General features: G+C 43.2%; 60 protein-coding genes (1 of these 60 running past the window's edge). 33 read left to right on the top strand and 27 right to left on the bottom strand.

The annotated features are described in order from the left end of the window. Nucleotides 1-57 carry the 5' end (the start) of an ABC transporter permease gene (locus LN995_RS08970; protein WP_229960504.1) on the bottom strand. Its footprint begins 1,191 nt before the window's first position, so the window shows 57 of its 1,248 coding nt (coding positions 1-57); the start codon lies at nt 55-57; the stop codon falls past the left edge of the window. A gap of 195 nt (nt 58-252) precedes the next feature. Between LN995_RS08970 and queA the strand changes: the two genes are divergently transcribed. Together queA and LN995_RS08960 are read left to right on the top strand one after the other, a co-directional pair. Beyond that, nucleotides 253-1,299, top strand: a complete 1,047-nt coding sequence (queA, locus tag LN995_RS08965) for a tRNA preQ1(34) S-adenosylmethionine ribosyltransferase-isomerase QueA (RefSeq protein WP_229960502.1) — start codon at nt 253-255, stop codon at nt 1,297-1,299. Nucleotides 1,300-1,529: 230 nt separating this feature from the next. Beyond that, nucleotides 1,530-2,213 (top strand): 2-C-methyl-D-erythritol 4-phosphate cytidylyltransferase, encoded by a 684-nt coding sequence (locus LN995_RS08960; RefSeq protein WP_229960501.1) that lies wholly within the window; start codon nt 1,530-1,532, stop codon nt 2,211-2,213. On the opposite strand, the gene LN995_RS08955 is transcribed toward LN995_RS08960, so the two are convergent. The 3 genes from LN995_RS08955 to LN995_RS08945 form a co-directional block, all read right to left on the bottom strand. Further along, complete coding sequence (locus LN995_RS08955; protein ID WP_229960500.1) at nt 2,208-2,933, bottom strand: ABC transporter ATP-binding protein; 726 nt, start codon at nt 2,931-2,933, stop codon at nt 2,208-2,210. The two genes, LN995_RS08960 and LN995_RS08955, sit on opposite strands and share 6 nt — an antisense overlap. An 86-nt stretch (nt 2,934-3,019) precedes the next feature. After that, nucleotides 3,020-3,241: a DUF2795 domain-containing protein gene (locus LN995_RS08950; RefSeq protein ID WP_025608825.1), complete on the bottom strand. Its 222-nt coding sequence runs from the start codon at nt 3,239-3,241 to the stop codon at nt 3,020-3,022. Nucleotides 3,242-3,520: 279 nt separating this feature from the next. After that, nucleotides 3,521-4,834 carry a DUF349 domain-containing protein gene (locus LN995_RS08945; RefSeq protein ID WP_229960498.1) on the bottom strand — a complete coding sequence of 438 codons (1,314 nt, stop codon included), beginning with the start codon at nt 4,832-4,834 and terminating at the stop codon, nt 3,521-3,523. Nucleotides 4,835-5,182: 348 nt separating this feature from the next. Here LN995_RS08945 and ettA point away from each other — a divergent pair, with 348 nt between their 5' ends. Beyond that, nucleotides 5,183-6,853, top strand: coding sequence for an energy-dependent translational throttle protein EttA (gene ettA, locus LN995_RS08940; RefSeq protein WP_229960496.1), 1,671 nt, complete (start codon nt 5,183-5,185; stop codon nt 6,851-6,853). A gap of 128 nt (nt 6,854-6,981) precedes the next feature. On the opposite strand, the gene LN995_RS08935 is transcribed toward ettA, so the two are convergent. Then, nucleotides 6,982-8,550, bottom strand: a complete 1,569-nt coding sequence (locus LN995_RS08935; RefSeq protein WP_229960494.1) for a serine hydrolase — start codon at nt 8,548-8,550, stop codon at nt 6,982-6,984. A 211-nt stretch (nt 8,551-8,761) separates the two neighbouring features. Here LN995_RS08935 and LN995_RS08930 point away from each other — a divergent pair, with 211 nt between their 5' ends. Further along, a complete protein-coding gene (locus LN995_RS08930) occupies nt 8,762-9,769 on the top strand; it encodes a GNAT family N-acetyltransferase (protein ID WP_229960492.1) in 1,008 nt (335 codons plus the stop codon). 1 nt (nt 9,770) lies between these two features. Here LN995_RS08930 and LN995_RS08925 read toward each other — a convergent pair whose 3' ends face one another. From LN995_RS08925 to ruvX, 3 genes are all read right to left on the bottom strand, one after another. Continuing rightward, entirely contained in the window at nt 9,771-10,760 is a 990-nt protein-coding gene (locus tag LN995_RS08925; RefSeq protein WP_229960490.1) for a zinc dependent phospholipase C family protein, read from the bottom strand. Between the two features lie 185 nt (nt 10,761-10,945). Further along, complete coding sequence (def, locus tag LN995_RS08920; protein WP_229960488.1) at nt 10,946-11,515, bottom strand: peptide deformylase; 570 nt, start codon at nt 11,513-11,515, stop codon at nt 10,946-10,948. Next, nucleotides 11,512-11,928, bottom strand: a complete 417-nt coding sequence (gene ruvX / locus LN995_RS08915; protein WP_229960486.1) for a Holliday junction resolvase RuvX — start codon at nt 11,926-11,928, stop codon at nt 11,512-11,514. Before ruvX ends, def begins: the two co-directional genes overlap by 4 nt. A gap of 323 nt (nt 11,929-12,251) precedes the next feature. Between ruvX and LN995_RS08910 the strand changes: the two genes are divergently transcribed. Together LN995_RS08910 and LN995_RS08905 are read left to right on the top strand one after the other, a co-directional pair. Beyond that, the gene (locus LN995_RS08910) at nt 12,252-13,937 is read left to right on the top strand and encodes a S41 family peptidase (RefSeq protein WP_229960484.1); all 1,686 of its coding nucleotides are present in this window, start codon (nt 12,252-12,254) and stop codon (nt 13,935-13,937) included. 251 nt (nt 13,938-14,188) lie between these two features. Then, a complete protein-coding gene (locus LN995_RS08905) occupies nt 14,189-14,569 on the top strand; it encodes a co-chaperone GroES (RefSeq protein ID WP_229960744.1) in 381 nt (126 codons plus the stop codon). Between the two features lie 55 nt (nt 14,570-14,624). Here LN995_RS08905 and LN995_RS08900 read toward each other — a convergent pair whose 3' ends face one another. The 4 genes from LN995_RS08900 to rocD all read right to left on the bottom strand — a co-directional run bounded on the left by LN995_RS08900 (nt 14,625) and on the right by rocD (nt 22,239). After that, entirely contained in the window at nt 14,625-18,380 is a 3,756-nt protein-coding gene (locus LN995_RS08900; protein ID WP_229960482.1) for a S8 family serine peptidase, read from the bottom strand. Nucleotides 18,381-18,554: 174 nt separating this feature from the next. Further along, the gene (hemB, locus tag LN995_RS08895) at nt 18,555-19,526 is read right to left on the bottom strand and encodes a porphobilinogen synthase (protein ID WP_229960481.1); all 972 of its coding nucleotides are present in this window, start codon (nt 19,524-19,526) and stop codon (nt 18,555-18,557) included. Between the two features lie 162 nt (nt 19,527-19,688). Continuing rightward, entirely contained in the window at nt 19,689-20,903 is a 1,215-nt protein-coding gene (locus LN995_RS08890) for an acyltransferase family protein (RefSeq protein ID WP_229960478.1), read from the bottom strand. A gap of 94 nt (nt 20,904-20,997) precedes the next feature. Then, on the bottom strand, nt 20,998-22,239 hold the full coding sequence (rocD, locus tag LN995_RS08885; protein ID WP_229960476.1) for an ornithine--oxo-acid transaminase: 1,242 nt from the start codon (nt 22,237-22,239) through the stop codon (nt 20,998-21,000). 262 nt (nt 22,240-22,501) lie between these two features. On the opposite strand from rocD, the gene LN995_RS08880 reads away from it, so the two are divergent. The 8 genes from LN995_RS08880 to rimO all read left to right on the top strand — a co-directional run bounded on the left by LN995_RS08880 (nt 22,502) and on the right by rimO (nt 28,012). Continuing rightward, complete coding sequence (locus tag LN995_RS08880; protein WP_317206938.1) at nt 22,502-22,666, top strand: DUF5522 domain-containing protein; 165 nt, start codon at nt 22,502-22,504, stop codon at nt 22,664-22,666. Nucleotides 22,667-22,788: 122 nt separating this feature from the next. Further along, on the top strand, nt 22,789-23,028 hold the full coding sequence (gene rpmB / locus LN995_RS08875; protein WP_229960474.1) for a 50S ribosomal protein L28: 240 nt from the start codon (nt 22,789-22,791) through the stop codon (nt 23,026-23,028). A 525-nt stretch (nt 23,029-23,553) separates the two neighbouring features. Next, on the top strand, nt 23,554-23,742 hold the full coding sequence (rpmG, locus tag LN995_RS08870; RefSeq protein ID WP_229960472.1) for a 50S ribosomal protein L33: 189 nt from the start codon (nt 23,554-23,556) through the stop codon (nt 23,740-23,742). Nucleotides 23,743-23,744: 2 nt separating this feature from the next. Further along, complete coding sequence (locus LN995_RS08865; RefSeq protein ID WP_229960470.1) at nt 23,745-23,897, top strand: DUF4295 domain-containing protein; 153 nt, start codon at nt 23,745-23,747, stop codon at nt 23,895-23,897. Nucleotides 23,898-24,011: 114 nt separating this feature from the next. Then, nucleotides 24,012-24,968 carry a signal recognition particle-docking protein FtsY gene (gene ftsY / locus LN995_RS08860; protein ID WP_229960468.1) on the top strand — a complete coding sequence of 319 codons (957 nt, stop codon included), beginning with the start codon at nt 24,012-24,014 and terminating at the stop codon, nt 24,966-24,968. A 7-nt stretch (nt 24,969-24,975) separates the two neighbouring features. Further along, the gene (locus LN995_RS08855; RefSeq protein ID WP_229960466.1) at nt 24,976-25,518 is read left to right on the top strand and encodes a carboxypeptidase regulatory-like domain-containing protein; all 543 of its coding nucleotides are present in this window, start codon (nt 24,976-24,978) and stop codon (nt 25,516-25,518) included. Nucleotides 25,519-25,937: 419 nt separating this feature from the next. Next, nucleotides 25,938-26,375 (top strand): hypothetical protein, encoded by a 438-nt coding sequence (locus LN995_RS08850; RefSeq protein WP_229960465.1) that lies wholly within the window; start codon nt 25,938-25,940, stop codon nt 26,373-26,375. A 323-nt stretch (nt 26,376-26,698) separates the two neighbouring features. Then, nucleotides 26,699-28,012, top strand: a complete 1,314-nt coding sequence (gene rimO, locus LN995_RS08845; RefSeq protein WP_229960463.1) for a 30S ribosomal protein S12 methylthiotransferase RimO — start codon at nt 26,699-26,701, stop codon at nt 28,010-28,012. A gap of 105 nt (nt 28,013-28,117) precedes the next feature. Here the strand turns inward: rimO and LN995_RS08840 are convergent, their stop codons facing one another. Further along, nucleotides 28,118-28,498 (bottom strand): PH domain-containing protein, encoded by a 381-nt coding sequence (locus LN995_RS08840; RefSeq protein ID WP_229960461.1) that lies wholly within the window; start codon nt 28,496-28,498, stop codon nt 28,118-28,120. Nucleotides 28,499-28,805: 307 nt separating this feature from the next. On the opposite strand from LN995_RS08840, the gene bshC reads away from it, so the two are divergent. Together bshC and LN995_RS08830 are read left to right on the top strand one after the other, a co-directional pair. After that, nucleotides 28,806-30,368 (top strand): bacillithiol biosynthesis cysteine-adding enzyme BshC, encoded by a 1,563-nt coding sequence (bshC, locus tag LN995_RS08835; protein ID WP_229960458.1) that lies wholly within the window; start codon nt 28,806-28,808, stop codon nt 30,366-30,368. Next, entirely contained in the window at nt 30,368-30,946 is a 579-nt protein-coding gene (locus LN995_RS08830; RefSeq protein WP_262910449.1) for a 5-formyltetrahydrofolate cyclo-ligase, read from the top strand. The genes bshC and LN995_RS08830 overlap by 1 nt, the downstream gene beginning before the upstream one ends. On the opposite strand, the gene LN995_RS08825 is transcribed toward LN995_RS08830, so the two are convergent. Both LN995_RS08825 and LN995_RS08820 read right to left on the bottom strand, forming a co-directional pair. After that, the gene (locus LN995_RS08825; protein WP_229960453.1) at nt 30,943-31,908 is read right to left on the bottom strand and encodes a hypothetical protein; all 966 of its coding nucleotides are present in this window, start codon (nt 31,906-31,908) and stop codon (nt 30,943-30,945) included. The genes LN995_RS08830 and LN995_RS08825 overlap by 4 nt on opposite strands. Before the next feature lie 322 nt (nt 31,909-32,230). Further along, nucleotides 32,231-32,527, bottom strand: a complete 297-nt coding sequence (locus LN995_RS08820) for a hypothetical protein (RefSeq protein WP_229960451.1) — start codon at nt 32,525-32,527, stop codon at nt 32,231-32,233. 335 nt (nt 32,528-32,862) lie between these two features. On the opposite strand from LN995_RS08820, the gene LN995_RS08815 reads away from it, so the two are divergent. Next, nucleotides 32,863-33,087 carry a type 1 glutamine amidotransferase family protein gene (locus LN995_RS08815; RefSeq protein WP_229960449.1) on the top strand — a complete coding sequence of 75 codons (225 nt, stop codon included), beginning with the start codon at nt 32,863-32,865 and terminating at the stop codon, nt 33,085-33,087. A gap of 7 nt (nt 33,088-33,094) precedes the next feature. After that, complete coding sequence (locus tag LN995_RS08810) at nt 33,095-33,247, top strand: hypothetical protein (RefSeq protein ID WP_229960447.1); 153 nt, start codon at nt 33,095-33,097, stop codon at nt 33,245-33,247. Between the two features lie 161 nt (nt 33,248-33,408). On the opposite strand, the gene LN995_RS08805 is transcribed toward LN995_RS08810, so the two are convergent. The 4 genes from LN995_RS08805 to mnmD all read right to left on the bottom strand — a co-directional run bounded on the left by LN995_RS08805 (nt 33,409) and on the right by mnmD (nt 37,500). Beyond that, the gene (locus tag LN995_RS08805) at nt 33,409-34,473 is read right to left on the bottom strand and encodes a DUF748 domain-containing protein (RefSeq protein WP_229960444.1); all 1,065 of its coding nucleotides are present in this window, start codon (nt 34,471-34,473) and stop codon (nt 33,409-33,411) included. Between the two features lie 480 nt (nt 34,474-34,953). Next, nucleotides 34,954-36,018, bottom strand: a complete 1,065-nt coding sequence (locus tag LN995_RS08800; protein ID WP_229960442.1) for an alpha/beta fold hydrolase — start codon at nt 36,016-36,018, stop codon at nt 34,954-34,956. Nucleotides 36,019-36,232: 214 nt separating this feature from the next. Continuing rightward, on the bottom strand, nt 36,233-36,730 hold the full coding sequence (locus LN995_RS08795) for a glutathione peroxidase (RefSeq protein ID WP_229960440.1): 498 nt from the start codon (nt 36,728-36,730) through the stop codon (nt 36,233-36,235). 86 nt (nt 36,731-36,816) lie between these two features. Then, nucleotides 36,817-37,500, bottom strand: coding sequence for a tRNA (5-methylaminomethyl-2-thiouridine)(34)-methyltransferase MnmD (gene mnmD / locus LN995_RS08790; RefSeq protein ID WP_229960437.1), 684 nt, complete (start codon nt 37,498-37,500; stop codon nt 36,817-36,819). A gap of 109 nt (nt 37,501-37,609) precedes the next feature. On the opposite strand from mnmD, the gene LN995_RS08785 reads away from it, so the two are divergent. Then, the gene (locus LN995_RS08785; RefSeq protein WP_229960435.1) at nt 37,610-38,038 is read left to right on the top strand and encodes an acyl-CoA thioesterase; all 429 of its coding nucleotides are present in this window, start codon (nt 37,610-37,612) and stop codon (nt 38,036-38,038) included. A 21-nt stretch (nt 38,039-38,059) separates the two neighbouring features. Then, on the top strand, nt 38,060-39,133 hold the full coding sequence (gene rlmN / locus LN995_RS08780) for a 23S rRNA (adenine(2503)-C(2))-methyltransferase RlmN (protein ID WP_229960433.1): 1,074 nt from the start codon (nt 38,060-38,062) through the stop codon (nt 39,131-39,133). Between the two features lie 73 nt (nt 39,134-39,206). On the opposite strand, the gene LN995_RS08775 is transcribed toward rlmN, so the two are convergent. After that, on the bottom strand, nt 39,207-40,190 hold the full coding sequence (locus LN995_RS08775; RefSeq protein ID WP_229960430.1) for a YihY/virulence factor BrkB family protein: 984 nt from the start codon (nt 40,188-40,190) through the stop codon (nt 39,207-39,209). A gap of 135 nt (nt 40,191-40,325) precedes the next feature. On the opposite strand from LN995_RS08775, the gene LN995_RS08770 reads away from it, so the two are divergent. After that, nucleotides 40,326-41,063, top strand: a complete 738-nt coding sequence (locus LN995_RS08770; protein WP_229960428.1) for a hypothetical protein — start codon at nt 40,326-40,328, stop codon at nt 41,061-41,063. Between the two features lie 107 nt (nt 41,064-41,170). Here LN995_RS08770 and LN995_RS08765 read toward each other — a convergent pair whose 3' ends face one another. The 4 genes from LN995_RS08765 to LN995_RS08750 all read right to left on the bottom strand — a co-directional run bounded on the left by LN995_RS08765 (nt 41,171) and on the right by LN995_RS08750 (nt 44,991). Beyond that, nucleotides 41,171-42,625, bottom strand: coding sequence for a DUF4403 family protein (locus tag LN995_RS08765; RefSeq protein WP_229960426.1), 1,455 nt, complete (start codon nt 42,623-42,625; stop codon nt 41,171-41,173). Between the two features lie 102 nt (nt 42,626-42,727). Further along, nucleotides 42,728-43,045: a thioredoxin family protein gene (locus LN995_RS08760; protein ID WP_229960424.1), complete on the bottom strand. Its 318-nt coding sequence runs from the start codon at nt 43,043-43,045 to the stop codon at nt 42,728-42,730. 99 nt (nt 43,046-43,144) lie between these two features. Continuing rightward, on the bottom strand, nt 43,145-43,873 hold the full coding sequence (locus tag LN995_RS08755; RefSeq protein ID WP_229960422.1) for a DUF3891 family protein: 729 nt from the start codon (nt 43,871-43,873) through the stop codon (nt 43,145-43,147). 137 nt (nt 43,874-44,010) lie between these two features. Further along, nucleotides 44,011-44,991, bottom strand: a complete 981-nt coding sequence (locus tag LN995_RS08750) for an NAD-dependent epimerase/dehydratase family protein (protein WP_229960420.1) — start codon at nt 44,989-44,991, stop codon at nt 44,011-44,013. Between the two features lie 389 nt (nt 44,992-45,380). On the opposite strand from LN995_RS08750, the gene LN995_RS08745 reads away from it, so the two are divergent. The 8 genes from LN995_RS08745 (at nt 45,381) to LN995_RS08710 (ending at nt 50,338) form a co-directional block, all read left to right on the top strand. Further along, nucleotides 45,381-46,604: a hypothetical protein gene (locus LN995_RS08745; RefSeq protein ID WP_229960418.1), complete on the top strand. Its 1,224-nt coding sequence runs from the start codon at nt 45,381-45,383 to the stop codon at nt 46,602-46,604. Between the two features lie 50 nt (nt 46,605-46,654). Continuing rightward, entirely contained in the window at nt 46,655-47,845 is a 1,191-nt protein-coding gene (gene kbl, locus LN995_RS08740) for a glycine C-acetyltransferase (protein ID WP_229960416.1), read from the top strand. Nucleotides 47,846-48,141: 296 nt separating this feature from the next. Then, nucleotides 48,142-48,432, top strand: coding sequence for a hypothetical protein (locus LN995_RS08735; RefSeq protein WP_229960414.1), 291 nt, complete (start codon nt 48,142-48,144; stop codon nt 48,430-48,432). A gap of 73 nt (nt 48,433-48,505) precedes the next feature. Continuing rightward, a complete protein-coding gene (locus LN995_RS08730) occupies nt 48,506-48,649 on the top strand; it encodes a DUF2975 domain-containing protein (RefSeq protein ID WP_229960412.1) in 144 nt (47 codons plus the stop codon). A gap of 3 nt (nt 48,650-48,652) precedes the next feature. After that, on the top strand, nt 48,653-48,859 hold the full coding sequence (locus LN995_RS08725; protein WP_229960410.1) for a helix-turn-helix domain-containing protein: 207 nt from the start codon (nt 48,653-48,655) through the stop codon (nt 48,857-48,859). A gap of 101 nt (nt 48,860-48,960) precedes the next feature. Next, a complete protein-coding gene (locus LN995_RS08720; RefSeq protein ID WP_229960408.1) occupies nt 48,961-49,248 on the top strand; it encodes a hypothetical protein in 288 nt (95 codons plus the stop codon). 14 nt (nt 49,249-49,262) lie between these two features. Next, nucleotides 49,263-49,463, top strand: coding sequence for a PLDc N-terminal domain-containing protein (locus tag LN995_RS08715; protein ID WP_229960406.1), 201 nt, complete (start codon nt 49,263-49,265; stop codon nt 49,461-49,463). A gap of 74 nt (nt 49,464-49,537) precedes the next feature. Continuing rightward, nucleotides 49,538-50,338: an NIPSNAP family protein gene (locus LN995_RS08710; RefSeq protein ID WP_229960404.1), complete on the top strand. Its 801-nt coding sequence runs from the start codon at nt 49,538-49,540 to the stop codon at nt 50,336-50,338. A 17-nt stretch (nt 50,339-50,355) separates the two neighbouring features. Here LN995_RS08710 and cdaA read toward each other — a convergent pair whose 3' ends face one another. Continuing rightward, the gene (gene cdaA / locus LN995_RS08705) at nt 50,356-51,204 is read right to left on the bottom strand and encodes a diadenylate cyclase CdaA (RefSeq protein WP_229960402.1); all 849 of its coding nucleotides are present in this window, start codon (nt 51,202-51,204) and stop codon (nt 50,356-50,358) included. After that, entirely contained in the window at nt 51,201-52,067 is an 867-nt protein-coding gene (gene folP, locus LN995_RS08700) for a dihydropteroate synthase (protein WP_229960399.1), read from the bottom strand. The genes cdaA and folP overlap by 4 nt, the downstream gene beginning before the upstream one ends. A 35-nt stretch (nt 52,068-52,102) precedes the next feature. On the opposite strand from folP, the gene LN995_RS08695 reads away from it, so the two are divergent. The 4 genes from LN995_RS08695 to LN995_RS08680 all read left to right on the top strand — a co-directional run bounded on the left by LN995_RS08695 (nt 52,103) and on the right by LN995_RS08680 (nt 55,158). Next, a complete protein-coding gene (locus tag LN995_RS08695; protein WP_229960397.1) occupies nt 52,103-52,654 on the top strand; it encodes a DUF1599 domain-containing protein in 552 nt (183 codons plus the stop codon). Nucleotides 52,655-52,738: 84 nt separating this feature from the next. After that, entirely contained in the window at nt 52,739-53,830 is a 1,092-nt protein-coding gene (locus LN995_RS08690; RefSeq protein ID WP_229960395.1) for a BT_3928 family protein, read from the top strand. A 114-nt stretch (nt 53,831-53,944) separates the two neighbouring features. Next, complete coding sequence (locus LN995_RS08685; RefSeq protein ID WP_229960393.1) at nt 53,945-54,451, top strand: shikimate kinase; 507 nt, start codon at nt 53,945-53,947, stop codon at nt 54,449-54,451. A gap of 98 nt (nt 54,452-54,549) precedes the next feature. Further along, nucleotides 54,550-55,158, top strand: a complete 609-nt coding sequence (locus LN995_RS08680) for a sterol desaturase family protein (protein WP_229960391.1) — start codon at nt 54,550-54,552, stop codon at nt 55,156-55,158. 765 nt (nt 55,159-55,923) lie between these two features. On the opposite strand, the gene LN995_RS08675 is transcribed toward LN995_RS08680, so the two are convergent. Further along, entirely contained in the window at nt 55,924-56,718 is a 795-nt protein-coding gene (locus LN995_RS08675) for a phosphatase PAP2 family protein (protein ID WP_229960389.1), read from the bottom strand. Nucleotides 56,719-56,801 lie beyond the last annotated feature (83 nt).

Here is a 56,801-nt window from a genome sequence, read left to right as displayed (position 1 = left end):
CGACAGGGCTTGCCATGCGAAACGGAAACTTTCTGCTATCAAGCGCAGGTATATCATAGCTTTATCAGGTTGTGTTATTCTAATGTAAGAAGTTATTTGTTAAAAGTAAGAATATTTCGGGCAATCTTAAGTAAATTTGCGGCTCGTATTTTTGTTTTTGACGAGTTGATTCTAGTGAACCTCTAAAGCAGGTTTGTCTGTTGTTGCTCTAAAGGTACTTTACAAGACGTTAAATACCGTAATATTTAATTTATGAAATTATCAGAATTTAAGTTTGATCTCCCAGCAGATCTTTTGGCTACACACCCAACTGAAAACCGCGATGAGTCTCGCATGATGGTTGTACACCGTGATAGTGGAAAGATTGAGCACCGCATCTTTAAAGACATTCTGGAATACTTTAACGATGGCGATATAATGGTTGTAAACGATACAAAAGTGTTCCCGGCGCGTTTGTACGGCAATAAAGAAAAAACAGGGGCTAAAATAGAAGTATTCCTGCTGCGAGAGCTGAACAAAGACATTCACCTGTGGGACGTGCTGGTTGATCCGGCCCGTAAGATACGTGTAGGTAACAAGCTGTACTTTGGCGAAAGTGATTTAGTTGCTGAGGTAATCGATAATACTACTTCCCGTGGTCGTACAATTAAGTTCTTGTTCGATGGCCCGGATGAGGAATTCTACAAAACTATCAATGACCTGGGAGAAACACCTCTTCCTAAGTACATTAAACGAGAGGCAGAGCCAGAAGACAGAGAGCGTTATCAAACAGTTTATGCCAAAAATATAGGCGCTGTGGCTGCTCCAACGGCTGGTTTGCATTTCACCAAAGAGGTATTGAAGCGTTTAGAGATCAAAGGGATTGATATGGCTCCGATTACGCTGCATGTTGGTTTAGGAACATTCCGCCCGGTAGATGTAGAAGACCTGACAAAGCATAAAATGGACTCTGAAAACTTCATGGTGCCATCTGAAACTGCTGAGATGGTTAACAGAGCACTGGATAATAAGAAACGTGTATGCTCTATTGGTACCACTACCATGCGTGCGCTGGAGTCTTCTGTGTCTGCTAATAGCCGTCTTAAGCCAAATGAAGGCTGGACAGATCGTTTTATTTTCCCTCCGTACGACTTTAAAATAGCTAACAGCCTAGTTACAAACTTCCACATGCCAGAAAGCACGCTGTTGATGATGGCTGCTAGCTTTGGAGGTTATGAACTGATTATGGAAGCGTATGAGACTGCGGTTAAAGAAAAGTATCGTTTCTTTAGCTACGGCGATGTAATGTTGATTATCTAATCAGTAGTTAGAAATATTATCAGTTAATGCCCCGACCATAAAGGCCGGGGCATTTTTCTTTACAGCAGTGCTACTGGGGGCGATTTTAAGCAACAGCTTGAATAGGGGCAGAAAGCAGTCTATTGCGCAAATTGATGTGCTTTCTTATAATTCGTTACCTTTGCGAAGTACAATATAAGTAGCTTGGCATAGACATCATCTTAAATAAAGCTTGTGCTGTTACTAAAATAATGGAGAACAAACTTCCGGAATACGCTATTATAGTAGCTGGTGGCTCTGGTAGCCGCATGCAGCGCGACATGCCAAAGCAGTTTATTGAGCTGGCGGATAAGCCTATCCTGATGCATACTATAGAGAGATTCTATAAGTACAATAATGAGGTTCGGCTGATAGTAGTGCTTCCTGAGCAGCAGCTAGATACCTGGCGAAGCTTGTGCAGGAAGCATAAATTTGAGCCATTTCATATGGTGGTGGCAGGAGGTGCTACACGTTTTTGCTCTGTAAGAAATGGCTTAGAAATGGTGCAGGGGGAGGCGCTGGTAGCTGTGCATGATGGCGTGCGCCCTTTTGTGGAGCTGGAAACTATTAAGGAAGCTTATAATACTGCTGCCGGACATGGCAGTGCAGTGGTAGCTGTTTCCCCAAAAGACTCTATCCGGGAGCTTACACAGGAGGGGAGCAAAGCCGTGCCGCGTGTAAATTATAAACTGGTGCAAACGCCTCAGTGTTTTAGGGCGAGCCTGTTGCGTAAAGCTTATGAGCAGCCTGAAGAAGAACATTTTACCGATGATGCCTCAGTAGTAGAGCAATTGGGAGAGAAAGTAGTGTTAGTAGAGGGAAGTTACCGAAATATTAAAATTACAACTCCGGAAGACCTGTTGCTGGCAGAAGCTTTCATCAAAGAGACACTATAGCACTGGTTGCCGCCCTGCTTCTAAAAACTCCTGGTTCTGCTGTACTGTTTCAGGGGTTATAGGTTCTAAAGAGGGAGCAGGCTTAGACAAATTAAGTAGATACCCCTGCACAGACAGCAGGTTATGGAGGTCGTGTGTTATACAAAGGACTGTTTTACCCTGCAGCTGCACCCAACCTTGTAAAAGCTGGAACACCTGGTTCTTGTAATATACGTCCAGCTGCTGTGTTGGCTCGTCCAACATACACACGTTGGCGTCCTGAAGCATCAGTTGCGCTAACCACACCAACTGCTGTTCTCCTCCCGATAAAGTGGTAAAGTCGTTCTCCAACAGGTGTGAGAGCTGTAACTGTTCTACTATACTGGCTGCTAGTTTGTAGTCTTCTGCTCCGTAATTCTCAAAAAAGCGTTTTTTTCGGAACAACCCCATTACCACCAGGTCATGAACTTTGATGGGGAAAGTGACAGTGTTTTTTTGCGGGAGGTAAGTAACAATACCTTCCGCTGCGGGTTTGGTGATAGCCTTAATGTTCTGCCCCTGCACCATAACATTGCCCTGGTAAGGAACCTTTTGTTGAAAAGCTTTGAACAGAGTTGTCTTGCCAGCTCCGTTATGACCAATAATAGCTACAAAAGCTGGAGCAGGTACAGAAAAAGAAAGGTTGCGAATTAAGACGCGCTGTCCGTAACCCGCAACCAGATTTTTTACTTCGACGATCAAGTTCTAGCTATGATTATGAATTAAAGATTATGAGTTATAAGTGAGCTTAAACAAGGCTATTTATAATTCTTAATTCACAATTATTCTTAGTACTCATCTTCGTTAAACATGAAATCCTCTTTAGTAGGATAGTCAGGCCAGATTTCTTCGATGTTCTCGTAAGGCTGACCATCATCTTCAAGGGCCTGTAGGTTTTCCACTACTTCCATTGGGGCACCCGAACGAATAGAAAAGTCAATTAACTCGTCTTTAGTTGCTGGCCAAGGTGCGTCCTCTAGATATGATGCTAATTCTAGTGTCCAGTACATATTATTCTCTCCTTAACTTAATGGCTAAAAAAAATTGGTTTGCAAAAGTATAAATAAAAATAACAACAAAAATTTTTAGCTAATATTTATTGCTTTTTTGTCTGTTTTTACCAAGACAACGCAAATAAAAAACAAATGTTCAAAAACGCGCAAAAATATTTGCGGTATTTTCGGCTCCTGCAATAAGTGTTTGAGTACAAATATATACTAACAAAAATAGCGCCTGTTTATACTGGAACAGGCGCTATTTAGCTATATTCTCACGTGTAAGCTATGCTTTTATTTGCTGATGGTACTGAGCTGGCTATTAAACAGTTCTATCAGCTCTTGCTTTGTGTTGATCTTGCGGTTGAAGTTACGGATCTTACCATTCAGCATATTGCGGAAAGCATCGTTGGCCGGTGCATCGCTTAGTTTGCCTAAATTAGACTCCAGCACTTCCAGTTCCTGCTTGTCAGACTTTATGAAATCTTTTAAAGCATTGATGCGTGCATGCAGACCGTCTGTTTCACTTTGCTTCTCACCTGAGGCTTGCTGGCGCTTTCGTATGTAGTGCTCCAGGCTGCTCATTTCAAAAATCTTGTCGCAAGCTTTAATAAAACGCTCCCAAATATTATCTGACACACTTGGGTGAACAGGCCCTGCTTTTTTCCACTCTGCCTGTAACTCTTTGGCTCTCCTGATGGCTTCGCCTAAGTTACTTTTCTGTAGCAGTTGCTCAGCCTCGCTTACAAGAGCCTTCTTCTTCTCGTAATTAACTTCATAGTACTGTTCTCTCGATTCAGCTTTCTCTTTATTTATTTTGTTCTTGAGGCGGTCAAAGAAGTGATTGTGCGCACGCCTGAAGTCAGTCCAGAACTTAGTGGTTACTTTTCGTGGTAAAGTGCCTCCCACCTCTTTCCATTGGTTCTGGAGGTCCTTAAGCTTTGCTGTGGTTCCTTCCCAGTCATCAGAGTTCTGTAAAGCGACAGATTTGGCAATAAGTTCTTTGTATCTTTCGTAAGCGCGGTTCTGCATTCGCTTCTTATCTTCAAAGAAGTTCTTTTTACGCTCAAAAAATACTTCAACAGCTGCTTTGAAGCGTTCTTCAATCTCCTCTGTTAACTCTTTTTCTACAGGCCCGGTTTTTATCCAGGTAGTACGAAGCTCTTTAAGCTGGTCAGTTGTTTCCTGCCACTCGATGCTGTCTTGCAGCGCTTCAGCTTGCTGAATAAGATTGATCTTAGTGTTAAGGTTCTTCTCTCTGTTCTGCTTTATAGTTTCATTAATTTCTTCTTCGGCCTTGCTAAGGGTGTGGTAGATCTTGTCAAAATCTCCGAGGGCGTCGTAGCTGGCAACCTGCTCCTTCATGTGCAGTACTTTCATCAGGAAGGATCCCTTATTGTCTGAGGTTGCGATACGCTCCAGCAGGTTGTTTACCTTGTCCTGAAACATTTCGAAACGCTTGGCAAAGTAGACCATTGAATCATCTTCAGACTCTTTTACCTCGCCCACCTGCCTTGCCGGATAGCTCATGAATGATTTTAGCCACACTTGCTGCTCCTGAATAAAGCCATACTTTTTGGCTTCTTCCAATAGATCGTTGTTTTCCATTTAATGGATAGGGTTTTGCGTAGAAAAAAAGGTAAGGCGACAAATTATACTGACCTTAGCATACGCAAGTTTATCTGCAGCGTTTGCAGTGTGTCAGCCAGCTACAACAGGTATAGTGGCAAACGAATAAACATGGTGCTAAAACAAGTCTGTGCCTGCTTTACCTGTATAGTTTTTACAAGTTTAAGGATTTCAAACCAATTTTGTGAAAGGTAAATGCATTAATTTTACGATATTTGTAATTCTTTATGGAATAGTAATCAAGGGGATAGGCTGTGAGGCCAGTCATCCGGTATATGAGCCGGCTTTCATGGTTAACTACCAAAGCAGTTTAACTGATAATATCATATGAGTAACGAAACTATTATTTTTTCAATGGCCGGGGTAAGTAAGATCTACCCGCCAAAGAAACAAGTACTTAAGAACATTTACCTGTCTTTTTTCTATGGTGCTAAAATTGGGGTACTTGGTCTGAACGGATCTGGTAAATCAAGTTTGCTAAAGATTATTGCAGGTGTAGAGAAGGAATTTCAGGGTGAGGTAGTGTGGTCTCCGGGTTATAGTGTTGGTTACCTGGAACAGGAGCCGCAACTGGATCCAAGTAAAACGGTGCGTGAGGTCATAGAAGAAGGGGTAAGTGAAGTAGTGAACCTGCTGCGTGAGTTTGATGAGATCAACATGAAGTTCGCTGAGGAAATGACCGACGATGAGATGAACAAACTTATTGAGCGTCAGGGTGAGGTACAGGAGCGATTGGATCAGCTAAATGCATGGGAATTGGATAACCGCCTGGAGCGGGCGATGGATGCACTGCGAACACCTCCTGCTGATGCTACAATTGAAAACCTGTCTGGTGGTGAGAAGCGCCGTGTGGCTCTTTGCCGCTTACTGTTGCAGGAGCCGGATGTGTTGCTGCTGGATGAGCCAACAAACCACCTGGATGCTGAATCGGTACATTGGCTGGAGCAACACCTGCAGCAGTATAAAGGAACTGTAATTGCCGTTACTCACGACCGTTATTTTCTGGACAATGTAGCTGGCTGGATTCTGGAGCTAGATAGAGGCGAAGGCATTCCGTGGAAAGGCAACTACAGCAGCTGGTTAGAGCAGAAAGCTAGCCGACTAGCACAGGAAGAGAAGAGCGAAAGCAAGCGCCAGAAAACATTACAGCGTGAGCTGGAATGGGTGCGTATGGCTCCTAAAGCACGTCAGGCTAAGTCTAAGGCGCGTATCAGCCAATATGATAAACTAGCCAGCGAAGAAGCTAACCAAAAAGAGGCTAAACTGGAACTGTTTATACCAGATGGCCCGCGTTTAGGTGCCCAGGTTATAGAGGTAAATAACGTCAGCAAAGCCTATGGCGATAAATTGCTGTTCGAGAACCTGAGTTTTGCACTGCCGCAGGGTGGTATTGTCGGGATTATTGGTCCAAATGGTGCTGGTAAAACTACTCTGTTTAAACTGATTACTGGCCAGGAAGCACCAGATGCCGGAGACTTTGCCGTAGGTTCAACTGTGCAGATTTCTTACGTAGACCAGGAGCACACTAGTCTGAATCCTGCTAAGTCTGTGTTTGAAGTTATTTCTGGTGGTACAGAGCACATGATGATGGCGGGCCGCCAGATTGTGTCCCGTGCTTACGTGAGCAAGTTTAACTTCACAGGTTCTGACCAGGAAAAGAAGGTGGATAAGCTTTCGGGTGGTGAGCGTAACCGCGTGCATTTGGCCATGACGCTGAAAGAAGGCGGTAACCTGTTATTACTTGATGAGCCTACCAATGACCTGGATGTAAACGCCATCCGCGCGCTGGAAGATGCACTGGAGAACTTTGCGGGGTGTGCTGTTATTATTTCTCACGACCGTTGGTTCCTGGACCGTATCTGTACACACATTCTCGCTTTTGAAGGTGATTCACAAGTGTACTGGTTCGAAGGGAACTATAGTGAATACGAAGAGAACAAGAAGAAGCGCTTGGGTGATGCTGAGCCGACACGTATTCGTTATAAGAAGCTGGTTTGATTGAATGAGTAGTTATGAGTGCTGAATTAGAAATTATGAATTGATTTAGTATTCAAAGAGTAATAAAACAGAAAGCCTGCTGCAGTTACTGCGGTAGGCTTTCTGTTTTATTTACTATAGCCAACAACTTAATTCACTTTCACAAACTTCAGTTCATCAAAATGGAAGTCTGGATTATTCGCATCTAAGCGCATTTCAGCTATTTTGCCATCTTCTCCTGTTAAAAAGCGGACATTGGTCGGCGTTAACAGGGCAAAGTTGTTTTTCCAGCTTAAGTTAAAAATATCATGTTGCCAATAGGTAAGTGTACCACCAAGAGCAGGGGCAGGCACTAACTGTAGTACCAATTGGCCGTTCTGTATAGTTACAGTAGCATTGCCATATAGCTGGCTGTTGTAGGTTCCTGCATAGGCAGTTAGTTCCATTGTAGGTTTGCTCTTGCGTACTTTCTTTTCAGGCTCTTTATTTGAGTTCGCCTGTTTAGCGGCTTTATGGGCTTCTAAGGCAAACCGGCTCCAGTCGCGGCCATTCACAATGCCAAAAAACTGATCTAAGGTATAACTGGCAATGGGAGCCATAATGCTACTCATGCTATTGGTAAAAATAACCATTCCTAGGTTCTCCTCTGGTACCAGTACTGTGCGGCTGTTCATTCCTTCGTGGCCACCGCCGTGAGCTACAACCTTTCTACCTTCATAATCATCAAGCATCCAGCCTAAGCCTGCAGCAGAAAAGTGAGTAGATGGGGTAACTGTTTCAGATTGTTTTGATACCGGAAAAGGATTATGTGCCGTCCACATATTACGGCTGGCATCTTCACTGAAAATGCGCTTGCCTTTATAGGTGCCTCTATTAAGCTGCAGGCGTAGCCATTGTGCATCTTGATTTACGCTGGTAAAAATACCTGCAGCAGGATTCCAGTTATCCCAGGCAGTAAAAGTGGTGACGTAAGGTTTGCCTTTCGCATCGAAACCATGTGGTGAGGCTACATTGCCGGCGCCATTCAGATCGTTTACTGAAGTGTAGGAGCGTGTCATTCCAAGTGGCTGAAAGAAATGCTCTTTTATGAAGCTTTCCCATTTTTGGCCAGACACAGTTTCAATTACTTCTCCGGCTGCTATAAACATCAGGTTTGAGTAGCCATAGCCGTTACGGAAGCCATAGGCAGGCTCCAGGTAACGTACCCGCTGTAGAATTTCCGGACGGGAGTAAGTGGTGTTATACCAAAGTAAATCACCGCTATAGGTCTTAAAACCGACCCGGTGGCACAGCAAGTCTTCTATGGTAAGGTTTTCTGTTACATAAGGGTCATAGAGCTTCAGGTAGGGTAGATACGTCGTAACTTTGTCCTCCCATTTAATTTTACCCTGATCAACCAAAATACCTAAAGCAGCGGCTGTATAAGCTTTGGTATTAGAAGCGATGCCAAAAATAGTGTTTGCATCCACCGGACCTCCTGTTTGGTTATTCTGAACGCCATAACCCTTTGCGAAAATAACTGAGTCATCTTTAACAATGGCAATCGCCATGCCTGGCACGTTCCAATCTTTCAGTGCTTGTTCATAATAGGCATCCAGTTTAGCAAGGTCAACATTTACTTTAACTTGCTGTGCCGTGGCGTTGGAGTGTATCAGTAGCGATAGCACAAGCATTAGCATGACGCGCAACTGCATAGGTAGTGTATGAGGATTATTCATCTGAAGATAGCATTTTGATAATATGGCAAGTTAGGTAATTTTGAGGTGTAGGAAAACAAGCTCACTGGTAAGATAGTAAGGGGCGTAGCAGAAGCAAACAGTTGTACACATCCTGTTGACTGTAACGTTTCTTTTGGTAGTGATAATTGTTTATTTATTCTATACAAGTATGGCATATTAACTATTGTTAGCTGATTAAACACATATAAGTTTGATAAAGTACCTGACTCATGACCAACTGGATAAACAGCAATGGGATGCCTTAATAGAGCGTTCTTTACAGCAACAGGTGTATGCCTTGTCGTGGTACCTAGATGTGGTATCGCCGGGTTGGGAGGCAGTGGTGGAAGTGGGTGAAGCTGGAGAATACAAAGTGGTTATGCCCTTGCCTGTACGGTATAAGTTAGGTGTAAAATATTTACAGCAGCCGCTATTCTGCCAGCAGTTGGGGGCTTTTTCTTTAGAAGGAGATATTGATGTTGTAACTTATAAGAAACTGATTGGGAAAGTTTACGAGCAGGTTCGCTATGTAAATGAGCTACAGTTTAATACAAGTAATGTTGTGCCGGACCTATCCTCGCTGCCTAATGTTGAGGTCGAATTGAAGGCGACTCATTACCTTGATTTATCAATTGGTTACGATAAAATCTTCCAGAATTATAGCCGGGACCGCAAGAGGAACTTAAAAAGAGCACGTAAGAATGACCTGGAAATTATAGAAAGTGATGATATTAAATTTTTAATATCTTTTTTCAAAGATGAAGTGGCAGGCCGTATTTATGGTGGTGTAGCTGCGTCTGCTTACACCATGTTAGAAAAGCTTCATCAGGTTCTGAGAGAACATCAGGCTTGCCGGTTGTATTATATAAAAGGTACTGACGGAAAGATAAATGCTGGTCGCTTAATTCTGTTTTACAAGAATAAAGTCACCTTATTGGTGAGCGCATCTTCAGCGTATGGGCGAAAACTGAACGGTCGCACCTTAGTGCTTGATCAGCTGATACAGGAATTTGCTGGAAGAGACTATATTATTGATTTTGAAAGCCCGGATAAACATGAGCAAAGCCTTATATACTTTTATGAGAGTTTTGGCCCCAAGCAGGTAGCTTTTCAAGCAGTGAGTTACAACAGGCTTCCTAAGGTAATTAAACTAATAAGGAATGTTCGGATGCGCATAGTTCGGATGTTACGAGGCTTGGCAAACTCATATGTTAGTTAGTTTAGTGGTTTACATGATCACCTTCTTTCCGTGGTAAATGTGCTCCCTGGTCGTACTCCTTCTGCTCCATTTTCAGGCGCTCCTGCTCTGCCACAGATATTTCTTTAGTAAGCGTACGTAAATCTGGTTGCCCCGCATCTACCCAGGCGGTATACCAATAGCTGGCGATAGTTTGAATGGCTAATCGCATTTGCCGCTCTACCTGCCCGTTAAGCCTGTTACGGTATGCTTCAGAAAAATCTCTGGAGTAGACGCGTGTTGTAAGGTTGTTGCGTACTTCAAACCCATATTTCTTGTCCTCGTCGAATTCCTGCGTCAACTGGCGCTCAAAGGTTAGTACAGAGTCAAGGGCTTGGTGTGCACTGGTTACTAGTTCCCAAGCTTTTATCTGAGGTTGCTCTATGTATTGTGCCTGTCCTACAAAAAAGTCATAATTATCAGAAAATAGCTCCGGCAGACGCGTTTCCCAGAAAGCATGAATGCCCCGTTGGCCTGTTAGCTGCCCATTATAATTCTGAGTAGTGTGGAGAGGTACAGCAGCATCCGCTATATAATGGCCAATTTCAGTGGAGAGGCGCAGAATACGGTCAAGGTTTCGCTCTTTGAAGGCCTGTGTTAACTGGTATTTCATCAGGCTAATATGCCAGGGTACAATGCCATAAGTCTGGAGCGTGTCTTCGGAATATTTTTCTACAGCCTGCTGCCAAAAACGGGGCATTTTGTAAAGGGCACTGTCGCCATACACGTCCAGGTCTATGTAATGCCTGGGTGCTTCGTATTCTACAGCATAGCGGCGGCGGTCGGGGTTAACTGCATTCTCTGTAACGTACCGGATATGCATTTTGTAGAAGCCAACCATTTCAGGAGGTAGTGCAAACACAGCTAACCTATTGATACGCTGGTGCGCAAAGAAGCCCCACGTGTAGCCAATCTGGGGCAGGGACAGTGTGATTAGTAGGGAAAAGAGTATGATGCGTAGTTTGCCATCCATAATTTCTCCTACGGAAATAAGTTAGTTCTTGATTACAGGAGTTAAACTGGAAGAAACGCGGTTAATAAAGGCTACCCTTCACATGCTGGGAATCTCTCTAATTATTATTAGGTAGCTACAACAGAAGAAGCGCCTGCCGCAATTAAGCAATAGGCGCTTCTTCTGTTATTTTTAATAAGGCTGGTTTATCTTTTCTTAGAAACGGTCGGGAACTTCATGCGGTAATCAGCGTCAACGTCACCTTTCGATATCTTGTTAAGTCTGTTTTTGATGAGGCGTTTTGTAAGGCCGGACAGGTGGTCTGTGAATAGAATGCCCTCCACATGATCATACTCGTGCTGAATAACACGGGCTGTCATGCCATCATAGGTATCCTCATGTTCATTCCAGTCCTCATCAAAATAGCGGATAACGATACGCTCCGGCCGGTATACCACCTCGCGTACACCAGGTATGCTTAAGCAACCTTCTTCAAAACCCCAATCTTCACCATCCTCTTCAATAATTTCAGGATTGATAAAAGCTCTTTTCACGCCTTTGCCTTTTTCCTCATCATCCATCATGGGCTCAGAGTCGATCACAAACAAACGAATGCTCTTGTTAATTTGAGGGGCGGCCAGGCCAACACCATGTGCGTGGTACATAGTAGTGAACATGTCTTCCACTAACTCTTTCAGGTCAGGGAAATCTTTTGGAATGTCCTGTGCAGGTTCTTTTAGTACAGGGTCGCCATAGGCGATAATAGGGTAAATCATATAGTTCTGCTCTCTAAATACGATTGTAAAATAATAGTTGCACTTACACGGTCTACGGTAGCTTTGTCCTGGCGGGCTTTTTTGCCAAGCCCACCGGCTAACATAGCTTTATGGGCCATGCTGGAGGTAAAGCGTTCATCTACCGTATGTATAGGCACAGCCGGAAATTCTTTCTGCAGCTTGCGTACAAAACCTACCACATGAGGTGTTGCATCAGTTGCCTCCCCCGTAAGACGGCGAGGCATGCCTACTACAAAGGCTTCAACCGGCTCACGCTGTGTGTAGCTCTTCAGGTAAGTTAACACATCTTTGGCATGAACGGTTTCTAGCGGTGTCGCAATAATCTGAAGTGCATCAGTAACAGCTAGTCCTACACGCTTGTTTCCGTAATCAACTGCCAGAATTCTTCCCATACTATGCTATGTGTTTGTTGCTTTACCAGTGTTGCAGCAGCCTGTCTGGCAGGATGCTTGCATGCTGTTGAACTGCAAAGTTAACTAATATTTTAGATTTTAAATTGTGAGTAGCCGGGGCTGTATTTGAAACGTTTAAGAGGAAGTAAACCGAAAGGGGCTGAACAAAAGGAACATATTTAGGTGTTATGATAGTACCTTAATAAGAGGATTACCTTTTACAAACAAATATATATGTTGCTACAAAATTTTGTATATTGTAGGAGAGGAGGAGTATAAAGGAACATTTGTTCCCGGCACTCTATCCATAATATCATCAGACTATGAGTGAAGAGATAAGAAACAGCTGGCAGGAAGAGGAGAAGATGCCGGAATCGAACAAGCCGAAGAATTCACTGTTTCAGATACGGTTGCCGCTGTACATTGCAATGGCGTTGGTAGTTGGTGTGTTGCTCGGGGCAAACACTTTTTCGCCATCTACCAGCAATCCGCAGGGTACTGCCAAAAGCTATCTGAAGTTCCGAGATATACTCAGCTATATAGACCGCGATTATGTGGACTCTGTAGATGTGGAGGAGCTTTCGGACTATGCGATTACCAAGATGCTGGAGAAATTGGATCCGCACACGTCGTACATCCCGGCAAGTGAATTAGCTATGGCACGTTCTTATTTAGAGGGTGATTTTGAAGGCATAGGTGTAGAGTTCAACATTTTTAATGATACTATTTATGTGATATCTCCCTTAAGTGGCGGCCCCTCTGAGGCGGCTGGCATAGAGGCCGGAGATAAAATTGTTAAAGTTGATGGAGAGGATGTAGCAGGTGTGTCTATAACGAATGAGGGTGTATTTAAGCATTTACGCGGGCCAAAGGGTTCTGAGGTAGAACTGAGTATAAAACGAGAGAGTACAGATAGCCTTATGAACTTTACTATTGTCCGGAATAAAATACCTACTCACTCGGTAGATGTTAGCTATATGGTGGATGACAGAACTGGCTATCTGAAGGTAAGCCGCTTCTCAGCCAACACCTTTGAAGAATTTAAGCAGGCACTAACTGACCTGAAGAAAAAAGGCATGCAGCAACTGATCCTGGACCTGCGTGGTAACCCTGGAGGATACATGGACCATGCCACCCGTATGGCCGATGAATTTATTTCCGGTGATAAAATGATTGTGTACACAGATGGAAAAGGGAATAAATATGACTCCAAAACATATGCCCGTACAAAAGGTGATTTTGAGAGTGGTGCCCTGATTGTGTTGGTAGATGAAGGGAGCGCCTCTGCATCTGAAATTGTAGCCGGTGCTTTGCAGGATAATGACCGTGCTCTTATTGTTGGCCGCCGTTCCTTCGGAAAGGGATTGGTGCAGATGCCGATTCCGCTGAACGATGGCTCTGAACTTCGGCTTACCATATCACGATACTTTACGCCTAGCGGCCGTTCTATTCAGAAATCGTATCAGGGAGGTGCAGAAGAGTATCAGAAGGATATTCTGCATCGCTTCGAGAATGGAGAGTACTTCCACCCGGACAGCAGCCTGTTTGTAGACTCACTAAAATACAAAACGCTAAACGGACGTGCTGTTTATGGAGGCGGAGGCATTATGCCAGATGTTTTTGTGGCACGCGATACAACAGAACTGTCTAAGTACCTGAGCCAGCTCTATAATAAGAATGTTATCCGGGAGTATGCCCTGAACTATTATAGGAGCCACCGCAAAGAGCTGGAAAAGATGTCTTTTGAGCGTTTTAATAAGAGTTTCCAGGTTACAGACAAAATGCTGCAGGAGGTAGTGGCATTGGCTAACGAGACTAACGTGGAATATAAGCAGGCAGAGTTTGAGCGATCCAAGAGCCTGTTGCGCAACAACGTAAAAGCCTTTATAGCCCGTAGCGTGTACGGCAATGCAGGGTTTTATCCGGTGTTGCACGAGTCTGATGAAGAAGTGCAGGAGGCGCTTAAGCAGTTTGCCCGGGCACAGCGTTTGGCTAAAGGAGGTTCCTGATAGTTTGTTTAATGTATTTAAAGAATAAAGCCTTTTTCGTTACAACAATAACACAAAGGCACGTATAAATTACATCTTCTTAAAGGAGAGTAAGTTTAGAGACTTATTCTCCTTTTTGTTTTAAAGATTTATCTTTGTAGATCGTTTCGGAGCAACGCGGTTATTAATTGGTATTGCGCGACAGAAACACTTTAAGCTGCCAGGCAATTATGAGTAACAGCTGACCCAATTTAATTATGGATACATTACCGATGAGGATTTCTGAGAAGAATAAGTTAGAGAAAATTATTATTGTAGGAGACCGTGTACTGATAAAGCCAAAGACTGCACAGGATCAGACAAAGAGTGGTTTATACTTACCGCCAGGAGTACAGGAAAAGGAGAAAGTGCAGGAAGGATATATCATGAGAGTTGGGCCAGGCTACCCGATTCCGGCAGATTATGGCTTTGATGAAGAGCCCTGGGGGAATGAAGATGAGGACGAAGTTCGATACATTCCGCTTCAGGCAAAAGAAGGCGACCTGGCCATATACCTGCAACGGGATGCTATTGAGATAAACTACCTCGGCGATAAATACTTTATCGTGCCGCAGTCGGCAGTACTTATGCTGGTGCGTGAAGAGGATCTTTAGTCATAATCAGCACTAAAATAAATAGCCCCGGTAAATGTTGCCGGGGCTATTTATTTTAGTGCTGTACTACCAGCTTTTTAGAGTACATTTTATTGCCGTGCTGTACGCGCAGTATATACACACCAGATGCCCTGGATGATAAGTCGATTAAGCCTTCAAACTGGCCATTACGCTGTGTTATCTTATCTTTCAACAATTGCTTGCCCAGCAGGTCTACCACCTCAAATATAATGTCTTCTGGTTGTGGCGTTTCCAGTGACAATGTAAAGTGGCCGCTACTAGGGTTTGGTGACACTACTAGTTCTGATCCTGTATCGCGTAGTTCTGGCCTGTAATAGTATGTATAAGGCGTAGACATATCAGAGATACAGCCATTTTTCTGAACTACTACACTGTAGCTTCCATCTTCAACTGGCTCAAACGTTTGTCCTGTGGCTCCGTCAATTTTTCTGTTATCAAGATACCATTGGTTCCCCTCTGCAGCATCAGACATCAAGGCCTGCCCCTGGCGTGTAACAACAGGAGTAACAAGTGGTGTTCCGGTTTCTATGGGTACTTCTATGCGCTCACTTTGGCAGCCAAGGGCACGTACTTTTAAATCATAGAAATAATAATAGTAATCCTGTGAGGTAGTAGTAGCCGTATTGCCGGTGACGGATACCACATTGGGCACCCCAAACGGATAGCCTGTTACGCCTTGGTTATTTCTAAAAATAGTAGCTCCATCTTCATAAGAAATAGTTATGTTATAATTGCCTGCTTCGGGTATTTCCAGCCCCAGATAATAAACGGCTCCTGTATCATTAGGGTCGTCAGGTTGGTTTCCTTCGGCTGGTGTTGTTCTGGTTGGTGTTACATATAGCGTACGCGACGATACTGGAGCACCATCAGCATCATATATGGTAAATGTTATTTTTCCTTTGTGGCCTATATAAAGTCGGGCACTCTCAAGCAGCATAGGAGCATTGGCTGTAAGTAGCACATAAGGTGTAAACTGGTTATATCCGCCACCTGTAGCAAAGCTTTTACTGGATGGTCCTATAGTGGCTTCAAACTCATTAAGGGCTGCATAAAGCTTTGTAGTTGCTTGTGCATCAATACGTGTCTGGTTACCTGCAGCCACAGGTAATGTACTTGTAAGAGAGCTGTACCAGAAAATACTGCCATCTCCTGAGCCTGTCAAGGTGTAGCCTGCATCGCTGCCACAGCGATATGCCGATGCTGTGGGTGGAACTGCTGGTTCACTTACTGTAAAAGTGTACGAGGTATTGTTGTTGCTTTCTACGGCATCTCCTGCCAAACCAGATGTGGCTTTAAGTTCGTAAGTAGTTCCGGCTTTAGTGGCAAAGCTGCCATTTACCAAAAATTCCGTTTGGGCAGATGCTGCGAGGCTACTGCTATAAGTACCTTGCAGTTGTGTGATCTCAGCTCCGTTCTCAAGCACAGCAACAGTAACAGGAACATTAGCAGCAGAGGCAGTACCATAATTGCGAATGGTTACGGCAACGTTTTGTACTGGTGAGGCGCATCCTGTTACTCCTATAGGTAATAAGGCTGTTACGGCAACGTCTTTTTGTGGCTTCTCAAACTGTACCAGGTAGTCTTGTGTTTCGCCCCGGGTATAGCTACCACAGGCAGAGATATTGGCTGCATCAGCAGTTTCCTGCAACACCACACGCATACGTACTTTATTGCCAGCCAGTACAGCTGTAGGCGCAGTAATAGAAGTGGTGTAAGTAGAGGTGCCGTTAATAATATTAGTAGTGGACACAGCTTCGCCTGTGTCATCGAAGTCTCCATCGCCGTTCCAGTCTATAAAAGCTTTAGCTGCTTTGGCCACATCTGTTCCACAGGAACCTAACTCAAGAGCTAGTGGTTTTGTCTGTCCTGGTTCAAAAGTGAAAACTTCGTTGGTAAGGTCACGGTAAGTAGTGCAGCCTGCTGGCAACGTAACTGTTTTTGTTCCGAGAGTTATTTTATTAATTCTGGCTCCGCTATCAGATGCCGGGCTGCTGGTGCAGAAAGCAGTACCACCAACACCGCTTACGAGTAGAGAGTATGCCTGCGGTCCTTTTGTAAGCGTGCCTTTATGCTGTACTTTTATGGTATATTTTTTACCTGGTACTGCATCTGCAATATAAACCTGCTCCACATTGTCCAGTTTGTTATCTCCGGTGGTGGCGGCCTGGGTCGGGTTTTCAGGATTCAGCATCCAAGGCATGTATGTTGCAGAGCCTTGCGATACGCGTACATCTAAATCGTTAACCAGTCGTGGCGTGCGGTTGTTCAGAGCGGAAGCTCCCACTTTGATCACGCTTGCTTCAGGGTCTGTCCAGGAGATAGTTACAACCAGTGGGCCTTTGCCAGAGGCAACGACATCTACTATATTAGTCTCGTTTTGCTGCAATGTTCTTTCCTGTAGCAAATGGTTGCTGTTTAGGTTAGATATAACAGAAGCAGCACGCTCGGCATCTAGTAAGCCCCAGCCATATATGTAGTCAGGCCCCGGTGTGTCACCTGCTTCATCTGCTGTGTGTATAGCCAGCCCTTTTAGCGTTGCTGCCCGCATCACACTACCGTTATTTAACTTTGAATAATGCTCCTGTAGCAGTAGCAAAGAGCCGGACACATTGGGTGCAGCCATAGAAGTTCCGCTCAGGTTTTCATAAGCTCTGTCGCTGCCTGACGAAGTGGACAGAACAGAAACACCATTGCCTACCAGGTCTGGTTTGATACGGCCATCGTCTGTGGGGCCAAAGCTGCTGAAGCTGGCAACACTTACATCGCTTGCCTGATTATAACCATCAGGTATAGGCGAGACAGCTCCTATTGTCAGAACATTTTTAGCATTGCCATAAGTAGAGATAACATCATACTCACTGTTATTGCTGATGTTGGCTGGGCGTTTCTCTACCAAATCAAATTTGCCTGATGAATTCCGCTGGTAATATGATTTACCAGCTTCGGGCCCGTTTTCGTTGCGGTTGTTGCCCACCGATTTTACAATAAGATAGTAAGGCGCACTATAAGCAATCTGATCCCATTTAGCGGCTGTTTCATCATAGTAGCCAAACTTATAGTCTTCTGTTTTGCTGATTTCAGTGTCGCCCCACCATTCCCAGAAGGGGTCTTTGTCGGTGCCTTCACGGTCAGAGTTATAGCGCCACCCGGCAATGCTGCCATAAGAGTGATTAGAAATCAGAAGACTTTTTGCAGCCTCGGCCATTTCAGCAGCATCACCATTAAAGTCATAGGCCTGCAGCTTTTTTACTCCGTAAGCCATTCCTTTAGCCAGAGCGTTCACTCCTGAGGCTACCATTGTTCCTGCTACGTGTGTGGCATGGTCATTTAACTCAGAGGCATCATCTTTCTGCCCTACACGACCTTTTAATTCCTGGTGTGATGTTCGGATCTGGCCTCCGTCCCAAATGCCGATTTTTTCTGCCACTGAACTGCTGGAGCCGCTTAAGCTCAAGCCAAGAGAGCCCCCAGCCCAGAGCTGATCTGTTTTAGTAGTGGCTGCGGCACGTGCGTTGTTATAGGTAATGTAATAGATCGGCAAGCCCTTCGTGTCTAAACCCTGAAGCGAGACGTAAGAACCATCAGTATATGTTTTTTCAACAACCCAGCCATGTTTGTGAGCGAGCTCTAAAGCTTTGCTTCGGTTGGCTTTATAGTCTTTCTGAGCGGCATTCGCAATACGAGACAACGCTTTGGTGTCTGTGCGAATGGGAGTGTTGCTGTTTTGTGCCAATGCCGTTGTAGCCGATGCCAGCGTCAGAGCAACGAGCCAGAGGCGCCATCTTCTCATAAATAAGTAAACGTGTAGAAATGTTTGTTTATCAAGTTACTCTAAAAGTATGATAATGACAAAGTCGTTCAAATCTTAATGTAATTATTTTATGAAAGGGTAACTGCTCAGGCTATAAACTAAAAGCGCATCAGATTTATCTGATGCGCTTTTAGTTTATCACAATCAAAATCGCTATTTCTTTAAATATTGCGCGTACTCTTTGGCAAAATATGTGAGTATAGCGTCAGCTCCGGCTCGTTTAATGCTCATCAGAACTTCGACCATTGCCTTCTCGCCATCTATCCAGCCATTTTGAGCTGCGGCTTTCACCATTGCATACTCGCCACTTATGTTGTAAGCCGTAATAGGCAGGTGCGAGTTCTCGCGCAGCAGCTTAATCACATCCAGGTAAGCAAGAGCAGGCTTTACCATCAGATAATCAGCTCCCTCCATCGTGTCCAATTCTGCTTCTATCAAGGCTTCGCGGCTATTGGCGTAGTTCATCTGGTAGGTTTTCTTATCGCCGGCTTTAGGTGCAGAGCCCAGAGCGTCGCGGAAAGGGCCATAGAAAGCGCTGGCATACTTTGCGGTGTAAGCCATAATAGCTACTTTCTGAAATCCATTATCGTCCAGCACCTGGCGGATGTAACCAATGCGGCCATCCATCATGTCTGAAGGGGCAATAATGTCAGCTCCGGATTGTGCCTGGATAAGCGCCATTTTGCCTAGAACTTCCAGTGTTTCGTCGTTTAATATCTCTCCGTTTTCTACTATACCGTCATGCCCGTCAGAACTGTAAGGGTCCATGGCTACGTCGGTTACCAAGGCTACGTCCGGGAAGTTTTTCTTTATCTCACGGATAACAGTAGGGAAAAGGCCTTCCGGGTTATGGCTTTCGGTAGCGTATTTGTCTTTGAGCTGCTCAGGAATGCTTGGAAACGGAGCGAAAACTTTAATGCCGAGCTCCACACAAGCCTGTACCTCTTCCAGAACAGTATCGGTGGTGAAACGGTAAATGCCAGGCATAGAGGAAACCTCTACGCGCTTGTTCTGACCATCAATAACAAAAAGCGGATATATAAGATCTTGCGTGCCTAGTGTGTTTTCCTGCACCATGCTGCGAATCGCCTCTGTCTGACGATTACGTCTTGGTCTTCTGATCATAGTTATAATTCTTTACAGAAAATTGTTCAAAATCAAGTTGCTGCAAAGGTACGGCTAAAGCAGGGCAATTGAAATGATGTTTTAGCTTTTGTGTTTGCACATGGTTATAAATTAGCTATAAGCGTTACCCTTTGCAGTAGTTAAAGTGATACAAACGCTCGCTTATGCCGGGGCAGCTTTGGCCGTGATGTTCTTTTTCCTCATAAACGGCCGCTCTGCTACTAAAAAGAACAAATAAGAAGCTCCTAAAATCAATGTGAAAGAAAAGAAGAATAAAGATAGAATGCCAGCTAATGGAGACAGGTTGAGCGGAGCCACCATGTACTGTGATAGAACCTGTAGTAGTGGCGCATGAATTAAGTAAATACTATACGCAAAGGTCCCTATAAAGACCAGCGGTTGCCAGGAGAGGAACTTATGAAGCAGAGGGAGTTTTCCGGATGTTATAGTTAGCAAAAGCCCGGCAGCAGCTATGCCGATCATTATATCAGTTAATATCCATAATGTAAGCCCTGTGGCCCGTTCTAAAGCAAACTTTGATAAGCCTACCAGTATAACAGCAACTGCAATAGCTTTCCAGGGCAGCTTATCGCGTAGGCGGGCGCAAAGAGCCTGTTCAGAAAAGGAAATATGTGCTGCCAGCATACCTAGTGTAAAAAGAGCTACATAATGCACAGAAACACCATTTATTCCTGTGTTAAGATCAGTAGGTAATAAAGCAAGCCACAGCATCGGCGTTAGCAGTATAGTAGCCAGCGTTGTTGTAAAAGGTCCTAGCTTTCGCCAGGAAAGCACCAGGAGAGGGAACAGGAAGTAGATGCGCCACTCAACCGAAATAGACCAGAATGCATAGTTTATAGTAGAGAACGTGTCTTCAAATACATCTTGTATCAGAAAGAGGTGGGTAACAATATCCCAGGAAGTTACCGGAATACTTTTGTGCCAGATAGTACCGGTGTCCTGCCCAATGAGTGTGGCAATGAGTAATAATGTAAAGCCCATGGCCAGGTAGTAAGGTGGCAGAATACGCTTTGCCCGTTTCCTTATAAACTGAAAAGTGCTGTCTCGCATGATGCCGTTGCGGCGGACTACAGGCAACATAAGACAGAAGCCGGATATAACAATAAAAAAATCTACGGAATAATGCCCTTTGTGCACAAGCTTGTAAAGCAGCCCGGCCAGTGAGAAGGAGCTTTGATCCACATCAACATGCAGACTGGCATGGCACAGCACTACATAAAGGGCAGCCAGGGCCCGTAAGCCATCTAAGTAATCCAGGTGAAGTGAACCTAACTGCGTTTTAGAAAGATCCTGAACAAGCTGTGTCTGCTGTTCAGGATCCTTTTTTAGAATACGAAAAGGTGTAAACGAATACATTTAAGTTGATTTACTGTGTCGGATCCTTTTCTTGAGGTACGAGATTCAAAACTGATAGGGTTGTCACAATAAACATCAACTTGAACAGGTTCCCTTAGAAGTTTAAGATTACCTCCTCAATAATATCGCAGCACTCATGTAGTTGCTCTTCTGTAATAACCAGTGGCGGTGCAAACCGGATAATATCGCCGTGGGTAGGCTTAGCCAGGAGGCCTTTTTCCATCAAAGCCACGCATACATCCCAGGCGGTGCGGCCATCATCAGTTGGTTCAATTACAACGGCGTTCAGAAGGCCCCTTCCTCTGACTAAATTTACCAGCTCCGGGCGTTTCTCCTGCATACGTGTCATCCGCTTACGGAACATCTCACCCAGCACACGTGCATTTTCAGTAAGGTTTTCATCTTTAATTACTTCTAAAGAAGCCACCGCTACGGCTGCAGCCAATGGGTTGCCACCAAAGGTAGAACCATGCTCACCCGGCTGAATGCAGAGCATGATATCATCGTTAGCGAGTACGGCAGAAACAGGAAGCACACCGCCTGACAAGGCTTTGCCTAGAATGAGTACATCTGCTTTCACATCGTCATAATAGCTAGCCAGCAATTTCCCTGTGCGGCCAATACCTGTCTGAATCTCGTCGGTCATGAGTAAGACATTATACTCTTTGCACAATGCATGGGCTTTAGCCAAATAACTTTCGTCCGGTACCATTACGCCAGCTTCACCCTGTATCGGCTCTACAAGAAAGGCACACACATTGGAATTTTCCTGCAATGCTTGTTCCAGTGCGTCTACATCATTATAAGGTATCACTTTGTACCCTGGCATGTAAGGGCCAAAACCTTTAGTAGAGTCAGGGTCTGTAGAAAATGAAATAATACCTGTTGTGCGGCCATGAAAGTTGTGGTCGACAGCAATAATTTCGGCCTTATGTGGGGCAATGCCTTTCTTTAAATAGGCCCATTTGCGGGCAAGCTTAATGGCTGTTTCTACAGCCTCGGCACCGGAGTTCATGAGCAATGACTTATCGTAGCCAAAGTACTCGCAGATGTATTGCTCTGCCGCGCCAAGTTTATCGTTATAAAAAGCACGGGAGGTAAGGGTAAGCTTTTGTGCCTGCTCTGTTAGCGCATTAATAATTTTAGGATGGCAATGCCCCTGGTTCACGGCACTGTAAGCTGATAAGAAATCATAGTAACGTTTTCCTTCTACATCCCATAGGTGCACGCCTTTGCCCCGGTTGAGCACCACGGGTAGCGGGTGATAGTTATGAGCTCCATATTTATGTTCTGTGTCAATAGCCTGTTGGCTGGATGTTAAAGCTTGTATACTCATAGTTTTATAAGTAGTATTAAATAAAATAAAAGTTAAGACCGCAGCATTTTGCCGGGCTTGCCCTTTTCTTTAGAAAAAGCACAGGGCGAACAGTTGTAAAGCTAATAAAAACGGCTTAGTTTCTAAATCTGCCAAGCCAGAGTGCAGGCATTCCAGAACTGCTTTATAGTTATGGTGTACCCTTCAAAGAGGTATAGCGTTACCATATTTTGAAAGATGAAACTATTTTGGCTTACTTTGCCTTACCTTTAAACAAGAAGAAGTGGCGCAGAAGTTAAAAGAGGGAGAGGATTATTACCTTAACGAGCAAGGCTTCATGGTTTTTACAGCTAAGTATCACCTAAAACGTGGACACTGCTGTAGGAATGGCTGCCGCCACTGCCCTTATGGCTTTAAAAAGAAAGTGCAACAGGGAAAAGGACAATAAAAAAACATGTTAAGAAGAATATTTTAGCAAGTTTTATTAAAAATATTTTCTATGCCTTTGAATTTCTGTATCTTTTTGCAGATATTTGCACCCCAATTGAAATAATTTAGAAGAAATATAAGATGGCACGAGTTTGCGATTTAACAGGAAAAAGAGTACAAGTAGGTAACAACGTTTCTCACGCTAACAACAAAACTAAGCGTAAGTTCTATCCAAATCTTCAGAAGAAGCGTTTCTACATCCCTGAGGAAGATGCTTGGGTAACACTTAAAGTTTCTACTTCAGCTTTGAGAACTATCAATAAAAATGGTATTTCTTCTGTGTTGAAGAAAGCTGCTGAGCAAGGATATATCGTATTCTAAATGGCCGTTCCCCGGCTGTGGATGTTGCTTGGGTAACTGTAAGAGTTGCTTCTGCTCGAATACACTGCGTCGGACAAGCCATCTGATACTTTAAATAAAGATTTCCACCGGCAACGGAGAAAGGTGTTATAGCATTTGCTGCCATCTTACTCCGTTGTTGTTTTTTTGCCAGTCTTGTTTGCTTAGGCAAAGAACAGGTAATTGCTATTGTTGCGTTTGCTCTTTAGTAGTACCAGGCTTAATGCTTAACCTCTTTAGAAAGCTGCTTACAGGGTGTGATGTGAGGCTGAGGTAACGCTTCTGATACAATATAATTGAAAGTGTTGAACTTAACCTAGGCAGAAAAGAGACTGGTTCTCTGGATAATTTTCTGCTTCAGAAACCAGATCGGAATCTGCTGTGTTACAGTGTTAGAGAGAAATTAAGAGTGTCTTAGAAAAGTATTAGAATAAATTTTATACATTGTTTGTAATTAGCGATTTAAGCTTTTATATTTGCAGTCCTAAATAAAAAATTACTGTCGAGATGGCTAAAAAAGCAAAAGGTAATAGAATCCAGGTTATTATGGAGTGTACAGAGCAGAAAGCTACTGACATACCTGGAACTTCAAGGTACATCACTACCAAAAACAGAAAGAATACTCCTGAGCGTCTAGAGCTTAAGAAGTACAATCCTAATTTGAAAAAAGTAACTGTACATAAAGAAATTAAATAACCATGGCTAAGAAGGTAGTTGCAACCCTAAAGACCGCTACAGGTAAAGATTGGGCAAAAGTGATCAAAGCTGTTAAGTCTCCAAAGACAGGTGCTTATACTTTTAGAGAAGAAATGGTACCTGTTGATAAAGTACAGGAGTTCCTTGCTAAATAGTACAGCCTACTCTACTTTATATAGATAAGATTACATGAAGAAGTCCCTTTGTTGGGACTTTTTTAGTATATTACCGTATCACACTGTGCAGTCTTCACCCTACTTAAAAATCAGATGGGAATATTTGACTTTTTCAGCAAAGAGAAGAAAAAAGAATCGCTGGACAAAGGCCTGGAGAAAAGCAAATCCAACTTCTTTGGGCAGCTTAGTAAAGCCGTTATAGGTAAATCTACAGTAGATGTAGAGGTCCTCGACGAGCTGGAAGAAATACTTGTGCATGCAGATGTAGGTGTTGATACTACGGTTAAAATTATTGACCGTATTGAGCAGCGTGTGGCCCGGGATAAATATGTAAGCACAGACGAACTTGACCGCATATTGCGCGAAGAAATTGCTGATCTTCTGGAGGAGAACAACTCTGGTGATGCGGGTGATTTTGACCTCCCTGCCAATGTAAAGCCTTATGTAATAATGGTGGTTGGCGTAAACGGCGTAGGGAAAACAACTACTATTGGTAAATTAGCCTCTCAATTTCACCAGGCTGGCAAGCAGGTGGTGTTAGGCGCAGCCGATACGTTCCGTGCCGCCGCCGTAGACCAGTTGATTATCTGGGGTGAGCGTGTAGGTGTACCAGTTATTTCACATGGCATGAACACAGACCCTGCTTCTGTAGCATATGATGCTGTGAAGAAAGGCGTGGAAATGAATGCTGATGTCGTGATCATAGACACAGCAGGACGCTTGCATAATAAAGTAGGCCTGATGAATGAGTTGGCTAAGATTAAGCGTGTAATGCAGAAGATTACCCCGGATACACCGCATGAGGTGCTACTGGTGTTAGATGGCAGCACAGGACAGAATGCTTTGCTGCAGGCCCGCGAGTTTACCAAAGCCACTGATGTTACTGCTATGGCTATTACTAAGCTGGATGGTACAGCAAAAGGTGGTGTGGTAATTGGCATTTCAGATGAATTCAAAATTCCTGTAAAGTACATCGGAGTTGGGGAGAAAATAGAAGACCTGCAGGTGTTTGATAAGAATGCATTTGTAGATTCTTTCTTCTCTAAGTAATTTAACAATGTTCAAGCTTTTGCTGCTTTCTCTGGTGCTACTACAAAATAACTGTAGCAGCTCAAGACCAGGTTCTCTGAATCCAAATCAACAGGAAGAAATGGAGAAAGCAGGAGCAAATGCAGAGCCGGAACAAACAAAAGTTGTGGGTGTTACTGAGCAGGTACCTATAGCACAAGGCATAACGGGCAAGGTTTTATGGGTGTCAGGAAATAAGATGCCCTCACCAGATGCCCCTCAAAGTAGTGGCCGGCGCGGCATTCAGCGCACGCTCTACATCTACGAGCTTACCAACAGCAGACAAGTCACTACAATAGATGGTGTTTTTCACATCGATATCCAGGCAAATTTAGTCACACAGGTTGTTACAGATGCAAGCGGCAACTTTACGGTTAGCTTGAAGCCTGGCAGGTATAGTCTTTTTACAAAAGAAGACAAAGGCCTGTATGCCAACCTCTTTGATGGGGAGAATAATATCTTCCCTGTAAAAGTAGAGGAGGGGCAGGTAACAAACGTAGAGTTTCTGATTAATTATAATGCACATTATTAACTAACGCTACCTAAGGCATGAAAGTAGTGTAAAGATAGCCCTCCTTTTGAAGGTGTAGTTGCGCTATTTACTTACCACACTTAAGTTATGAATCTATGGATTCATAACTTAAGGCAGTGTAGAGCTTAGCCTCTGGACAGGTTCGATGAATCAAGGGGAACAGGCTGTATGTAGATTATTACGCTGTTAAAAATTATCCTTTACCTAATAAATGTTAGTTAAAAACTTATTAAGGTCAGATAAGGCTACAGTTTGCCAAGGTCTATAAACCGTTGTTTCCGCTACCAAACGCATAGTGCTTCTGGGAAAAGTTGTATAAATAGCAGAAATCAAAATAGATCAGGTAAGGCGATGATATTACATAAAGTTATCAACAATGGTTAACAAGTTAGGACTCTCTTTCAGAACTAATGTGTGAAATGAATGTTGTCAAAGATGACTTGATGGAGCTTGCCTACATAGGTGCCCAAAGTACACTAAGCGTAAAATGGTCGGATGATCTAAGTGTAGAATCCTCTCTGTTTTTCCAGACTATTGTTTCTTTGTTTGCTACTATTCAAGAAAGAAAAGTAAGGAATCTGGTAATAGATTCGGGTATTCCTTCTGGTGGTGTACTTACCGAAGAGGTTATTCATTACTTTGTTCAGCATATCCCTAACACTCCTCTGCAAAACATTGCTATTCTGGAGTCACCTGATTACCTATGGGACAATAATTTGTACCAAGTTATTAGCCTGCTTATTACCTCTTACAATTTGCCTGTTTCGGTTAAATTGATGAAAAGTTTGGCTGCCAGCCAAGAGTGGTTTTCCCAGCCTTTGCAGGGTAAATCGTTAGTGGCTAAAGCTAAGAGATAAGTGATGGTTTGTAAACGGTTTTAGTACTGGCTTATTTCTGTTTCATAAAGCTCGTTTGCAGTTAAAGTCTTCTCTACGCGTAAATCCAGTTGAGCTTGATTTGGAGCAATGCTATCTTTGGTATATTCCTTTCTGTTTCAGGGAGGTATCTTATATACGTGTAAGCTAAATCAATCAAATACAGTAAAAGTCAGTTGCTTTCAGTTATTCTTTTATTTGCCAAACAAGTCGTACCTTTGCAAGCTGGTTTCTAAAACGAACCATTATGGCTTGATAAAGGTTTTTATCAGTTGTAGCGCATTTCATTAAATAAACGTATATAAGTGAAAGTAAGAACACTTAAAAAAGATAAGGTAAACGTAGTTACATTGGGTTGCTCTAAAAACCTGGTGGATTCCGAAGTGCTGATGGGCCAGCTGCGCGCCAATGATATGGATGTGGCGCACGAGTCTGACAAAGACGATTCCAATATTATTATTGTCAATACCTGTGGCTTTATTGATAATGCTAAGCAGGAGTCTATTGATACAATTCTGCGTTATGCTGATGCAAAAGAGGCAGGCCAGATTGATAAATTATATGTGACAGGTTGCTTGTCGCAACGTTACAAAGATTCACTCGAAGAGGAGATTCCGCAGGTAGATGCTTTTTTTGGGACATTAGAAATGCCTGCGTTGCTTAAAAAACTGGAGGCTGATTACAAGCACGAGCTGATAGGAGAGCGCCTGATTACGACACCATCTCATTTTGCATATTTTAAAATAGCTGAAGGTTGTAACCGCCCTTGTTCTTTCTGTGCTATTCCGCTAATGCGTGGCAAGCACGTAGACCGCCCAATTGAGGATCTGGTAAAAGAGGCAAAGCGATTGGCAAGCATGGGTACAAAAGAACTTATACTGATAGCACAAGACCTGACTTACTATGGATTGCAACATTATGGTGAGCGCAAACTGGCTGATTTGCTTCGCAACCTTTCTGATGTAGACGGCATTGAGTGGATCAGGATGCAGTACGCTTATCCCTCGCAGTTTCCGATGGACGTATTCGATGTGATGAACGAGCGCGAGAATATCTGTAAGTACTTAGACATGCCTTTGCAGCACATCTCAGATAACATGCTGAAGAGCATGCGCCGGGGTATCAGCAAGCGCAGAACAATTGAACTGGTAGATTCGATACGTCAGCGTGTTCCTGACATCGCCCTAAGAACAACGTTGATTGCTGGTCATCCAGGTGAAACTGATCAGGATTTCCAGGAGCTATACGATTGGGTGGAGGAAACCCGCTTTGACCGTTTAGGTATTTTTACCTATTCTCACGAAGAAAGTACGCATTCTTTTACTTTAGAAGATAACGTGCCGGACGAGGTAAAACAGGAGCGTGCTGATGCTATTATGGAGCTGCAGCAGGGGATTTCTGTAGAGCTTAATGAAGAGAAAGTAGGTAAAACTTATAAAGTGCTGTTTGACCGCAAAGAGAGTGGCTATTTTGTAGGCCGTACACAATATGACTCTCCTGAAGTTGACAATGAAGTGTTGGTACCGGCAGATAGCAATTACGTACGCTTAGGCGATTTTGCCAATGTGAAAATTACAGATTCTTCTGACTTCGACCTGTATGGGGAGGTGGTACTATAGACATTAAATAGAGTATACAGTACATAAGACGTAAACAGAGCGGGAGCGGTATGACAAGGGGAGCCTGTCATACCGCTTTTTGCTTCGTACGTATATTGTAAATAACTATTTCAGCACATATTTGCTCAACACCCGGTAAGCCTCATTTATATTATCACCTTTTCTGAATTCCTGCTTTATAGTTGGAGTAGATTCTCCTGTGAGCCATATTTTTAGTTCTGCATCAAAGTCCATCATGCCGGCACTTTCTTTCGAAAACATTTTAATGCTACCGTAAGGGATACTTTGGTAGTCAATTTTAGAGCCTGTGATACCTTGCTTGTACACCATAATAAGACGCTTGTTCGTAAACACCAGCATATCACGAATTAGTTTAAATGCCTTCTCGATTTGCTCATCTTCCAGAAGAATCGGGTGAAACTCCTTCCTTATTTTTTCTATAGACACTTCTGATGCGTGCCCCATTATGCCGTTTAGTAATCCCATGGTTGTAATGCTATGTTTAAAGTTGTTAATAAGTATAGCCCTTTATTCAAAATAAGTTTAGGGAATACTTAACAAAATGCGGTTTAGGAACGTCTTGGTCAAAAGACAGGAAGATATAATACCTTCTTCTAGCCCCTAATTACCGTTTTCTTTCTTAATACGAAACATCATCTGCAAAACTGAAAATAAAACGGTTACTTTGTGTAGCGACATGCAAATGTTTAAACTGCGCTGAAACCCATTTCTAAAACAGGTGTTAAAAAAGTTAACACACATCTTCAACACATTGCAGATGGAAGTAACAGACATGAAAATAACAAAAATAGAATACGCTGCTACTGGCGCATTCTCCAAAACCATAACTGATTATCTCTGTCGTAGCGAAAAGCTGCGACCATTTTACAACCACTTCCCGAGCTTAGATGCCTTTGAGGCACAAATAAAGGAGAAAAGCTTCAGTTTAGAGCAACGCCAGGCCTTACACAAAGCACTGCAAAGGCAGTATAGCTCCATAGCAGAGGTTAACCCAAAGGTAAAGCAGAACATTAACCTGCTGCTTGAGCCCAATACTTTTACTATCACGACAGGCCATCAGCTTAACATCTTCACAGGGCCATTGTATTTCGTCTATAAGATTATTACGGCCATCAACTCCTGTAAGCAGCTTAAAGAAAAGTATCCGGACTATAACTTTGTGCCGGTGTACTGGATGGCTACCGAAGACCATGATTTTGCTGAAATCAACCACTTTAATCTGTTTGGGAAAAAACATACTTGGGAAACAGAGCAGTCAGGTGCGGTAGGGAGATTTGCTACTGAAGGCCTTGAGCAAGTGCTGGAGGAACTGCCAGAAGCATATCCAGTTTTTGAAGAAGCTTACCGAAAGAGTAACAACTTAGCTGATGCTACCCGCGCTATTACACATGCTTTGTTGGGCGAATATGGCTTAGTAAGTGTGGATGGCGATGATGCAGAATTGAAGCGGGCACTAATACCTGTAATAGAAAAAGAGCTGACAGAAAACCTTTCAAACAAGCTGGTAGAGGAGGCAAATGCGCAATTAGAGACACTCGAATATAAGCCACAGGTATTCTCGCGTGAAATAAACCTGTTTTACCTGAAAGATGGACTTCGTGAGCGTATTGTGCAGGAAGATGGAAGATATAAGGTACTGAATACAGATATCAGCTTTAGCCAGGAAGAAGTATTGCAATTGGCCAAAGAACATCCGGAGCAGTTTAGTCCTAATGTTATATTGCGTCCTTTGTTTGAAGAGTTGATACTGCCTAACCTGGCTTATATTGGTGGTGGAGCGGAAGTTGCTTACTGGTTCCAATTGAAGAAAGTGTTTGAGGCATACCAGGTGGCCTTCCCAGTGCTGATGCTGCGTAACTCTGCGCTGTATATTAACCGTGGCAACGCTAACCGCATGCACAAGCTGGGCTTGCAACCGGAGGAGCTGTTTCAGGATTATCAGGATCTGAAAAAATATATGTCTTCGCAGCTGCACGAGAAGGACATTGACCTGGAAGCACAGCGCCAGACTGTTGCTAAAGTCTTTGCAGAGGTAGAGAAACTGGCAGAGAATATTGATCCGACTTTGGTAAAAACGGTGGGGGCTGAGGCGCAGAAAGCGCATAATGCGTTACAGATGTTGGAGAAAAAAATATCTAAAGCACGCGACAGTAAGCACGAACAGACGTTTAAGCAGTTGGAAAACCTGAAAGATAAGTTGTTCCCGAACGGTAGTCTGCAGGAGCGCTACGACAACCTGCTCACTTACAAAACAAATAACCCTAATTTTATAGCTGCCCTGGTCGAGGCTTTTGACCCATTCGACCTGAAGTTCACGATACTGGAAGAAGAGTAATGCTAAAGGCAGAGCTACGGAAACAAATGCTACAAAAGCGGCAGGCACTTGCTGCAGAGGAAGTGCAGCTGCGTAGCCAGCGTATAGCCGATCTGTTTTTTCAGCACTTTGCGCTACAGCCGGGGCAAATGGTGCATGTGTTTCTGCCTATCTTAAAGAACAACGAAGTAAACACCTGGCTCATTATTGAACAACTATGGCGGGAATACCCGATGGTGCGGGTAGCGGTGCCAGTAACAGATGTAGCAAAAAACGTACTTTCGCACCACCACCTGACAGAAGAGGCTGTATTGGTGGAAAATACCTGGGGCATTCCAGAGCCACAAGATGCACACGTTATACAGGCACAGGAGGTGGATATAGTGCTGCTACCTCTGTTGGCTTTCGACAAAAGTGGTCATCGGGTAGGTTACGGCAAAGGCTTCTACGACCGCTTCCTTGCCGGTTGCCGCCCCGATGTGCTAAAGGTAGGCTTGTCTCTTGAGCCTCCTGTGGAACAAATAACTGACACCAATCTGTTTGATGTGCCACTGGATGCAGTGGTGATGCCGGAAGGGGTTTGGAGAAAGGAAATTTAAAATAGCTTTAGCTGTCTGTCTTCAGGTTCATTTGAAACAATCTCTACAAACCTGAACTTTGGTCTTTTCTCTATAAACTCTCCTGTTCTTTTGTCTAGCCTGTCTATAAACCCTTTCACTGTTACATTAGTGAACAGTGTGCCTTTAAAAGACTTAATATTTCCTTCGTTAGGGTAACATGTCAGTATGTGATCCTGGTAAAGAAACCCCATTGTGTTAGAATGTTCATTGCCTCTGGTGATATGCCCCTCCAGTTCTGCATAAGTATTATGAGCAAGCTCAGGAAAAAGTACTTCGTCCTCATCTTCATGAGGAATAAAAATAAACTTCTCACTGCTATTGATGCGCACATAGTTCGATTCTTTACCATCATTATAGCCTATGATTAGTTGACGTTCTTCTTCTATAACTTTAGCTAGTCTGGTAAACAGGTCATTAGGGCAGCTAGCAAAAGCTTTCAGGTATTGGGTAGGTACAAGCAAAATCCTGCCATCAGTGTTTATGATGCTTACTTTATTGTCTCCTGAATATTCGAGGTGCTCAACTTTTTTTCTGGTTAAGGAGCCTAAGTGTTTTGCTATTTTAATAACCCAGGTCATGCTCTTAAAGGCATTCTTAAAAAGATCTTTAAAACCAAACTCATTAAAGCCTTTCTGTGCAACTTCGTTTAATGCAGTATCAAAATACTTACTTGCACCCCATGATAAAGTAGACTTAAGTAACACAGTATCGAAGTTTTCCATAAACACAGCTTCCCAGCTTCCTTTCTTTATGCTAACTGGTATTTCGAATTCTGCTTTTTGTAGAGAAGAGTCTTCCTGGTACAAGAAGTGTCTCAATGCCTCATCAATACCCAACAATGCTTCACCAGCTTTCCTTGCATCCAGAAATCCATCTTGTACTAAGGTTCCTTCATATTTTATATAAGCAAAAGCTTTAGTGGGTTCGCTATTTGTATGCATTGTACTTTATATGATGATTGAGAATAGCTTTAGTTATTCCAAGATACTTATTGTTTTATACTATGTAAGATAAATTATAGCTTATCTAAAATGGTACCAGGTATTTCTGCTGGATGCTTGGTAAAAGCTAGAATGATGGGGGCACAAGGTTCTAAGAAGAGAAGTTAGCAGAGTTAAGTCAGCAGAAAGTTTAGAGGCAAAGGTCAAACCTAATGTAGCAGTACTTATTATACCTGCTGTCTCACTTGCATTGCTTTAACAGCTAAAACACACAAGCCTATCCAGCGTAGCTGGATAGGCTTGTGTGAAAGGCAATAGTAAATTATCCTTTATAAACAATATTAAACTTCTGCAGGTCCTTTACAGGCCCAAACTCTGCTCGCTCTATTGTTTTTCCTCTTCTCTTTAAATGAACCTCTACAGGAGCCATTGTTCTGGTAATGTCGGAGGCGATTACTTTGCTATAAAACTCTCTTGCCTTTGCTTCTGCACCTTTTTCAAAAGAATGCGTTGACTGGTTTTTATTTACCGGAAGCCCAGGAATAACATGATATGTGTGGCACACCACTTCATACTTTGGCAGGAACGGCTTAATAACTTTTCTTAGTAGAGTTTTCATTATTGTTTATTTGTTTTCGGTGCTTAATAATTGCACAAATTAGTTCTTTATTTTGAAAAACAAAGCATTATGATTACATAAATATATGCTGTGAAGAACTTTGAAAAAGATAATTTGAATACATTTAATTGAACTGTTTATAAATATAATTATTCCTGGTTGTGGGCTTGGTTTTAGGTAAAGTAGAGGAGTACTGACAGCCATTAACTTTTGTTATCCAGCCGCATCACAACAATATCTTCTTTACTCAAATGAAATTGTTTAGGGTATGTTGCTATGCATAAACCAGAACTACAGCGCAGTTCCATACCTCAAAATGGTAGATAGGTTTGGCTATGTCAGCCTATAGCTTTGCTAAGCATTTCGGGGTAGTGCATTTAATAAAACAAGCAGATTTCTTTTTATCTGAAGCAGCGCACCCTTGGAAAGTGCTGACAAAAGCTGGTTATGAAATTGACTACGTTAGTTTGAAAGGTGGTGAGGCTCTTGTTAACGGCTTTAACCTGGAAGACAAGGTGAGCAAGGAGTTCTGGGAAACGCTGAAGTGCCAGGCATACTAAAAGACCTTTGCCGGTACAGAGAAAAGCCTATGTGGCTGCTTTCACCAATGCTGAGGAAGAAGCCAAAGAGCTAACCAATGTAGTGCCATTTTTGCTGGAGGCAAAGAGGCGCCAATCATACACCAGGACCAAACTTTTAGGAGAAGGTAAAAGTCTCTGAAAGGCTGTAACAGGTCAGAACCCCACGTCTGCCAAGCGAGTAGGCGAGGAAGTGGCTAAACTGTTAGGCCAGTCGCTGTAGGCATGGCAAAGGGAGCTGCAAACATCCCACACAATACTAAGTAATGTGGGATGTTTATTTACAAAAATGTGCTAGAGAGTTTAACTATCCTCTGCTGGCGCCTCATTTTGAATGCCTTTGTTGAAAGCCTGGATAAAGGCATGCCTCAATATGTTTAAAAAGGTTTTGGAGGCATCTGTGTCCGGTTGGTTAATATTGCCTTCTATAGGCACTTTAGTAGCTATCTGATCTCGTTTCTGGTTTTCTGCTGCTTCTGAAAAAAGACCTGCAACGGCTTCCCAGGCTGCATGGAAAAAGCCATCTTCTTTCTTGTCCTTCTTCCAGTTCAGGACCTTAACGTTCTCAAAAAAAGGCTTTACAAAACCATTAAGCTGGGCATCCTTTAGTTTCAGTTCACTATACAGGTCTAGCTGCCCCCTTTCCACATCAAACTTGCCATATGCTTTTATAAAGTCATTGATGCTTGTGAGATCTACTTGCGTAAGCTCCATGTCCATGTTGAAGTCAGGAATATCTTTTAGCAGGTTGGCTTTCATTTTTCCTTTCAACGAACCGCCACCAACCGATTTCCCTGTGAGACTTATAGTAGAAGGTAATTCGTTTCCAGCTTCTTCAACATTTGCCAGGTTCAGGGCTGTCAACTGCATGTTGTTTATGTGAAGATCAATATGGGGCTCTGTATTAAAATCCAGATAAGCCAGCTTGCCATTGTTTACCGAGAACCTGTTGATAGTGATAGGTATCAAGTCTTTTACTACTTCTGTCCAGCTGTCTTTAGAAGGTTCTTCTTTTGGTGCAGCTTTCTCTTCTTCGGCAACAATGTTTAGCTGAGGCCTTTCCATTGTTACTTCTCCAACAAGCTTGCCTTTCAATAGCGATTTCCACTCAATCGACAGATCAGTTTCGCTTACTTTCAGAAAAGGATATTTTGGGTTTCCTCCTTCTTCTTCTAATAACAATCCTTCTATTTTATAAGCTCCTCTGTAAAGGTACAGATCAATATCTTCTACATGACCGGAATAGCCAGGTAGTTCATTAAGCGTTTTGTTTACATATTTTTTTACTATGTAAGGGAGCGCAATTCTGATAGAGATCAGCAAAAGGACTACGCCAGCTGCTATTATGAATGATCTTTTGAAGAACATAATTAATGTCAGTTAAAGCAAACAGTAATATCATTAGCAATACGTCTGCAAGATTGATAATGTAATATAGCCGTAGTTAAAAATTAGTTTATCCAGCCTCTAAAGTTTAACTGTTACTATTAATATATTAGCTAATGTAGAAATGTTACGATAGAGCCTAAATAGAGTTAAACTACCTGCGGAAGGAAACCTTTCGCTTTTATTGTTTAAGTTACTTTTGCTCTAACGCATTGATTTTAGGTATAATGCAAAAGAGGCCGTCTCTACTGTAGGTGTAGCTGGCAGAAAGGATGTTATTAATTGCTGAGTTAAAGGCCACTGCATAAATGAAATATCTTTAGGTACAGGCCAGAATACTATACTTGCCAGAAATAAGTAAAATGAAGGCCATAATGTCAGCAGCAGGTACTACAAAACATAGCTAAAAGCCTCACAATACCTGTCAGGCGTTGTGAGGCTTTCTATAAGAGAGGCTGTAACTTAACGAGGAGAGTCCGAAGCTATTATTTTAACTTGGCCTAGTACCGCATTAATGGCCGTAGCAACTTCTTTAGGATGATCTTCCGGTGTAAAGTGGCGGCCATTCGGTATACGTGTAAGCGGTGCATGCAGGGCAGTAGCCAGCTTTTCAGCGGATGACATACCAAGAGGGTCAGCATCTCCCCATACTACATGAGCGGGTGCCTGAATATTGGGCAATTGATCAGCAACAGCGGCTGTATCGTCGGAGTTTAGGTTGCGTAGCTGGTGAGCAAATGCTTTAGGGCCGACAGAACGTGCATAAGGCTGCCAGTGCAGTTCAAAAGAGTTCCAGCGACGTTGTGCACTATCGTGGCCCAGGTTCATAAAACCAGCCAAAAGAACCGGTTTTAGCAGGGGTGCCGGTATTTTATCTATCACAGCGTTCATAGAACGGGCTAAACGTACCAGCGTTACCGGCCAGTTTTTGTAAGCTATGCAATCTACTAACGTTAAGCCTGCGCACAGCTCTGGGTGGTGAGTTAGCAACTGTTGAAGAACACCTCCTCCTAAGTCATGGCCTACAAACACGGCACGGGTTATGCCTTTATGTTGCAACCAGGAATAAAGATACTCAGCCTGCTTCGCAACAGAAATATCGCGGTGTAAGCCTTCTTCCATCGACCAGCCAAAACCTACCAGTTCCCATGCAAAGCATTGTATTCCTGGGCGGGCGACTTTAGGAATAATGTAACGCCAGAGCCTGGGATGAGTCGGAATGCCATGTACCATTACTACCGGAATGCTGCCAGTGCTGTTATCACCATGTTCTTCCCATCGCATATTTATTCCGTCTACCACACCACTATAACTGTTTTCGGGTGCCGCTACATCATCTATTTCAGATGGTGCTGCAGAGGGAGAGGGTTTATATTTCTTTAACAGCCCTTGCCCTAGTTCTAAGGTGGCTACAGTAGTAAGAGGTAGTCGCCAGTTACTACGGCGAGGCAAGGTAAGTGCCAGCCCTGCGGCTACTCCACCAACTACGAGGTGAAGATTTTGTTTAATATTTTGTTTTATTTCCATAGGTATACTTTCTCAGGTGAACTTTACTTTAAAAGTATACGGCTGTGGTTGGTAAGGTTTTGAAGGCGTGCTTCCTGAGATGTTGAAGCGAAGCTGATTTCAAGCAATGGTGTTGCTAGATATGCTCTCGGGTAGCAGTCGCATTGTGTACAAACAAGATGATGACTTTTACCGGAAGTACAGGTTTAGTCCTTCCGATGGTTACGGCCTTGATTCAAGTTACTGGTTTTTTCGCCAGTAGCTTCTCAATATAAGGCTCTATCTTTTCTGGCTTAGTGATAGGGGCGAAACGTTTCACTGGCTTGCCATCTGCATCAAGTAAAAACTTGGTGAAATTCCACTTAATGCGGCTCCCAAACAGCCCTCCCAGCTTTGATTTAAGGTATTTATAAACAGGATGTGTATGATTCCCATTTACATCTATTTTATCGAACATCGGAAAGCTGACACCATAGTTAATCAGGCAACCTTCTTCAATCTCCTTCTTACCACCAGGTTCCTGGTTGCCAAACTGGTTGCATGGGAAGCCAAGTATAACCAAACCTTTGTCTTTGTACTTTTTATAAAGTGTTTCCAGGCCTTCGTACTGAGGAGTAAGGCCACATTTACTGGCAGTATTTACAACCAGAACTATTTTTCCTTTGTACGTCTCCATTGGTGTTTCCTTACCCTGAAGAGAGGTGGCCGATAGCTGATAAAACTCTGATGCCATAACAGTTTGTTTCTTGCTTATTAATGTGTCTATACTCTCAAAACGTACAAACCCGGTAAAAACATGTATTTACCGGGAGCTAAAGCCTAGCCTATTGGTATAGGCTTTACCCCACGCGTCATTTCTCTTTTGCCTGGAGGACCGGGCAGTGCTTCTATCTCAAACCCTGCAGCTTTCAGGCTGCGTTTAAAGGAGCCCTTGGCACAGTAAGTAACTAATATGCCTCCTGGGCGGGTTGCCTTAAAAAGTTTCTCAAACATTTCGTCTGTCCACAGCTCCGGCTGCTTCTCAGGTGCAAAGGCATCGAAATATATAATGTCATAATAAGCTTCAGGCACTACAAACTCTTCCAGTGATTCATGTATCTTTTGCAGGCAGAAGTGCGGAATCAGGTCTTGGGGCTTGTTCCAGGGGCAGGCATGCATCTGCAGGAACACTGTGTACAACTCCGGGTCCAGGATAAATTTATCGAACTGTAGCTGTTCCACAACCTCCGCACTAATCGGAAATTTCTCTAATGTGTCGTACTGTACAAAAACTGCCTGAGCCAAAGCAAACGGATAAGTCAGAATAGCATTAAGGCCTGTGCCAAAGCCAACCTCCAGAATTTTAACATCTTTTTTGGTATTAAGCACATGTTCAAGGCCGTTTTTAATAAATACATGCTGCGACTCCTGCAATGCGCCATGTATGGAGTGATAATGCTCATTTAACTCAGGTACATAGAGGGTGTTTGAGCCATCTTTCGTCTGTCGTATTTCGAGGTGCATCTTTTTGGTATTACCTTGCAAAGGTAAGCATTGTAGCTGCCAGCCGGCAATATATACTTTGTTATTCCGCTTTCGTTTTAAAAATAATTCAACAATAAAGAACTTTGTTATGCCCCGAGTGCAAGTAGATATTCCTGACCACATTCATTTCACAGCCTGCATTCCTGTTCGTATCACTGACCTGAACTACGGGGGGCATCTCGGGAACGATGCCTTGCTCTCTATACTACACGAGGCACGGGTGCAGCTGCTACAATCTTTTGGCTACAGCGAAATGGATTTAGGCGGAGCCAGCCTTATTATGGTTGATGTAGCCATAGCTTATAAAGGCGAGGCCTTTTATAATGATTTACTTACGGTGAAGATGGCTTTCAATGAGCTTAGTAAGTACGGCTTCGATATTACTTATCATGTACTGAGTCAGCATGATAAGGAAATAGCCCGCGCAAAAACAGGTATGTTATGCTTTAACTATAAAGAACGCAAACTAATGCCGTTACCCGATGAAGTAAAGTCGAAAATTGAAACTAAAGCATGAGTAATTTTGTAATTTTGCAGTATGACTTTGATCGCAGACATAAATATATTAAATAAGAAAGACATCCGTAAGCTGTCTTTGGACGACCTGAAAGCATGGCTGGTAGAGCAGGGAGAGAAACCTTTTCGTGCCAAGCAAGTGTACGAATGGCTCTGGAAACACTCTGCCCAATCTTTTGCAGAGATGAACAACGTAAGCCTGGCACTGCGCGAGAAGTTGGAGCAGCACTTTGCCATTAACGGAGTTCAGGTGGCTACCGAGCAGCTTAGTAATGATGGTACTATAAAATCAGCTTTCAAGCTTTACGATAGCAATATTGTAGAGGGAGTGCTGATTCCGCATGATGAGCGCAAAACAGCCTGTGTATCCAGCCAGGTTGGTTGCTCGCTTACCTGTAAGTTCTGTGCCACCGGCTATATGGACCGTGTGCGTAACCTGGATGCGGCAGAGATTTACGATCAGGTGGTGCGTATAAACGAGCAGAGCCTGAAGCAGTATGGGGAGCCGTTAACTAATATCGTATATATGGGTATGGGTGAGCCATTGTTGAACTACGCCAATGTGATGAAGAGCATTGAGCGTATTACGGCTCATGATGGTTTAGGCATGGCTGCCCGACGTATTACAGTGAGTACTGCTGGTATTGCCAAAATGATCAAGAAGATGGCTGATGATGGCGTAAAAGCTAATCTGGCGCTATCACTTCATGCGGCAAACGACGAAAAGCGTAATCAGATTATGCCTATCAATGAGACAAACTCATTAGAGGCTATAAAAGATGCTTTAAAACATTACCACCAGGTAACAGGCCGCAAGGTAACTTATGAATATATTGTATTTGATAATTTTAACGATACACTGCAGGATGCAGAGGAGCTACTGCGCTTCTCAAAAATCATCCCATGTAAAATTAACCTTATCGAGTATAACCCCATTGAAAATGCTGATTTCGTGAATACCGATGACGACCGCCTACAGCAGTTTATCTATTACCTGGCAGATCGTGGACAGCAGGTAAATGTACGCCGCAGCCGTGGTAAAGATATTGATGCTGCCTGTGGGCAGCTGGCAGTGAAACAGAAAGAAACAGCCTAGAATATTGTTTTTAAAACAGAAATAGCTCCTATTAATATATTAATAGGAGCTATTTCTGTTTGGATGCTTTTCATTAAACTCTAGGTCTCTCCTGAAAGCTTCCTTCTGATTTTGGTCTGCCGGTGTTAGTGCTGGTGGTGTCTTTGGGATTGTAGGATACTTCGCGCTCTTCCACAAAAACAGCATGCTCTTTAGGTACAATCTTGCTGCCAAAGCGGTTAGAGTACTGTTGGGTTACTTCTGCACCGTAAAATACTATAAGAGAAGAATAATATATCCAGACCAGAATAATAATAATAGAGCCTGCTGCTCCGTATGCAGAGCCTGGGTTACTATTGCCAAGGTAAAGACCAATCAGGAACTTGCCTATTGTGAAAAGTGCCGCTGTTATAAATGCGCCCGTCCAGGTGTCACGCCATGCAATGTGGGCATCGGGTATGTACTTAAACACAAGTGCAAATAGAAGTGTGATCAACCCTAGAGAAATTGCCAGATCTATGAGCCGAACGACATAAACTCCTAAGCCAGGAATATTATTTGAGATGTAATCGGAAACAAGTGAGATAGCAGTACTGATAAACAGCGATATAAGCAGAAGGACCGAAATACTTAGCACAACTCCAAAGGACATAGCCCTTACTTTTACCATCCGCATAATGCCGCTTTTAGGCTTAACTTTCAGGTTCCAGATGCTGTTGAGCGACTCCTGTAACGTAGCAAAAAAAGTAGTAGAGGCAAAGACCAATGTACCAATACCAACCCACATAGCCCATCCGCTGCTCTCCTGGTTTTGCTGAGCGTTCTGCAATATATTCTGGATACCCTCCGCAGCTTCAGCCCCGATCAGGGAACGCGACTGCTTGTAAAGCTCGCCGGTTACAGCTTGCTCACCAAAAAAGAAGCCTGCCGCCCTGATTACAATCAAGAGCAAAGGAGGTATAGAAAAGATAGCATTGAAGGCTAGTGCCGCAGAAAGCCTTAGTGCATAATCGTCCAGAAACTCAGGAACTGATGATTTTAATATCGTGAAAACTTCACGAGCATTAGGTTTTGGCATAGGTACAGCGGTTGATTGATATCAGATATACTTGTTGGGTTACGGAATGAGAACAGTTAAGTTTGATAATCGTTATTTAGAGTATACCATAAATATGCACTGAATAGAATACTTGCAGAAGTTATCTCAATAGTTATGAGACATAAGATACACATGTTGCTGCTACTGTTAATAATAAGCTGGGGTTTTAACGCTTATGCTATTGCCGTACAGTCAGATAGCACTACAGCTATAGCACAACAAGTAGTCCAGAATATGGGGGGAAGCAAGGAATGGAATAATACCCGCTTTATTGCCTGGAGTTATAATAACCAATATCAGGTTTGGGACAAAAGAGAGCATAGGTATCGCCTGGAAGAAAGGAACATGGTAGCTGTTATTGACTTGGTAACCAAGGGCGGGAAAACATACAAGGATGGGCAGGAGGTACAGGACCCTGAAGAAGCTTTAAGGCTAAAGGAACTGGCCTATCGCAGCTGGGTAAACAATTCGCTTTGGCTGGTGTTGCCTTTTAAACTGCAGGAAGAGGGAGTGAGGCTAAAGTATTTGGGACAGGACAAAACAATGGACAACTCAGATGCCTTTGTTTTAGAAATGACCAGCGATAGCGTTAATCTGACACCGGACTGTAAATATATGGTCTGGATAGATAAAGAGCTGGGGCTGGTAACACAATGGGCATTTTTTAAGCATTATACTGATACAAGCCCTGTTTTTACCCGACGGTGGACCAATTACAGAAATTATGGTAGCATAAAGTTAGCCAGTGACCGGAGCAATCCGCAAAGTGATTTTGAGGTGTTCCACATTGCGGTTCCCACTTATATTCCTGATGCAGTTTTTGATAGCCCGACTCCAATAGATAAATTCTAAAGTAAGACAATGGTTAATATCAAATAGAGCTTTCGTGTAATCTCCTTAAACAGAACCGGCGGCCTGTTATAGCAGCCGGTTCTGTTATTGTTTCTTCCGGAGAAGAGTCAGAGTTTATCTATAGTAGCGGTTAGAGTGCCTTTGGCGTTTATGACAGCCTTTATGCCTTCTGAAGTAAGGTATATATTCTCAGGAGTTATTTCCTGGACTCTACCCCGCAACAACACCGACTCATGTACTCGTCCTGATTTATCCAATGTAGCTTGCAGTAGCTGTTTTGCCTCTGTAATCTGGCTTTGCACTGGTATGTTTACCTGTGCCTGAATTATGTCTTTAAACTTATTCTTTGCTAACCAACTGGCAGTGCTCAGTAATTTGTCTTTGGTGTCGAGGTCATAATCTACATCACGAACTTTAATAGAAGTGGCCTGAGCATCATAGTAAGGAGTGCCCCGTAGGTATACTTTGCCTACAATTTTTTTGGTAAATAAGCCGGCTTTTGTTTTACCATTCACATCCAGCATCAGCACCAGTTGCTCTCCATTAGGCGAAATGGAGACATCATTAACAGTTACCTGGCTTTTGCCTTCGTCAAACGTATAGGTCTGTTTTGCCACCTGTTCCTGTAGCATTTTACTGGCATGTGCATAAGAAATGTTAGCCGTCAGCCCTATCTGGATATCATCTGACATACGGCTGTCTGTTACCAGTTTTGGCAGGCTTTTGTTGATCTGCGTCTGAGGTTTACCGTCTGTGCTGACAGTAATATAAGACGTAATGCCAATGCGTGTGTTCAGTGTGCCGTTCTTAGCCTGTAACGGTGCAATGCGTACCTCTTTTGGAGTAATGCTTAACCAGGCATTCAACTCATCATTCAGCTTTACAGGCTCCTGCATCATCAGCCAGGCATCTGCTACATACTGGCGTATATCCAGGCGGCTTTGCAGTTCTTTATCTAACTGCTTTGCCAGGTTATTCATCTGGCTGCGCAAGGCTGGTTCTATAAAACGGGCCAACCCAATTTTAAGAGGGCCTAATTGTAGTGTAGGTTTTGTGTTGCCCCACTCAAAGTCTCCGCTGGTAACTGTACTGATTTTATAGTCTTCTGTTAAACCAACTTTGCTTTCTGTTTTAATGACCATGTCAAAAGAAGTATCCTCAGCTTTATCGATGGCAGGGCAGAATTTACATGGGTCCCATTTCCAGCGGCCTTTTGTATAAATGTTCAGCGGAACACTGAAGTAAATTTTGTCCTTTTCAGCCCGGACAGTCATGCGGCCTTTCTTTGTAACTGTTACGGCAACATTGTGATCGTCCAGTTTATCGTCTTTATAAAGGGTGCCGCTTAGTTCCTTGTTCAGCTTGTCTTCCATAGCTGTAATAGAAACAGAAACCGGCACCGATACAGAAGAAAGTTGAGGTTGGTAAGCAGGTGCTTTGGCTACTGCTGAGGAAGGGGCTGCTGTGTTAAGTTTATCTGTACTGGAGCAGCCTTGTAGGGTAAAGCCTACCGTGGCTGTAAGCCACAGTAGTGCAGTGAGTTGTAAAATGTATTTCTTCACGCTATTGCTGATAAATAAAAAGCGGCGCAAGTTACAACGGCTTTTTCATATCAGCTATGGTTGGCGTGGTTTGTACTAAACTAATTTATTCTGATGATGTAGCTATAAGAGCTTTTGTAACAGGTCGCGCAGCCCATCTTCAGTGGAAACAATTCCGCAGTCTTTAAGTGTTCCGTTTCTGTAAATAGCAAAAAAAGGTGTTCCTGACATCTTTACTTCCTTACTTGAAACAGGGTTTTCCTTGGCGTTCATACGCACAAATGTAATATTTTGGTAATCAGGGTTTGATGCAAAATTCTGAAATGTAGGAGCTAAAGCTCTACATACAGGGCAATCTTCATCTATAAACTTTACAATAACTCTGTCTTTCTCAAATATTAACCTTCTCAGTTCGTTGTCGTTTGATTCTAATATTGTCATTTTTTAATTCTCCTATATATGTCATTTTATATGTGTAGATGCTAGATGTAAAGACGAAGAATCAGAGATATAGGTTAACAGGGATTGGCTTTGGGTACTTTACTTGGAGCTAAATATCCAGTTCTTATATCTTACTTCTGCCAGGTGTAAGGCCTCAATCAGTTCTGCGTCATCATTAAACTGAAGCTTTCTTAGTACACGATACTCTACCTGTACCTCTAACTCATCTTTTACAAAAGGCCAGGGAGTTACATGTACCGCTTGGTTTACCAGTTGGTTTGCAAAATACGTTTTTCCGTCAGGGCCTGAGGCTATCTCAAGTACCCGTTCAGCAGCAGGTAATTCATTGCGGCAAAGTATGAGCGAAAGACTATCGCACCATTGCAAAACGGCATAAGCTTTTTCTGCTTCTTCTTTACTTATGTGGAGGCTCTGCCGGCAGCTTTTCTGTATTGCCAGCTGTTCATCAAGAAAAAGTTCATTTGCCTTACTTCTATCCCGCTGGCTTTCATAAAGGAAACTCATATGCATAGAGGTAAGCAAGGTTACCCAACGGCTCTCAAAGCGGACAGCATGCATAAGTTCTTTTGCCTGTTCTAAGGTAGCAGGCAGTAAAGTAAAATCGGCGGGTGCTCCTGCTGGAGTGAGACCATCTTTGCCTCGCCAGTGTTTCTGGCGGTTGTCGTGGTTAGCAATGGCTACTATGGTTTCAACCCAGTGCGGGCAGTGCAGCTCTGGTTTTAAGCTGTAAGCCAACTGCGCCGCCAGTATTCCATGTGCCTGCTGATATATTACCTCCCAACCCTCAGGTACAGTGTTTACAATCATAAAAGATAGACTTATACGTGGCAGGTCTATAAACTATTTCTGGGAAAGAAAGTTGAGCAGGCCGCCAACGACACGCCAAAATCTTGCTGCTGTGGAATAGAAGACATTGAGTTGGAGTAGTTTTAAACAGATGCTTTTTAATGAGCTATCAAGTGCTCGGTCTTCATTTTCTTCAGGTTGAGCAGTATGTCTTCTGTCATTGTATCCAAATTGTAAGCGGGTTGCCAGCCCCAGTCTTGCTGCGCTTTGCTATCGTCTATGCTTTGCGGCCACGATGCAGCTATCTGCTGGCGATAATCTGGCTGATATGTAATTTCAAAATCAGAAATATGTTTTCGTATGGAAGCAGCAATTTCCTGGGGGGCAAAACTCATGGCGCCTACATTGTATGAATCGCGTACTGTTATCTGCTCTGCAGGAGCATGCATCAGATCCAAAGTAGCTTTTATAGCATCTGGCATGTACATCATAGGCAGATATGTATCTTTATTTAAAAAGCACTCAAAGGCTTTACCTTTCAAAGCCTTATGATAAATATCTACAGCATAATCTGTTGTGCCCCCACCTGGTAGGGCCTTATAGCCAACAAGGCCTGGGTATCGGATACCGCGCACATCAAGGCCATACTTCTCGAAATAGTACGCGCACCAGCGCTCACCAGCCTGCTTACTAATGCCGTAAACCGTGTTCGGGTCCATAACAGTATACTGAGGCGTATCTTGGCGTGGTGTATTAGGACCAAACACGGCAATAGAACTTGGCCAGAATATTTTACTTACCTTACGCTCAAGTGCTAAGTCCAGCACGTTAAAAAGGCCGTCCATGTTCAGACGCCAGGCAAACTTAGGATTTTGCTCTCCTGTGGCCGAAAGTACAGCTGCCAGGTGGTAGATTTGAGTAAAGTTATATTTAGAAGCCAACTCGGCTAAAACACCTGTATTTAATACATCTACTTTCTCAAAAGGACCGGAGTCACGTAAGTCAGCTTGTTTGGGGGCTGTTATGTCAGCTGCCACCACATTAGACCCTCCGTATAGGTTACGTAGCTCAAGAGTAAGTTCAGAACCAAGCTGTCCGCAGGCACCAATCACCAGTACCATATCGCCTGTATTTGCCATAGATTATTTAACGTTTGTGCAAAGTAACCGTTTTGGCAGGAATACTAAAAGGAACAGCGCTACATTCCTAAGGATTGTTCGTGTGTTGTGGCTTTAATTAAATAGTTGCTTGAAAGAGTGCAAAAGAGAAAACGCCTGCCATAAGCAAGCGTCCTCATCTAACTAATCTAACTTTAACCATTATTCACCTTAAGACAAAGGTAAGCCGGGTTTGAAGACCTTAAAACAGACGGCATCTGATTTAAAGATTTGATAATATTACTGAAATAGCGATTAGTGCAGGCTGTGTGAGCCTGCTGATTTTCTTATATTTGTGCAGTTGAGGCTTTTCTGGTTCTGAAAAATAAGTTGGAAACTGCGAGAGCCTGTACTACGCCGCAGCCACAGGAGTGGAGGTATATCACATACAAAGCATGACGTTTGAAGAGTATCTGATAAAGAGAAGAATAGATAAGGCTGCTTTTGAAGCCGAAGACACGGTACGTTATAAGGCCTGGGAGGAAATGTATGCACAAATGCACCCTAACAGCTTTTATATGGCTGTAAAGATGGTGCTGAACAATGTGCGCATAAAGTATCATCTAAAAGAGGAGCATATACCGAAACAGGCTGCTGTAACAACGGCAGCACCAAAACCAGCAGCCAAGAGAGCTGTGGCAGCAGCTAAGCCTGCAAAGCCTGTTGCACCAGAAGAGGCATCCGAAGATAAAGCTACTGTGGCTCCTAAGCCAAGGCCTGTTGTGAAGCGCCCTGTTATACCAAAACCTGCCCCGGAGGCAAAGGCATCTGCAGAGGCTGAACTAGAGGAAAGCAGGTCAGCGGCGGAAGCATCATCAGAAGGAGCTAAACCTGCTCGTCCGAGGCCAGTTATTAAGCGACCTGCAGCTCTGAAAAAAGCATCTGACGAGTCAACTGCTAACCTTGCCGATTCCTCTGCTGCAGCGGAAGAAAATGCTGTACCAGAAAAAACAGCTGAGGCTACAAAGCCACCACGTCCGAGGCCAGTTATAAAACGCCCAGCGGCACTTACTAAGCCAGCTGATACTACCCCTGACAATAGTGCTGAAAAGGCTGCTTCTGCTGAACAGCCTGCTGCTGGTCAGGTGCCGGAAGTACCTAAGCCACCGAGGCCAAGACCGGTAATGAAGCGCCCAGTAGCTTTACAAAAGTCACCACAGAAATCAGATGCTCCTGCTGAGCCAGCAAATGAAACCCAGCCAGCACCTCCTGCAGAAGAGGCTGCTTCCAAACCACCACGCTCTAGGCCCATTATGAAGCGCCCGGCAGCACTCACCAAGCGGCCAGAGCAGGAGGAGGCAAAATTAGCGGATGAAAAGCCTGCTGAAGTGCCTAAACCTGAAAATACTGCGGAACCGGGAGGGCAAAAGCCAAAACTACCAAGGCTAAGGCCTATAATGCGGCGACCAACTGCCATTCCTCCACAGGCTACTCCTGCAGCGGAAGACAAGCGAGTAGAGAAGGAGCAGCCAGCTGAACCAAAAGCAGAAGACCCTGTGCAAGGGGAGGAGCGACCTAAACCGCCACGGCCTCGCCCTATTATTCGCCGCCCACCACCTAAGCCAGATAATGGCGAAGATGCTGCTGGTGCTTAGCGAGGAAATGCTTTATCTGATACAAGAAATGAATAACTAACAAAGAAACTATGTACGAAACTTTAAAACCGGATTTAGAGCAACAGCTTGCTGAGATACAGGAGGCTGGTTTATATAAAAAAGAGCGTGTTATCACTACACCACAGGGGGCTGATATTGATACGATACAGCAGGCGCATGTACTTAACTTCTGCGCCAACAACTACCTTGGTTTGTCTGCACACCCTAAAGTAATTGAGGCCGCAAAAGCAGCTATCGACACGCATGGCTATGGCATGAGTTCTGTGCGTTTTATCTGTGGCACACAGGATATACATAAAGAACTGGAGCGTAAGATATCAGAGTTTTTAGGAACAGAGGATACTATTTTATATGCTGCTGCCTTTGATGCCAATGGAGGCGTGTTTGAACCGTTATTTGATGCGGAGTCTGCTATTATCTCAGATGCATTAAATCATGCTTCTATTATAGATGGTATTCGTTTGTGTAAAGCACAGCGTTTCCGTTACGAGCACAATAATCTGCAAGACTTGGAGGCAAAGCTGCAGGAGGCACAGGGTGCCAAGCATCGTATTATTGTAACAGATGGTGCTTTTTCTATGGATGGCGCTGTGGCACAGCTAGATAAGATTGTGGCCCTTGCTGATAAATACAAAGCTGTGCTTTTGGTGGATGATTCGCATTCTACTGGCTTTATGGGTAAGACAGGCCGTGGCACCCATGAGTATCATCATGTAATGGGTAAGGTTGACATCATAACAGGCACATTGGGTAAAGCACTTGGTGGAGCTATGGGAGGCTTTACGTCAGGTCGTAAAGAGATCATAGATATGCTGCGTCAGCGTTCGCGCCCTTACCTGTTTTCTAACTCACTGGCACCTTCTATAGTTGGTGCTTCCATTGCTGTGCTGGACTTGCTAAGTTCTACTACCGAGCTGCGTGACAAGCTGGAGTGGAACACCAAGTATTTCCGTGAGCAAATTACATCCGCTGGCTTTGACATCAAACCAGGCGACCACCCTATTGTGCCGGTAATGCTGTACGATGCACCGCTTGCGCAGGAATTTGCTGCCCGTATGCTGGACAGAGGCATTTACGTAATAGGCTTTTACTACCCGGTAGTACCAAAAGGACAGGCCCGCATTAGAGTGCAGCTTTCGGCAGTACACGACAGGGAGCACATCGACCAAGCTATTGCTGCGTTTACTGAAGTTGGCAAAGAACTGGGTGTGTTAAAATAACTCCTTTTTGCAGATACAGAAAAGCCACTCCCACATTAGGAGTGGCTTTTTGTTTAGTTATTTCTGATATTCAATGTTTTTTTATTGAATATCAGAAATAATCCTTGTTGGATATCAAATAAATGTTACTTTTATGAAACAAACTTATTTAGTATTGCTATGGAATCAATCGCTGAAAGTAAACAGTAAAAGCCCTCAACATCCTGTTTAACATTATATGGAAGGCAACCTTATTAGGTACGATATTCTTTGTTTTAAACTTCTGGTATGTATCACTTAAAACTGCTGGAGAAAAGTTGCCATATCTGAAAGACACTATTAAGCTAAGTGAACCGGGGCAAATTTATCAGGCAACAAACAAGAACCACAGCCTGACTGAAATTGATCTGAAACCTCAGTTTATAGAGACAAAAGTAAAAGTGAGGCTAACTGCGTGGTCTGAAATGCTGCAAACAGATATTGTATTATATGGTCTGTTGCAATTAGCTACCATTTTACTGGTGCTTGGGTTTAGCTATCAATTATATAAAATTTTCTACTCCTTCAGGAAAGGCTGCGTTTTCCAAGGCAACGCATTAGGTGGATAAGAATAATGCTTTTAATAGGTCCATTTTTGGGTTATTTATCAAATGTAGTTTACAGCGGCTTATAGTCGATCAAATGGCAATAGCTGGGCATCAGGTTATAAATGATTCTTTTATAGATAAGATTGGAACAATAATAGTTGGTTTCGTAGTGCTGGTGCTGGCAGAAGTTTTTAAAGTCGGGTTACAGTTGCAGCAAGAGAAGGAGTTAACCATTTAAGCAATGGGTATAGTAGTTAATTTAGATGTAATGATGGCTAAGCGAAAAATGTCGCTGAACGAACTATCGGAGCGGGTGCAAGTAACGCCAGCCAATTTATCCATTTTAAAAACAGGTAAAGCCAAAGCCATTCGTTTTAGCACTTTAGAGGCAATATGTGAAGCCTTAAACTGCCAGCCCGGCGATATTCTGGAATATGTGCCGAATTAGTTAGTCGGATATTTAGGGTAGACAGTGTACAGAAATATTATATTGGATGCGGGAGTGGCTTACTTTTTTTATAACTTGTACTAAACCAGAAAACCGGAAAGATGAACAACATAAAGATAAAAGCAGGTCAGCTGTTGCTCGGCACAGTACTGTCGTGGTTGGTGGTGTCGTTTTTAGCTTATGCCACAGCGGGTGCGCGAGGCGAGGTAAATATTGTGGGAACACTACTGCAGATCACTTTTTACTTCTCGCTGCTGTTATCTGCAGAAGCTTACATCAGTATGTTGTTGAACCCACAGTGGACACGCGTAAACCTGGGAATGGTACTGTTGCTGTGCGCACCAGCCCTGATGTACCTGGTGTGGTTTCTAGGAGAAATCCTTTTCTAAAAAATAAATAACACATGGATTTATTTTTGCGTAACCCTTTTCTTTTTGTTGCCGTTTTGCTCAACTACCTAATGGTAGTTTATAGTTTATATCATCTTATCTTTAAAACCAATTACACCTTAAACGAAAGACTGACGTGGATGGTCGTGCTGTGGATAATTCCGGTGCTGGGGCCTTTTGCGTATTGGTTTTTCTGGGACAGGAGAAAAGCATAAGTTATATGACGAACTTGTGCTTAAGAGAGTCTTTAGTAAGATTATCAACATATTTATAAAGCTTAGACAAGCATATGAGCAAGCGCTTCCGCCTTTTATCTTTTTGTACACTTTGCCTGACAATGGCATTGCTGTTGTTTTCATCTCCTGCTTTTAGTGTGGCTCCTGAAAGAGAGTTGTACGAGTTAAAGATCTATCACCTGAAAAGTAAAGCGCAGGAAGAACGTGTTGATAAGTTCTTGCAACAAGCTTACATACCTGCTTTGCATCGGGCAGGAATCAAAAAAGTAGGTGTGTTCAAACCAGTGGAAGGAGATACAGCGGCAGGAAAGCGCATTTATGTTTACATCCCGTACAATTCTCCTGACCAGTTCTTTAAGCTGCCAAAGACCCTGCAGAACGATCAGAAATTTGTTACAGATGGCAAAGATTATGTCGATGCCGCTCATGACAATCCGGCTTATAGCAGAATTGAAACTATCTTGCTGCAGGCTTTCCCGGATATGCCACAGTTTCAGGCACCAGATTTGAAAGCACCTAAAAATGAAAGAGTGTATGAGCTGCGTAGCTACGAAGGACCAACTGAGAAGCTGTACCAGAACAAGGTGCAGATGTTTAACCAGGGTAATGAGATAGGTATTTTTAAACGCCTTGGCTTTAATGCTGTTTTTTATGCTGAAGTTTTAGCTGGTAGCCATATGCCTAACTTAATGTACATGACAACCTTTGAAAACAAAGCCTCCCGCGACGAGCACTGGAAAGCATTTGGTGGTGATACAGAGTGGAAAAAGCTTAGTGCCATGCCGGAATATCAGAACAATATGTCTCATGCAGATATTTTCTTTCTGCAGCCAACAAATTACTCAGAGATATAAAGCTTATCTTTTAAAGCTTAAGCAGCACTAACTGACTTTTCGGAAGATGCTGATGCCGAGGTAGAGCGCTGATCTGTATCGAACAGGAACTGGTTTAGCTTGACACGCAAATCAGCAGAAGACAAATTGCGATAAGCTTCACCGTTCCGTACTAGGGCAATCTGCCCGGTCTCTTCCGACACAACAAGTACAATGCTGTCTGTAATTTCGGTTAAGCCGATAGCTGCCCGGTGGCGCAAGCCCATTGATGCCGGAATCTCGTTGTTTTCTGACACAGGTAAAATGCAACGGGCTGCTTTAATGCGGTTTCCGGCTATAATTACAGCGCCATCGTGCAGTGGGCTAGTTTTGTTGAAGATAGACATGAGCAGACGCTTTGATATTACAGCGTCTATCAGGTCACCAGACTCAGCATAATATTTTAACTCAGAACTTTTTGAGAACACGATAAGAGCACCTGTATTTTTGCCAGCCAGCGTTTTGGCGGCTTCAATAAAAGGTGTCAGGCTCATCTTCTCTGTCTGATCTCGCCGCCACGGAAAGCTCCGGAAAAAACGGTCGTTGTTAAAGGCGGTGGTCTTACCAATCAGCAACAGAAAGCGCCGTATCTCTGGCTGAAAGAGTATGATGGCAGCCAACACGCCCACGCCCATAAACTGCCCCAGTATAATACTAAGCAGCTCCATGCCTGCGGCTCTTACCACCAGGTACAAAAGGTAAACAGACAGCAGTCCCAGAAAAATCTTTAAGGCGACACTACCCATCAGGAGTTTATACAGTTGGTACAGCAGCACCGTTACCAGCAGAATGTCGATAATGTCATTCAGCTGGATCTCTAAAAACCCTATGGTAAATAAAGGAATCAAAGCGTTGTTTTCTTATATAGTTCTATAGTTTGTTTTGTTTCTTTTACGTCGTGTACCCGCAAAACGTCGGCTCCTTTCATCAACGCAATGGTGTTAAGCGCTATTGTTCCTGCTAGGGCCTCTGATTGGTCAATGCCCAGGAACTTATAGGTCATAGACTTCCGTGATAAGCCAGCAAGAATTGGCAACTGTAACATTTTGAGCTCGTCCAAGCGGTTTAGTAACTCAAAGTTATGATGTATAGTTTTAGCAAAGCCAAAGCCTGGGTCAAGTATAATATCTTTTACGCCAAGTTGGTGCAGTTTTGCTACTTGTTTCTGCAATTCATCCATTACGGCAAGTACTACATCGTCATAATCAGCAAGCGAAGCCATGGTTTGAGGAGTGCCTCGCATATGCATCAGCACATAAGGTACCTGTAAACGGGCGACAGTTGCAAACATAGCCTCATCCAGGTTTCCCCCCGAAATATCATTGATAATAGCGGCACCACTGTCTATAGTTGCTTCGGCTACCTGTGCTCTGAAAGTGTCTACAGAGATGATAGCCTCGGGAAACTCTTTTACAATGGCTTTGATGGCGGGTACTAGCCGATCCAGCTCTTCTTCTGTAGATACGTTGGCAGCTCCTGGCCTGGACGAATAGCCACCAATATCCAATATGGTGGCACCATCTGCCAGCATATTCTCTGCCTTTTTCAGCACGTCGGTAATAGTAGCTAAGCGGCTGCCGGCAAAGAAAGAGTCGGGGGTTACGTTGAGAATGCCCATTACCTGCGGCGTGTCCAGCGACAGGATTTTTCCATGGCAGTTAAGTGTACTTTTTTTTCTAAAAAGCGTATCTTTCGCTTCTAATGTTGGCATCTGAGTCAATTATTTTTAAAATTAAAACTAAAAAGTTGATTAGTCAAACACTCCGGGAATATAATCAGGTAGTACAGCGCTGTAAAGATACATTTGTTAAAAAGACTTCCGATTACGGCACAGCGTGGCGTGTTTTAAGGCTACCTTCTATTACAGATCAGATTTTTATAAAAGCACAACGCATTCGGTCTATCCAGGATAAAGGTGTGCAAATGGTAGAAGACGATATTACTTCTGAATTTGTAGGCATTATTAACTACTGCGTGATTGCCCTTATCCAGATGAGTATAGAGGAAAATGCTGAGATAACATTGCCTGCTGATGAAGTTGAGCGCCAGTACACAAAGCAGATTGAAGAAAACATAAAGCTGCTTACAGCCAAGAACCACGATTACGGTGAAGCCTGGCGCGATATGCGGGTAAGCTCTATAACGGATATTATTCTGATGAAGCTGTACCGCACCAAGCAGATCGAGGATAACCAAGGCCAGACGCTTATATCGGAAGGGGTGGAGGCAAACTACCGCGACATGATTAACTATGCTGTTTTTGCCCTGATAAAATCAGGATTTGTGCAGGAAGTGTAGCCTGCTATTTACGTGCTGTTTCTTCGCTAAAGAGCAGGTAAAGAACCAACTTTCTACCTTTCTTAATTTTTTTAATAATTAAAGATGAAGTTTATAAGCAAATTTTGCTGGCTTTTTGTAGGTGTGCTTTTCATATTTTCGGGGCTGATCAAAATCAACGACCCGGTTGGTACGGCTATTAAGCTGGAGGAGTATTTCGAAGTTTTTGCAGAGGACATTGCTTCTTTTTTCCTGGTGTTTAAGCCATATGCGCTGTTCCTGTCCATTTTACTGAGTTCTTTGGAAATTGTGCTGGGGGTGGCCTTGCTGGTGCGCTGGAAACTGAAGCAGGTAACAGTGGCGCTGTTAGTGCTGATGGTGTTCTTTACTTTTCTGACATTTTATTCAGCGTTTTACAATAAAGTAACTGACTGCGGTTGCTTTGGTGATGCTATTGTGCTTGCCCCTTGGCAGTCGTTCTCTAAAGATGTTGTGTTGCTTATCATGATTCTGATATTGCTGTTCACGCAGCAGTGTTTGAAGCCTTTGGTGCGTCCTGTAGTTGGTGCTACAGTTACGGTTTTAACAGCCATTCTTTCGGTTGGTATTGGCTGGTATGCCTATCAGCATTTACCTTATATTGACTTCAGAGCTTATAAAGTCGGGAATAACCTTCCAGCATTAATGAAGGCATCGGCACCGTTACGTTATAAATACATTATGACCAAAGACGGGGAGGAGCAGGAGTTTGAGGAGTATCCTACAGATGAAAGCTATAAGTTTAAAGAAATGGTAGCTATCAACCCTGAAGATGGACCTAAAATTACAGACTTTAGTGTCTGGAACGACCAGGGGGATTTTACGCAGGAAGTGTTTACAGGTAATAAGCTGATTATTATAGTACAGCGTGTGGACAAGACTGATCAGGAAGATTTTGATAAGATAAACCAATTGATTGAGGCAGCAGAGCTGCAGAATATAACACCAATGGTACTTACCTCGTCCAGTAGCCAGGAGTTTGATGCTTTTCGGCATGAAGTAAATTTGGCAGCACCATATTACTTTGGAGATGGTACGGTGCTTAAAACTATCATCCGATCTAATCCGGGTATTCTGTTGCTACAGAATGGCATCGTGAAAGGCAAATGGCACCATAACGATACGCCAGATATAGAGGAGGTACAGCAGCTTTTATAGTTTGTTGTTTGCCTTAAATCATGCTGCTGATGCTTTTACGACAGCTTACTGTTTTTAGATTGCAACAACGGGCAGTTTCGCTGTTCATGTTATATATTCAAAATACGATAAAAGGTGCTGATTTTTTTAATAGGTTTGATGGGGGCCGGTAAAACGACACTGGGGCGGCAACTGGCCCAGGAACTGAGTTACCCTTTTGTGGATCTGGATGACTATATCGTGCAGCGGGAAAATAGAAGTATAGCAGCGCTTTTTGAACAGGAGGGACAGGAGCGTTTTCGCCAGATAGAACACGATGCGCTGAAAGCTGTAGCGGATGAATTTGAAAAGGCAGTAATTTCTACAGGTGGCGGAGCCCCGTGTTTTCATAATAATATGGCATTAATTAATGAAAAAGGAACAAGTATCTTTTTAGATGTGTCTGTAGAAGAGCTGGTGCATCGGCTGCGACAGTCTGATTTATCAGTGAGGCCGCTGTTGGCGGGTAGGTCTGAAGCAGAGTTAAAAGCTTTTATTGCAGAAACGCTAGAGAGCAGAAGGCAGTACTATGAACTTGCTGATTATAAGTTAGAGACATCCGTATGCTCTGTTGAGGCCATAACAGCTTTACTAAACAACTAGCCTCCCTTGTCGTTTAAACATTGAGAAAGTATCTAAAACGTTTTGTTAATGTTTTTTAGTACTTTCGCAGCCAAAGTAACACGTATAATTTCATCGACATGAAACCAAATCATAAAGGACAAGCTCAACTTTTCAAGAACCCGGTTCTGGAGAGAATGACAAGGACCCATATTGCCCTGCCGATTTCCATCTTTTTGATTATTGCTACGGGGCTTCTTTACTATGGAATTACTCACAGCTTTATTAATGTACTGGAAGCCTTAGGACTTTTCTTTCTGGGGTGGTTTATTTTTACCTTGATTGAGTACCTGGCTCACCGTTACATTTTTCACATGAATACCGATACACCTGTAAAAGCGCGCCTTCAGTATACGGTTCATGGTAACCACCATGATTATCCGAAAGATAAGAAGCGCTTGGCTATGCCTCCTATCATAAGCTTGTTATATGCATCAATATTCTTTTTTGTTTTTAAGCTGATATTCGGGCAGTTCGTTTTTGGAGTAGTAGCTGGCATATTGTTTGGCTATGCATCTTACCTGGCTGTGCATTACATTGTACATGCTTATGCTCCACCTAAAAACTTTCTGAAATATCTGTGGATCTATCATGGCATACACCACTACAAGGATTCAGAGACTTATTATGGTGTGTCTTCTCCACTATGGGACTTTATTCTAGGAACGACAGATAAAAAAAATAAGTAGCTTAATCGCGTATTAAAAGTAAAAAGGGAGCCTCTGAGGCTCCCTTTTTTGTTATCTGGTGATCTTTCTGAATAGCCAAATTATAATAGCGACAACCAGCACAATTACAATTATTGCCGTCCACATACCGGCCTTAAATATATCCCCAACTACTTCGCAACTGCTAAGTGTGGTTGCAAGTAGTACAAACAGTATTGAGAAGTATAACCTAATGTTGTTCATAGTTTTATTTGTTTAATTGTTACAGTAGCTACAGCATAGTTTATGTACAGCCAACTGTAAACATGAAAATATTAGCATTTTAGAAATAATACTGTAATTCGCTCTAAAATGTTCGATTTATGCTATTTCTTGAATAGGTAAATGTGCCGGTAAGCTTAAGTTTATACAGTACGCTTAAGGTTGTAGAGGTATAAGCCTATAAAAGCAGGTATTATGGTATAGGCAAAACTGGTTGAGAAGTTATATGAGCTTCATGAGCAGTAAAAGGAAAGAGGCTGCCATTGGCAGCCCCTTTCCTGATTTCATCTAACTAATCTAACTTTTTTATTCACCAAACAATTGTTAGTATTTACGGTGTCGTATATATAAGGTTATAGTTTTTTGATTTTTTCTTCGTGCGCTTTGATAAACCTTCTTAGACAGACGAGAATGTCTCAACAATATATTTTATAAAGATATTATTGTTTACCTGATAACAAGAGTTACCTGCGTTAATAGTTATTTAGAGGGGCCTTGTTGCTACTTCTTCATTGTTGTTAAGCTTTAATGGATCCTGTAAAGAACAGCAATTCCTCCGGCTCCCTGGCTGTAAAATGGGGCTATACTTAGTTTCTCCTTCTCTTTAAAACTATTTACGATCTTGCGCTGCAATAACGGGTATATCAGGTATGCTACCTCAGCTGACAGTATGCCTATACCAGCTCCGGCAAGTACATCAGAAAGCCAGTGCCGGTCATTAAGGATTCGCATAACTCCGGTAGCTGTAGCAAAGGAATATCCCGCTATGCTGTACCAGATACTCTGGCGCCCATACTCCTTGTGAAAGAATGTAGCATAGGCAAATGCAGTGCTAGTGTGAGCCGATGGGAAAGCATCGTTACTTAGCCCGTCCGGTCGGTTAACCTTTGTAATGCTTTTCAGGTTGTTAGTAATGCTACGGTTCAGGAAGTAGGTCATGCCAAGCAATACCGCCTGCTCCGTAAAATGGTGCTCACCCTTCACGCCGGCTAACTTGAGCCCTACAGCCATAAGTACAGGTGCGAAAGTAGTATGATCATCAATGGTGGTATAAAAGTTACTGTAGTTGCGCTGAACGGCACTGCGAAGCCCTTCGCTGCCCTCGAATAAACCTTCATCGTCCATGTGCGTGGCTCCCCACCCGATCAGTATACTTGGTACTATAGCTTTTCGGACAAGTGGATGTAGGTTTTGCTTTATCTCATCAGCTAGTGAACTGGAATCATTAGCTGACAGCACTGGACCTGAATCATCTTTCTGCTGCGCCCAAGCAGGAAGAGTGAGTGAGAACATAAAGAGGACGTATAACATTAGCTTCATATCAATAGTAGTTTTAATGACTATTTTACCTCCTGATTATGAAGAAAATTTGTAGTGATGGTGTCAGCTCCCCTGTAAATAGA

Source organism: Pontibacter silvestris (genome assembly GCF_020907275.1).
GTDB classification, from domain to species: domain Bacteria; phylum Bacteroidota; class Bacteroidia; order Cytophagales; family Hymenobacteraceae; genus Pontibacter; species Pontibacter silvestris.
This window is presented reverse-complemented; position numbering and strand designations above follow the sequence as displayed.

What these genes read in the sequence shown, in the direction of transcription:
- queA (WP_229960502.1), top strand. Translation starts at nt 253, where the DNA reads ATGAAATTATCAGAATTTAAGTTTGATCTCCCAGCAGATCTTTTGGCT.
- LN995_RS08960 (WP_229960501.1), top strand. Translation starts at nt 1,530, where the DNA reads ATGGAGAACAAACTTCCGGAATACGCTATTATAGTAGCTGGTGGCTCT.
- LN995_RS08950 (WP_025608825.1), bottom strand. Translation starts at nt 3,241, where the DNA reads ATGTACTGGACACTAGAATTAGCATCATATCTAGAGGACGCACCTTGG.
- LN995_RS08945 (WP_229960498.1), bottom strand. Translation starts at nt 4,834, where the DNA reads ATGGAAAACAACGATCTATTGGAAGAAGCCAAAAAGTATGGCTTTATT.
- ettA (WP_229960496.1), top strand. Translation starts at nt 5,183, where the DNA reads ATGAGTAACGAAACTATTATTTTTTCAATGGCCGGGGTAAGTAAGATC.
- LN995_RS08935 (WP_229960494.1), bottom strand. Translation starts at nt 8,550, where the DNA reads ATGAATAATCCTCATACACTACCTATGCAGTTGCGCGTCATGCTAATG.
- LN995_RS08925 (WP_229960490.1), bottom strand. Translation starts at nt 10,760, where the DNA reads ATGGATGGCAAACTACGCATCATACTCTTTTCCCTACTAATCACACTG.
- def (WP_229960488.1), bottom strand. Translation starts at nt 11,515, where the DNA reads ATGATTTACCCTATTATCGCCTATGGCGACCCTGTACTAAAAGAACCT.
- ruvX (WP_229960486.1), bottom strand. Translation starts at nt 11,928, where the DNA reads ATGGGAAGAATTCTGGCAGTTGATTACGGAAACAAGCGTGTAGGACTA.
- LN995_RS08910 (WP_229960484.1), top strand. Translation starts at nt 12,252, where the DNA reads ATGAGTGAAGAGATAAGAAACAGCTGGCAGGAAGAGGAGAAGATGCCG.
- LN995_RS08905 (WP_229960744.1), top strand. Translation starts at nt 14,189, where the DNA reads ATGAGGATTTCTGAGAAGAATAAGTTAGAGAAAATTATTATTGTAGGA.
- LN995_RS08900 (WP_229960482.1), bottom strand. Translation starts at nt 18,380, where the DNA reads ATGAGAAGATGGCGCCTCTGGCTCGTTGCTCTGACGCTGGCATCGGCT.
- hemB (WP_229960481.1), bottom strand. Translation starts at nt 19,526, where the DNA reads ATGATCAGAAGACCAAGACGTAATCGTCAGACAGAGGCGATTCGCAGC.
- LN995_RS08890 (WP_229960478.1), bottom strand. Translation starts at nt 20,903, where the DNA reads ATGTATTCGTTTACACCTTTTCGTATTCTAAAAAAGGATCCTGAACAG.
- rocD (WP_229960476.1), bottom strand. Translation starts at nt 22,239, where the DNA reads ATGAGTATACAAGCTTTAACATCCAGCCAACAGGCTATTGACACAGAA.
- rpmB (WP_229960474.1), top strand. Translation starts at nt 22,789, where the DNA reads ATGGCACGAGTTTGCGATTTAACAGGAAAAAGAGTACAAGTAGGTAAC.
- rpmG (WP_229960472.1), top strand. Translation starts at nt 23,554, where the DNA reads ATGGCTAAAAAAGCAAAAGGTAATAGAATCCAGGTTATTATGGAGTGT.
- LN995_RS08865 (WP_229960470.1), top strand. Translation starts at nt 23,745, where the DNA reads ATGGCTAAGAAGGTAGTTGCAACCCTAAAGACCGCTACAGGTAAAGAT.
- ftsY (WP_229960468.1), top strand. Translation starts at nt 24,012, where the DNA reads ATGGGAATATTTGACTTTTTCAGCAAAGAGAAGAAAAAAGAATCGCTG.
- LN995_RS08855 (WP_229960466.1), top strand. Translation starts at nt 24,976, where the DNA reads ATGTTCAAGCTTTTGCTGCTTTCTCTGGTGCTACTACAAAATAACTGT.
- LN995_RS08850 (WP_229960465.1), top strand. Translation starts at nt 25,938, where the DNA reads ATGAATGTTGTCAAAGATGACTTGATGGAGCTTGCCTACATAGGTGCC.
- LN995_RS08840 (WP_229960461.1), bottom strand. Translation starts at nt 28,498, where the DNA reads ATGGGATTACTAAACGGCATAATGGGGCACGCATCAGAAGTGTCTATA.
- bshC (WP_229960458.1), top strand. Translation starts at nt 28,806, where the DNA reads ATGAAAATAACAAAAATAGAATACGCTGCTACTGGCGCATTCTCCAAA.
- LN995_RS08830 (WP_262910449.1), top strand. Translation starts at nt 30,368, where the DNA reads ATGCTAAAGGCAGAGCTACGGAAACAAATGCTACAAAAGCGGCAGGCA.
- LN995_RS08825 (WP_229960453.1), bottom strand. Translation starts at nt 31,908, where the DNA reads ATGCATACAAATAGCGAACCCACTAAAGCTTTTGCTTATATAAAATAT.
- LN995_RS08820 (WP_229960451.1), bottom strand. Translation starts at nt 32,527, where the DNA reads ATGAAAACTCTACTAAGAAAAGTTATTAAGCCGTTCCTGCCAAAGTAT.
- LN995_RS08815 (WP_229960449.1), top strand. Translation starts at nt 32,863, where the DNA reads ATGTCAGCCTATAGCTTTGCTAAGCATTTCGGGGTAGTGCATTTAATA.
- LN995_RS08805 (WP_229960444.1), bottom strand. Translation starts at nt 34,473, where the DNA reads ATGTTCTTCAAAAGATCATTCATAATAGCAGCTGGCGTAGTCCTTTTG.
- LN995_RS08800 (WP_229960442.1), bottom strand. Translation starts at nt 36,018, where the DNA reads ATGGAAATAAAACAAAATATTAAACAAAATCTTCACCTCGTAGTTGGT.
- LN995_RS08795 (WP_229960440.1), bottom strand. Translation starts at nt 36,730, where the DNA reads ATGGCATCAGAGTTTTATCAGCTATCGGCCACCTCTCTTCAGGGTAAG.
- mnmD (WP_229960437.1), bottom strand. Translation starts at nt 37,500, where the DNA reads ATGCACCTCGAAATACGACAGACGAAAGATGGCTCAAACACCCTCTAT.
- LN995_RS08785 (WP_229960435.1), top strand. Translation starts at nt 37,610, where the DNA reads ATGCCCCGAGTGCAAGTAGATATTCCTGACCACATTCATTTCACAGCC.
- rlmN (WP_229960433.1), top strand. Translation starts at nt 38,060, where the DNA reads ATGACTTTGATCGCAGACATAAATATATTAAATAAGAAAGACATCCGT.
- LN995_RS08775 (WP_229960430.1), bottom strand. Translation starts at nt 40,190, where the DNA reads ATGCCAAAACCTAATGCTCGTGAAGTTTTCACGATATTAAAATCATCA.
- LN995_RS08770 (WP_229960428.1), top strand. Translation starts at nt 40,326, where the DNA reads ATGAGACATAAGATACACATGTTGCTGCTACTGTTAATAATAAGCTGG.
- LN995_RS08760 (WP_229960424.1), bottom strand. Translation starts at nt 43,045, where the DNA reads ATGACAATATTAGAATCAAACGACAACGAACTGAGAAGGTTAATATTT.
- LN995_RS08755 (WP_229960422.1), bottom strand. Translation starts at nt 43,873, where the DNA reads ATGATTGTAAACACTGTACCTGAGGGTTGGGAGGTAATATATCAGCAG.
- LN995_RS08750 (WP_229960420.1), bottom strand. Translation starts at nt 44,991, where the DNA reads ATGGCAAATACAGGCGATATGGTACTGGTGATTGGTGCCTGCGGACAG.
- kbl (WP_229960416.1), top strand. Translation starts at nt 46,655, where the DNA reads ATGTACGAAACTTTAAAACCGGATTTAGAGCAACAGCTTGCTGAGATA.
- LN995_RS08730 (WP_229960412.1), top strand. Translation starts at nt 48,506, where the DNA reads ATGGCAATAGCTGGGCATCAGGTTATAAATGATTCTTTTATAGATAAG.
- LN995_RS08725 (WP_229960410.1), top strand. Translation starts at nt 48,653, where the DNA reads ATGGGTATAGTAGTTAATTTAGATGTAATGATGGCTAAGCGAAAAATG.
- LN995_RS08720 (WP_229960408.1), top strand. Translation starts at nt 48,961, where the DNA reads ATGAACAACATAAAGATAAAAGCAGGTCAGCTGTTGCTCGGCACAGTA.
- LN995_RS08715 (WP_229960406.1), top strand. Translation starts at nt 49,263, where the DNA reads ATGGATTTATTTTTGCGTAACCCTTTTCTTTTTGTTGCCGTTTTGCTC.
- LN995_RS08710 (WP_229960404.1), top strand. Translation starts at nt 49,538, where the DNA reads ATGAGCAAGCGCTTCCGCCTTTTATCTTTTTGTACACTTTGCCTGACA.
- folP (WP_229960399.1), bottom strand. Translation starts at nt 52,067, where the DNA reads ATGCCAACATTAGAAGCGAAAGATACGCTTTTTAGAAAAAAAAGTACA.
- LN995_RS08690 (WP_229960395.1), top strand. Translation starts at nt 52,739, where the DNA reads ATGAAGTTTATAAGCAAATTTTGCTGGCTTTTTGTAGGTGTGCTTTTC.
- LN995_RS08680 (WP_229960391.1), top strand. Translation starts at nt 54,550, where the DNA reads ATGAAACCAAATCATAAAGGACAAGCTCAACTTTTCAAGAACCCGGTT.
- LN995_RS08675 (WP_229960389.1), bottom strand. Translation starts at nt 56,718, where the DNA reads ATGAAGCTAATGTTATACGTCCTCTTTATGTTCTCACTCACTCTTCCT.